The organism is Pseudomonas sp. Ma2-10 (assembly GCF_054330215.1).
Map to the genome: position 1 here is coordinate 1 of NZ_JBTEYL010000027.1, position 56901 is coordinate 56901.

The 56901-nt window shown below is 59.3% G+C and carries 51 protein-coding genes and 3 pseudogenes (1 of these 54 only partly in view); 30 read left to right on the forward strand and 24 right to left on the reverse strand.

Features of this window, described 5'->3' with window-relative positions; all coding sequences use genetic code 11:
• Window positions 1-229: 229 nt before the first annotated feature.
• Window positions 230-1417: a Na+/H+ antiporter NhaA gene (gene nhaA, locus ACXPVS_RS23350; protein WP_458512005.1), complete on the reverse strand. Its 1188-nt coding sequence runs from the start codon at window positions 1415-1417 to the stop codon at window positions 230-232.
• A 239-nt stretch (window positions 1418-1656) separates the two neighbouring features.
• Between nhaA and ACXPVS_RS23355 the strand changes: the two genes are divergently transcribed.
• Window positions 1657-2751, forward strand: coding sequence for a PLP-dependent cysteine synthase family protein (locus tag ACXPVS_RS23355; protein WP_458512006.1), 1095 nt, complete (start codon window positions 1657-1659; stop codon window positions 2749-2751).
• Window positions 2752-2795: 44 nt separating this feature from the next.
• Here ACXPVS_RS23355 and ACXPVS_RS23360 read toward each other — a convergent pair whose 3' ends face one another.
• Window positions 2796-4409, reverse strand: coding sequence for an NAD(P)/FAD-dependent oxidoreductase (locus ACXPVS_RS23360; RefSeq protein WP_458512007.1), 1614 nt, complete (start codon window positions 4407-4409; stop codon window positions 2796-2798).
• 95 nt (window positions 4410-4504) lie between these two features.
• Window positions 4505-5170: a COG3650 family protein gene (locus tag ACXPVS_RS23365; protein ID WP_458512008.1), complete on the reverse strand. Its 666-nt coding sequence runs from the start codon at window positions 5168-5170 to the stop codon at window positions 4505-4507.
• Window positions 5171-5244: 74 nt separating this feature from the next.
• Here ACXPVS_RS23365 and ACXPVS_RS23370 point away from each other — a divergent pair.
• Window positions 5245-5515, forward strand: a pseudogene (locus tag ACXPVS_RS23370) (hypothetical protein); the annotation flags it as partial.
• Window positions 5516-5617: 102 nt separating this feature from the next.
• Here the strand turns inward: ACXPVS_RS23370 and ACXPVS_RS23375 are convergent.
• The 5 genes from ACXPVS_RS23375 to ACXPVS_RS23395 form a co-directional block, all read right to left on the reverse strand.
• Window positions 5618-6319 (reverse strand): ABC transporter ATP-binding protein, encoded by a 702-nt coding sequence (locus ACXPVS_RS23375; protein WP_458512009.1) that lies wholly within the window; start codon window positions 6317-6319, stop codon window positions 5618-5620.
• Window positions 6320-7087: a high-affinity branched-chain amino acid ABC transporter ATP-binding protein LivG gene (gene livG, locus ACXPVS_RS23380; RefSeq protein WP_458512010.1), complete on the reverse strand. Its 768-nt coding sequence runs from the start codon at window positions 7085-7087 to the stop codon at window positions 6320-6322. It abuts the gene before it with no gap.
• Window positions 7084-8340, reverse strand: coding sequence for a high-affinity branched-chain amino acid ABC transporter permease LivM (locus ACXPVS_RS23385; RefSeq protein WP_458512011.1), 1257 nt, complete (start codon window positions 8338-8340; stop codon window positions 7084-7086). Before ACXPVS_RS23385 ends, livG begins: the two co-directional genes overlap by 4 nt.
• On the reverse strand, window positions 8337-9260 hold the full coding sequence (gene livH, locus ACXPVS_RS23390) for a high-affinity branched-chain amino acid ABC transporter permease LivH (protein WP_458512012.1): 924 nt from the start codon (window positions 9258-9260) through the stop codon (window positions 8337-8339). Before livH ends, ACXPVS_RS23385 begins: the two co-directional genes overlap by 4 nt.
• Window positions 9261-9492: 232 nt before the next feature.
• On the reverse strand, window positions 9493-10620 hold the full coding sequence (locus tag ACXPVS_RS23395) for a branched-chain amino acid ABC transporter substrate-binding protein (protein WP_458512013.1): 1128 nt from the start codon (window positions 10618-10620) through the stop codon (window positions 9493-9495).
• A gap of 338 nt (window positions 10621-10958) precedes the next feature.
• Between ACXPVS_RS23395 and ACXPVS_RS23400 the strand changes: the two genes are divergently transcribed.
• A complete protein-coding gene (locus tag ACXPVS_RS23400) occupies window positions 10959-11264 on the forward strand; it encodes a DUF2288 domain-containing protein (RefSeq protein WP_129441798.1) in 306 nt (101 codons plus the stop codon).
• Window positions 11265-11476: 212 nt separating this feature from the next.
• On the opposite strand, the gene ACXPVS_RS23405 is transcribed toward ACXPVS_RS23400, so the two are convergent.
• Entirely contained in the window at window positions 11477-13672 is a 2196-nt protein-coding gene (locus ACXPVS_RS23405) for a hypothetical protein (RefSeq protein WP_458512014.1), read from the reverse strand.
• Between the two features lie 197 nt (window positions 13673-13869).
• Here ACXPVS_RS23405 and ACXPVS_RS23410 point away from each other — a divergent pair, with 197 nt between their 5' ends.
• Window positions 13870-14766, forward strand: coding sequence for an NAD(P)-dependent oxidoreductase (locus tag ACXPVS_RS23410; RefSeq protein WP_458512015.1), 897 nt, complete (start codon window positions 13870-13872; stop codon window positions 14764-14766).
• Here the strand turns inward: ACXPVS_RS23410 and ACXPVS_RS23415 are convergent.
• On the reverse strand, window positions 14657-16939 hold the full coding sequence (locus ACXPVS_RS23415; RefSeq protein WP_458512016.1) for a putative bifunctional diguanylate cyclase/phosphodiesterase: 2283 nt from the start codon (window positions 16937-16939) through the stop codon (window positions 14657-14659). The genes ACXPVS_RS23410 and ACXPVS_RS23415 overlap by 110 nt on opposite strands.
• 288 nt (window positions 16940-17227) lie before the next feature.
• Here ACXPVS_RS23415 and ACXPVS_RS23420 point away from each other — a divergent pair, with 288 nt between their 5' ends.
• Complete coding sequence (locus tag ACXPVS_RS23420; protein ID WP_458512017.1) at window positions 17228-18577, forward strand: spinster family MFS transporter; 1350 nt, start codon at window positions 17228-17230, stop codon at window positions 18575-18577.
• 77 nt (window positions 18578-18654) lie between these two features.
• Here ACXPVS_RS23420 and rapA read toward each other — a convergent pair whose 3' ends face one another.
• Window positions 18655-21501: an RNA polymerase-associated protein RapA gene (gene rapA / locus ACXPVS_RS23425; protein WP_458512018.1), complete on the reverse strand. Its 2847-nt coding sequence runs from the start codon at window positions 21499-21501 to the stop codon at window positions 18655-18657.
• A 218-nt stretch (window positions 21502-21719) separates the two neighbouring features.
• Here rapA and ACXPVS_RS23430 point away from each other — a divergent pair, with 218 nt between their 5' ends.
• The 3 genes from ACXPVS_RS23430 to ccoM all read left to right on the forward strand — a co-directional run bounded on the left by ACXPVS_RS23430 (window position 21720) and on the right by ccoM (window position 22581).
• The gene (locus tag ACXPVS_RS23430; protein WP_458512019.1) at window positions 21720-22061 is read left to right on the forward strand and encodes an aspartate-semialdehyde dehydrogenase; all 342 of its coding nucleotides are present in this window, start codon (window positions 21720-21722) and stop codon (window positions 22059-22061) included.
• A gap of 100 nt (window positions 22062-22161) precedes the next feature.
• Window positions 22162-22323 carry a hypothetical protein gene (locus ACXPVS_RS23435; protein ID WP_007906621.1) on the forward strand — a complete coding sequence of 54 codons (162 nt, stop codon included), beginning with the start codon at window positions 22162-22164 and terminating at the stop codon, window positions 22321-22323.
• A gap of 144 nt (window positions 22324-22467) precedes the next feature.
• Window positions 22468-22581, forward strand: coding sequence for a cytochrome c oxidase subunit CcoM (gene ccoM / locus ACXPVS_RS23440; protein WP_010462558.1), 114 nt, complete (start codon window positions 22468-22470; stop codon window positions 22579-22581).
• 156 nt (window positions 22582-22737) lie between these two features.
• Here the strand turns inward: ccoM and ACXPVS_RS23445 are convergent, their stop codons facing one another.
• The 3 genes from ACXPVS_RS23445 to ACXPVS_RS23455 all read right to left on the reverse strand — a co-directional run bounded on the left by ACXPVS_RS23445 (window position 22738) and on the right by ACXPVS_RS23455 (window position 24922).
• Entirely contained in the window at window positions 22738-24213 is a 1476-nt protein-coding gene (locus ACXPVS_RS23445) for an inorganic phosphate transporter (RefSeq protein WP_458512020.1), read from the reverse strand.
• Window positions 24214-24545: 332 nt separating this feature from the next.
• Window positions 24546-24746 carry a hypothetical protein gene (locus ACXPVS_RS23450; RefSeq protein ID WP_007935837.1) on the reverse strand — a complete coding sequence of 67 codons (201 nt, stop codon included), beginning with the start codon at window positions 24744-24746 and terminating at the stop codon, window positions 24546-24548.
• A 47-nt stretch (window positions 24747-24793) separates the two neighbouring features.
• Window positions 24794-24922 (reverse strand): hypothetical protein, encoded by a 129-nt coding sequence (locus ACXPVS_RS23455; RefSeq protein WP_458512021.1) that lies wholly within the window; start codon window positions 24920-24922, stop codon window positions 24794-24796.
• A 504-nt stretch (window positions 24923-25426) separates the two neighbouring features.
• Between ACXPVS_RS23455 and pcaR the strand changes: the two genes are divergently transcribed.
• The 11 genes and pseudogenes from pcaR (at window position 25427) to pcaC (ending at window position 34890) form a co-directional block, all read left to right on the forward strand.
• Window positions 25427-26269: a pca regulon transcriptional regulator PcaR gene (gene pcaR, locus ACXPVS_RS23460; RefSeq protein WP_458512022.1), complete on the forward strand. Its 843-nt coding sequence runs from the start codon at window positions 25427-25429 to the stop codon at window positions 26267-26269.
• A 141-nt stretch (window positions 26270-26410) separates the two neighbouring features.
• Window positions 26411-27757 carry an aromatic acid/H+ symport family MFS transporter gene (locus ACXPVS_RS23465; protein WP_458512023.1) on the forward strand — a complete coding sequence of 449 codons (1347 nt, stop codon included), beginning with the start codon at window positions 26411-26413 and terminating at the stop codon, window positions 27755-27757.
• Between the two features lie 173 nt (window positions 27758-27930).
• Entirely contained in the window at window positions 27931-28788 is an 858-nt protein-coding gene (locus ACXPVS_RS23470; RefSeq protein ID WP_458512024.1) for a CoA transferase subunit A, read from the forward strand.
• Window positions 28788-29567 carry a CoA-transferase subunit beta gene (locus tag ACXPVS_RS23475; protein WP_348126668.1) on the forward strand — a complete coding sequence of 260 codons (780 nt, stop codon included), beginning with the start codon at window positions 28788-28790 and terminating at the stop codon, window positions 29565-29567. Before ACXPVS_RS23470 ends, ACXPVS_RS23475 begins: the two co-directional genes overlap by 1 nt.
• Window positions 29564-30769, forward strand: coding sequence for a 3-oxoadipyl-CoA thiolase (pcaF, locus tag ACXPVS_RS23480; protein WP_458512069.1), 1206 nt, complete (start codon window positions 29564-29566; stop codon window positions 30767-30769). The genes ACXPVS_RS23475 and pcaF overlap by 4 nt, the downstream gene beginning before the upstream one ends.
• A 37-nt stretch (window positions 30770-30806) precedes the next feature.
• A complete protein-coding gene (gene pcaH, locus ACXPVS_RS23485) occupies window positions 30807-31511 on the forward strand; it encodes a protocatechuate 3,4-dioxygenase subunit beta (protein WP_458512025.1) in 705 nt (234 codons plus the stop codon).
• Between the two features lies 1 nt (window position 31512).
• Window positions 31513-32079: a protocatechuate 3,4-dioxygenase subunit alpha gene (gene pcaG, locus ACXPVS_RS23490; RefSeq protein ID WP_458512026.1), complete on the forward strand. Its 567-nt coding sequence runs from the start codon at window positions 31513-31515 to the stop codon at window positions 32077-32079.
• 57 nt (window positions 32080-32136) lie between these two features.
• Window positions 32137-32274, forward strand: a pseudogene (locus ACXPVS_RS23495) (alpha-ketoglutarate permease); the annotation flags it as partial.
• A 45-nt stretch (window positions 32275-32319) separates the two neighbouring features.
• Window positions 32320-33684 carry a 3-carboxy-cis,cis-muconate cycloisomerase gene (locus ACXPVS_RS23500; RefSeq protein WP_458512027.1) on the forward strand — a complete coding sequence of 455 codons (1365 nt, stop codon included), beginning with the start codon at window positions 32320-32322 and terminating at the stop codon, window positions 33682-33684.
• An 11-nt stretch (window positions 33685-33695) separates the two neighbouring features.
• Window positions 33696-34487: a 3-oxoadipate enol-lactonase gene (gene pcaD, locus ACXPVS_RS23505; RefSeq protein ID WP_458512028.1), complete on the forward strand. Its 792-nt coding sequence runs from the start codon at window positions 33696-33698 to the stop codon at window positions 34485-34487.
• Between the two features lie 10 nt (window positions 34488-34497).
• Window positions 34498-34890, forward strand: a complete 393-nt coding sequence (gene pcaC / locus ACXPVS_RS23510) for a 4-carboxymuconolactone decarboxylase (RefSeq protein WP_458512029.1) — start codon at window positions 34498-34500, stop codon at window positions 34888-34890.
• Between the two features lie 32 nt (window positions 34891-34922).
• On the opposite strand, the pseudogene ACXPVS_RS23515 reads toward pcaC, so the two are convergent.
• From ACXPVS_RS23515 to emhA, 4 genes and pseudogenes are all read right to left on the reverse strand, one after another.
• A pseudogene (locus ACXPVS_RS23515) lies at window positions 34923-35152 on the reverse strand (OprD family outer membrane porin); the annotation flags it as partial.
• A 116-nt stretch (window positions 35153-35268) separates the two neighbouring features.
• Window positions 35269-36729 carry an efflux RND transporter outer membrane subunit EmhC gene (emhC, locus tag ACXPVS_RS23520; protein ID WP_458512030.1) on the reverse strand — a complete coding sequence of 487 codons (1461 nt, stop codon included), beginning with the start codon at window positions 36727-36729 and terminating at the stop codon, window positions 35269-35271.
• The gene (emhB, locus tag ACXPVS_RS23525; protein WP_458512031.1) at window positions 36729-39890 is read right to left on the reverse strand and encodes an efflux RND transporter permease subunit EmhB; all 3162 of its coding nucleotides are present in this window, start codon (window positions 39888-39890) and stop codon (window positions 36729-36731) included. Before emhB ends, emhC begins: the two co-directional genes overlap by 1 nt.
• A 3-nt stretch (window positions 39891-39893) precedes the next feature.
• Window positions 39894-41051: an efflux RND transporter periplasmic adaptor subunit EmhA gene (emhA, locus tag ACXPVS_RS23530; protein ID WP_458512032.1), complete on the reverse strand. Its 1158-nt coding sequence runs from the start codon at window positions 41049-41051 to the stop codon at window positions 39894-39896.
• Window positions 41052-41315: 264 nt separating this feature from the next.
• Between emhA and emhR the strand changes: the two genes are divergently transcribed.
• A complete protein-coding gene (gene emhR, locus ACXPVS_RS23535) occupies window positions 41316-41948 on the forward strand; it encodes an efflux system transcriptional repressor EmhR (protein ID WP_458512033.1) in 633 nt (210 codons plus the stop codon).
• 869 nt (window positions 41949-42817) lie between these two features.
• On the opposite strand, the gene ACXPVS_RS23540 is transcribed toward emhR, so the two are convergent.
• The 3 genes from ACXPVS_RS23540 to ACXPVS_RS23550 are packed head-to-tail and all read right to left on the reverse strand — an operon-like array spanning window position 42818 to window position 45392.
• Window positions 42818-43867 (reverse strand): alkene reductase, encoded by a 1050-nt coding sequence (locus ACXPVS_RS23540; RefSeq protein WP_458512034.1) that lies wholly within the window; start codon window positions 43865-43867, stop codon window positions 42818-42820.
• A gap of 21 nt (window positions 43868-43888) precedes the next feature.
• Complete coding sequence (locus tag ACXPVS_RS23545; protein WP_458512035.1) at window positions 43889-45055, reverse strand: MFS transporter; 1167 nt, start codon at window positions 45053-45055, stop codon at window positions 43889-43891.
• A gap of 34 nt (window positions 45056-45089) precedes the next feature.
• Complete coding sequence (locus ACXPVS_RS23550; RefSeq protein ID WP_458512036.1) at window positions 45090-45392, reverse strand: ArsR/SmtB family transcription factor; 303 nt, start codon at window positions 45390-45392, stop codon at window positions 45090-45092.
• Window positions 45393-45562: 170 nt separating this feature from the next.
• Between ACXPVS_RS23550 and ACXPVS_RS23555 the strand changes: the two genes are divergently transcribed.
• Window positions 45563-46168 carry an acyl carrier protein phosphodiesterase gene (locus tag ACXPVS_RS23555; RefSeq protein WP_458512037.1) on the forward strand — a complete coding sequence of 202 codons (606 nt, stop codon included), beginning with the start codon at window positions 45563-45565 and terminating at the stop codon, window positions 46166-46168.
• Here the strand turns inward: ACXPVS_RS23555 and ACXPVS_RS23560 are convergent.
• Together ACXPVS_RS23560 and olsB are read right to left on the reverse strand one after the other, a co-directional pair.
• Window positions 46165-46956: a lysophospholipid acyltransferase family protein gene (locus ACXPVS_RS23560; protein ID WP_458512038.1), complete on the reverse strand. Its 792-nt coding sequence runs from the start codon at window positions 46954-46956 to the stop codon at window positions 46165-46167. The two genes, ACXPVS_RS23555 and ACXPVS_RS23560, sit on opposite strands and share 4 nt — an antisense overlap.
• Window positions 46956-47711, reverse strand: a complete 756-nt coding sequence (gene olsB / locus ACXPVS_RS23565; protein WP_008152922.1) for an L-ornithine N(alpha)-acyltransferase — start codon at window positions 47709-47711, stop codon at window positions 46956-46958. Before olsB ends, ACXPVS_RS23560 begins: the two co-directional genes overlap by 1 nt.
• 154 nt (window positions 47712-47865) lie before the next feature.
• Between olsB and ACXPVS_RS23570 the strand changes: the two genes are divergently transcribed.
• The 5 genes from ACXPVS_RS23570 (at window position 47866) to ACXPVS_RS23590 (ending at window position 52087) form a co-directional block, all read left to right on the forward strand.
• Window positions 47866-48753 carry an acyl-CoA dehydrogenase gene (locus ACXPVS_RS23570; protein WP_458512039.1) on the forward strand — a complete coding sequence of 296 codons (888 nt, stop codon included), beginning with the start codon at window positions 47866-47868 and terminating at the stop codon, window positions 48751-48753.
• A gap of 60 nt (window positions 48754-48813) precedes the next feature.
• A complete protein-coding gene (locus ACXPVS_RS23575; protein WP_458512040.1) occupies window positions 48814-49908 on the forward strand; it encodes a serine hydrolase domain-containing protein in 1095 nt (364 codons plus the stop codon).
• Window positions 49905-50234 carry an amidase gene (locus tag ACXPVS_RS23580; protein WP_458512041.1) on the forward strand — a complete coding sequence of 110 codons (330 nt, stop codon included), beginning with the start codon at window positions 49905-49907 and terminating at the stop codon, window positions 50232-50234. Before ACXPVS_RS23575 ends, ACXPVS_RS23580 begins: the two co-directional genes overlap by 4 nt.
• Window positions 50235-50337: 103 nt before the next feature.
• On the forward strand, window positions 50338-50928 hold the full coding sequence (locus ACXPVS_RS23585; protein WP_458512042.1) for a YceI family protein: 591 nt from the start codon (window positions 50338-50340) through the stop codon (window positions 50926-50928).
• Window position 50929: 1 nt separating this feature from the next.
• Window positions 50930-52087, forward strand: coding sequence for a phospholipase D-like domain-containing protein (locus tag ACXPVS_RS23590; RefSeq protein WP_458512043.1), 1158 nt, complete (start codon window positions 50930-50932; stop codon window positions 52085-52087).
• Between the two features lie 79 nt (window positions 52088-52166).
• Here the strand turns inward: ACXPVS_RS23590 and bglX are convergent, their stop codons facing one another.
• Window positions 52167-54458: a beta-glucosidase BglX gene (gene bglX / locus ACXPVS_RS23595; RefSeq protein WP_458512044.1), complete on the reverse strand. Its 2292-nt coding sequence runs from the start codon at window positions 54456-54458 to the stop codon at window positions 52167-52169.
• Window positions 54459-54693: 235 nt separating this feature from the next.
• On the opposite strand from bglX, the gene ACXPVS_RS23600 reads away from it, so the two are divergent.
• The 4 genes from ACXPVS_RS23600 to ACXPVS_RS23615 form a co-directional block, all read left to right on the forward strand.
• Complete coding sequence (locus tag ACXPVS_RS23600) at window positions 54694-55305, forward strand: LemA family protein (protein ID WP_458512045.1); 612 nt, start codon at window positions 54694-54696, stop codon at window positions 55303-55305.
• 43 nt (window positions 55306-55348) lie between these two features.
• Window positions 55349-56098 (forward strand): TPM domain-containing protein, encoded by a 750-nt coding sequence (locus ACXPVS_RS23605; protein WP_458512046.1) that lies wholly within the window; start codon window positions 55349-55351, stop codon window positions 56096-56098.
• A gap of 33 nt (window positions 56099-56131) precedes the next feature.
• Window positions 56132-56749, forward strand: a complete 618-nt coding sequence (locus ACXPVS_RS23610; RefSeq protein WP_458512047.1) for a TPM domain-containing protein — start codon at window positions 56132-56134, stop codon at window positions 56747-56749.
• Between the two features lie 110 nt (window positions 56750-56859).
• Window positions 56860-56901, forward strand: the beginning of a protein-coding gene (locus ACXPVS_RS23615) for a class I SAM-dependent methyltransferase (protein ID WP_458512048.1). The gene runs 1185 nt beyond the window's last position; 42 of the gene's 1227 nt are visible here — the first part of the coding sequence; it begins with the start codon at window positions 56860-56862; the stop codon falls past the right edge of the window.

Genomic DNA, 56901 nt, shown 5'->3' on the forward strand with positions numbered 1-56901 from the left:
ACTGCCTGTCCAAGTGGACGTGGATCAGGTGTCCAAGTGAGCATGGAACGAGTGTCCAAATGATCGTGGGCTGAGTGTCCAAGTGTCGTGGAATCCGCAGCCAGCCACTGATCTTCCTTGCGTTCGTACGTCGACAACCCCTGAAAAAGGGGCGGTGCGACGTTAACGAACGTGGCTGAGTGTGGCTGTAGGACGAGTCTTCAATGACTCTAAGAGTTGTCTCTGATTATCAGGATGGCAACGCGGTGTTCTTGCGACTCGCCGCCGCCGTTACCGCATAACCAATCAATGCCGCCAATATCGAACCGGTCAAAACCCCCATCCGGTCCATCCCGGCGTATTCACTGACACCCGGCTCAAACGCCAGGGAGCCGACAAACAGACTCATGGTGAAACCGATCCCGCAGAGGATTGCCACGCCCAACACCTGGCCCCAATTGGCGCCTTGGGGCAGGGCGGCGATGCCAATTTTCACGGCCAGCCAGGTCAGGCTGAAGACGCCGAGGGTCTTGCCCAGCAGCAGGCCGGCCGCGATGCCCATCGGTACGTGGTGGGTGAAGCTTTCGACGGTCAGGCCGCTCAGGGACAGGCCGGCGTTGGCGAAGGCGAACAGCGGCAGGATGCCGTAGGCCACCCACGGATGCAGGGCGTGTTCCAGGCTAAGCAACGGCGAAGGTTCGGCGTTTTTCGTGCGCAGCGGAATGCAGAAGGCCAGGGTCACGCCGGCCAGTGTCGCGTGGACACCGCTCTTGAGCACACAGACCCAGAGGATCAAACCGATGATCATGTACGGCCCGAGCTTGACCACCCCGAGTCGGTTCATCGCGATCAGTGCCACGATGCACGTCGCCGCCAGAGCCAGCGAAAGGGTCGAGAGCGTGCCCGAGTAGAAGATCGCAATGACGATGATTGCGCCGAGGTCGTCAATAATCGCCAAAGTCATCAGGAAAAGCTTCAGCGACACCGGTACCCGCTTACCCAACAGGGCCAGTACGCCGAGGGCGAAGGCGATGTCGGTAGCCATCGGGATGGCCCAGCCACCCAGGGCTGCCGGGTCATCACGGTTCAGAAACCAGTAGATCAGCGCCGGCACCACCATGCCGCCAATTGCCGCCGCGCCGGGCAGGACGATTTGCGACGGTTTCGACAGTTGACCGTCAAGAACTTCGCGCTTCACTTCTAGCCCGATCAACAGGAAGAACAGGGCCATCAGGCCGTCGTTGATCCACAGCAGCGCCGGTTTGGCGATTTGCAGCGCGCCGACCTGCGCCACTACCGGAGTGTCCAGAAAGCTGCTGTAAAGCCACGACAGCGGAGAGTTATTGATGATCAATGCCAGGGCAGCAGCGGCGATCAGTAACAGTCCGCTGGCCGCTTCCAGCTGGAAGAAACGCGTGAAAGTGCTGCGCAGAGGCAAGGTCGCTCTCCATCGATGAATTCAAAAGGTGGTACACCCTAACCCGTACCGTTAGTTGTTAAAACAAGAGTTATATTCTTTTTTGTTATATGCCGTTATGGCGTGAACAACCGGCAGGAACCTGAGCCTAGCAGTTGTCGGGCGTATTGAATCTGAGCTGTACCTGTGCGTGATGTAGGTTTTTTCCTAAGCTTGTTAGCTGAGCCTTGCAACAAGGCCGACTCAACGAGAAAACCAAAATGAGCGACAACCGACAGTGGGCCCGCGAAGCCATCCGGATCATCGAAGCCGACTTCCAGCGCAGCGCCGACACCCACCTGATTCCCTTGCCGCTGCCGGGCTTTGCGGGCATCGAGTTGTATTTCAAGGATGAGTCCAGCCATCCCACCGGCAGCCTCAAGCACCGCTTGGCGCGCTCGCTGTTTCTGTATGCGTTGTGTAACGGTTGGCTCAAACCCGGTGCGCCGGTGATTGAAGCGTCCAGCGGTTCGACGGCGATTTCTGAGGCGTACTTCGCCGGTTTGCTGGGCTTGCCGTTCATTGCGGTGATGCCGGCGACCACCTCCAAAGAGAAGATCGCGCAAATCGCTTTCTACGGCGGCAAGAGTCACTTGGTCGACGATCCGACCCAGATCTACGCCGAATCCGAGCGGCTGGCTCGCGAACACGATGGGCATTTCATCGACCAGTTCACCTATGCCGAGCGCGCTACCGACTGGCGGGCGAACAACAACATCGCCGAATCGATCTTCCAGCAAATGCGCTTCGAGTTGCACCCCGAGCCGAGTTGGCTGATCTCCAGCCCCGGCACTGGCGGTACCACCGCGACGCTGGGCCGTTACGTGCGTTATCGCCAGCACTGCACCCGCGTGCTCTGCGCCGATGCTGAGCGCTCGGTGTTCTTCGACTACTACCAGACGGGCGACGCCAGTCTGCGCCTGGATTGCGGTTCGCGGATTGAAGGCATTGGCCGGCCTCGGGTAGAAGCATCGTTCCTGCCAAAAGTGATCGATGCGATGGTCAAAGTGCCGGACGCGTTGTCTCTGGCGGCCATGCATTACCTGGCGCAGCGCTTGGGACGTCGGGTTGGCGGGTCGAGCGGGACCAACCTGATCGGGGCCTTGATGGCGGCCCAGCGGATGGCGGCGGCGGGGGAGTCGGGGTCCATCGTGGCGATTCTGTGTGATGGCGGCGAGCGTTATGCCACCACTTATTACGACCAGACTTGGCTCAAGGCCCAGGGGTATGAGTTGAGCGGTTTGATGGATGCGGTAGCGGGGAGTGTCGAGCGCGGCGAGCCGCTTCCTGCCAGCGTATTGCGCGCCAATATCTGATCGGACGATCGTTCCTACATGGCGTAGGAACGATCGTCTCAGTGTCAGGCTTCGAGGCCGAGGATGTCGCGGGCGACCGCTTCTGCAATCCGAATCCCGTCAACACCCGCCGACAGAATCCCGCCTGCATAACCCGCGCCTTCACCTGCCGGGAACAAGCCTTTGACGTTCAGGCTCTGCATTGACTCGTTACGGGTAATCCGCAGCGGCGACGACGTACGCGTCTCGATCCCGGTCAACACCGCATCGTGCAGCGAATAACCGCGAATTTGCTTCTCGAACGCGGGTAAAGCTTCGCGGATGGCTTCGATGGCGAACGCGGGCAAGGCCAGCGCCAAATCACCCAAGGCAACCCCAGGTTTGTAGGAAGGTTCTACGCTGCCCAACTCGGTGGACGGCTTGCCGGCAATGAAGTCGCCGACCAGTTGCGCTGGCGCTTCGTAGTTGCTGCCGCCCAGCACAAAGGCGAGGGATTCCAGGCGCTCCTGCAGCTCGATACCCGCCAGCGGGCCGCCCGGGTAATCGACTTCCGGTGTGATCCCGACGACGATCCCGGAGTTGGCGTTGCGCTCGTTACGCGAGTACTGGCTCATGCCGTTGGTGACCACGCGGCCCGGCTCGGACGTTGCCGCCACCACGGTGCCGCCCGGGCACATGCAGAAGCTGTAGACCGAACGTCCGTTGCTGGCGTGGTGCACCAGTTTGTAGTCGGCAGCCCCGAGTTTCGGGTGACCGGCGTACTTGCCCAAACGCGCGCGGTCGATCAGCGATTGCGGGTGTTCGATGCGGAAACCCACCGAGAACGGTTTGGCTTCCATGAACACGCCACGGCCATGGAGCATGCGGAAGGTGTCCCGGGCGCTGTGACCGAGGGCCAGAACCACATGTTTCGAATGGATCTGCTCGCCGCCATTGAGCTCGACGCCGACCAGTTGCCCGTCCTCGATCAACACGTCGGTAACGCGCTGCTGGAAGCGCACTTCGCCACCCAGCGCACGAATCTGCTCACGCATGTTCTCCACAACACCGGTCAGACGAAACGTCCCGATGTGCGGTTTGCTGACGTAGAGAATTTCTTCCGGTGCACCCGCTTTGACGAACTCGTGCAGGACTTTGCGTCCGATGAATTTCGGGTCCTTGATCTGGCTGTAAAGCTTGCCGTCAGAGAACGTCCCCGCGCCACCTTCACCAAATTGCACGTTGGATTCCGGGTTAAGCACACTTTTACGCCACAGACCCCAAGTGTCCTTGGTGCGCTGACGCACTTCGGTGCCGCGCTCGAGGATGATCGGCTTGAAGCCCATTTGCGCGAGCAGCAGCCCGGCGAAAATCCCGCACGGACCGAAGCCCACGACGACAGGACGTTGCTCAAGATCAGCCGGCGCCTGGCCGACCGCTTTGTAGCTGACGTCCGGCGCCACGTTGACGTTACGGTCATCGGCGAACGTATGCAGCACCGCCGCCTCATCGCGAACGTTGAGGTCGATGGTGTAGATGAAGCACAGTTCGGAGGACTTTTTGCGCGCATCGTAGCTGCGCTTGAACAAGGTGAAATCGAGCAGGTCATCACTGATGATGCCCAGGCGCTGCACGATGGCGGGGCGCAGGTCTTCTTCGGGATGGTCGATCGGCAGCTTGAGTTCGGTGATTCGTAACATGACAGGATCCGGTTCGCGGGGCGCACAACTGCGCCAAGGCGTTTGAAGCCCGCGATTATAAGCCTCAAAGAATGATTCCAGTGAGGCTAAAACGATCAGTCGTTACGCGATCCGCCGAAATACCCGCAGCCACGCTGAACCTGGCCGTCGACGCGCAGTTCGGCGCTCATGTGCTGGACGCTGCCGGTGCTGCTGTCGACGCAACGTTGCGGTGCAACCCACAGTTCGATGTGCTGGTTATTAACTTCGGTGCTGAGATTGAAGCGGCCATCGCCCAGTTGCTCTTCAACGTAGGGCACGGCCAATGGCGGCTGACCGGCACGCTCGATGACCATGCCTTTGCCGCTGACTTTCACGTTCCACTCAGGCCCATGGCCGGCGGCGCGCAGGATAAGCAATTTGAAATTCGGATCGTTGCACGCGGTGCCCGAGCGCTCGACGCGGTACAACTGCGCAAGATCGAGCCGGCTGTCGGCACCACTGGTAACAATCCGGCCGCGCACGTCGGCAAACAGCTTGCCCTGGGCATCGGCCAGGGTCGCGGCCTCTTGCAGGACACTGGTGCCGCCGGTGTCGTTGACCACATAACTGCGCTGTTCATTGCACGGCTGGAACAACAACTTGCCGTCGGCCGCCGTCAACTGGCCTTGCATACGGGTCTGGCCCACGTGGGAAGCACTTTCACGCGGGCCGTCGAGCAATTGGCAAGCGGCGAACAACGGAAGCAGGGCAATAAGGACTAAGGAACGGGCAACACGCATCTTTGAGTCTCCAGACAAGTGCCGCCACGTTACTCAGCCTGACCGTTCATCACAAGGCTTTAGCCGGCGTGGGCAAATATCCTGAGGTGCAGATTGAGATCGACTTGAGCAACAGTTGGCGTGATTTGTCCCGCGACGGGTTTGCTCTCGCGGTTCGCTCCGAGGTGGGCAATGACGAGCGCCTGGCACGAAATGACCTGCGCCGGCATTACGCGGTTGCCGTCCTGCTTGCTGCAAGCGGTATTGGCTGACGGCCGTTTGCGCTGGCTCCTGCGTGACCATCAGACGCGCAGACACCCGCATCGGGGCGGTTTACCGAAGCGCCCACAGGTGTTGGTGGACTAGTTGATCGGCTGGTTCAAGCGCAGGATCAACTCCAGCGCTGACACATGAATGTCGTTGAACGAAAAAACGGCCCGAAGGCCGTTTTTCGTTTACCGCAAAGACTCAACCACCCAAGTACGCTTCACGCACTTTCGGATCAGTCAGCAGCGCTTCACCCGTGCCTGTCATCACCACCCGGCCGTTCTCCAGAACGTACGCACGGTCAGCAATTTTCAGCGCCTGGTTGGCGTTTTGCTCGACCAAAAACACCGTCACACCATCCTTGCGCAGCTGTTCGATGATGTCGAAGATCTGCTGGATGATGATCGGTGCCAGGCCCAACGAAGGTTCGTCGAGCAGCAACAGCTTGGGTTTGCTCATCAGCGCACGGCCGATGGCGAGCATTTGCTGTTCGCCACCGGACATGGTGCCGCCGCGTTGGGCAAAGCGCTCTTTCAGGCGTGGGAAAAGTTCGAGAACCTTGTCCATCTGTTCCTGATAATCACCCTTGTCGGTGAAGAACCCGCCCATGGCGAGGTTTTCTTCCACGGTCAGTCGGGCAAACACCCGACGCCCTTCTGGCACCACCGCGATGCTCTTGCGCATGATCTGCGCCGAGGTTTGCCCCACCAACTCTTCACCCATGTAGCGGATGCTGCCGCTGTGGGCCTGCGGCGAACCGCAGAGCGTCATCAGCAGGGTCGATTTGCCCGCGCCGTTGGCGCCGATCAGCGTGACGATTTCACCCTGACGGATTTCCACGTTGACACTGTGCAGGGCCTGGATCTTGCCGTAGAAGGTGGAAACGTTTTCGAATTGCAGCATTTACGCTTCCCCCAGGTAGGCTTTGATCACTTCAGGATTATCGCGGATCTGTTCCGGCGTGCCGTCGGCCAGAGGTGTGCCCTGGTTAATCACGACGATGTGGTCGGAAATGCTCATGACCAGTTTCATGTCGTGTTCGATCAGCAGCACGGTGACATTGTGCTCTTCGCGTAACATGCTGATCAGCGCCTTCAGGTCCTCGGTTTCCTTCGGGTTCAGGCCGGCAGCCGGTTCGTCGAGCATGAGGATCCGTGGACGGGTCATCATGCAGCGAGCGATTTCCAGACGACGTTGCTGGCCGTACGCCAGAGTGCCGGCCGGACGGTTGGCGAACTGCGTGAGGTTGACCTTCTCCAGCCAATACTCGGCGAACTCCATGGCCTCGCGTTCGCTCTTGCGGAACGACGGGGTCTTGAACAGGCCGGACAGGAAATTGGTGTTCAAGTGACGGTGCTGTGCGATCAAGAGGTTCTCGACCGCCGTCATGTCCTTGAACAGCCGCACGTTCTGGAAGGTCCGCACCACGCCTTTGAGGGCAATCTTGTGACCGGGCAGGCCTTGGATCGCCTCGCCGTCCAACAGGATGCTGCCGCCGCTCGGCTTGTAGAAACCGGTCAGGCAGTTGAACACAGTGGTCTTGCCAGCGCCGTTAGGGCCGATCAGCGCAACCACCTGTTTTTCTTTCACGGTCAGGGCCACGCCGTTGACCGCCAGCAAGCCGCCGAAACGCATGCTCAGATTTTCGACTTTAAGGATCTCGCGACTCATTTGCGCAGCTCCATGTGAGGACGTTGCATGGGCAGCAGGCCTTGAGGACGCCAGATCATCATCAGCACCATCAAGGCGCCGAACATCAACATGCGGTACTCACTGAACTCACGCATCATTTCAGGCAGCAGGATCATCACCACGGCAGCGAGGATCACACCCAACTGCGAGCCCATGCCACCCAATACGACGATGGCGAGAATGATCGCCGACTCGATGAAGGTGAAGGACTCGGGGGTCACCAGACCCTGACGGGCGGCAAAGAAGCTGCCTGCAAAACCGGCGAAGCTGGCGCCCAGGGTGAAGGCGGACAACTTGATCACTGTAGGATTCAGGCCCAGTGCACGGCAGGCAATTTCGTCTTCACGCAACGCTTCCCAGGCACGGCCGATGGGCATGCGCAGCAGGCGGTTGATGACGAACAGCGCAGCCAGCGCCAGCAACAGCGCGACCAGGTAGAGGAAAATCACCTTGTTGATCGAGCTGTATTCCAGTCCGAAGTACTCGTGGAACGTCTGCATGCCTTCAGCGGCTTTACGTTCGAAGGTCAGGCCAAAGAACGTCGGTTTCTCGATGTTACTGATGCCGTTCGGACCACCTGTGAGGCCGGTCAGGTTACGCAGGAACAGACGGATGATTTCACCGAAGCCCAGCGTCACGATCGCCAGGTAATCACCGCGCAGACGCAAGACCGGGAAGCCGAGCAGGAAGCCGAACGTGGCCGCCATCAGACCGGCAATCGGCAGGCAGATCCAGAAGCTCAGACCGTAGTAGTGCGACAGCAGCGCATAACTGTAGGCACCGACGGCGTAAAAGCCGACGTAACCGAGGTCGAGCAGACCGGCCAGGCCGACCACGATGTTCAGGCCGAGGCCGAGCATCACGTAGATCAGCACCAAGGTGGCAATGTCCACCGACCCACGGGAGCCGAAGAACGGCCAGACCAGAGCACAGGCGATCAGCGCGATGATGATCCAGCGCTGGGTGGTGGGCAGGGTCAGGAATTTACTGGCCTTGGGCGGAATCAATGGCATGTTTGGCGAGGAGCGCCAGACCGAGCTGATTTGCTGGTCGAACAGCACCCGCAGGAACATCAGCACCGAGCACACGGCGATGGTGATCAGCGTTGCAGTGCTGGTGCCATGGACTTCGAGGTTGATGCCGACAATGGTCAGTTTCAGGCCGAGTACCGGGTAGGCAACGGCCCACACCAGCAAGGCGCTGAACAACGCCTGTTTAAGATTCCTAGTCATACTTTTTCAACCTCCGGACGGCCCAACAGGCCGGTTGGCCGGAACAACAACACCAGAACCAATAAGCCGAACGCCACGACGTCCTTGTACTGGTCGCCGAAGATATCGGCACCAAAGGCTTCCGCCACCCCAAGCACGATCCCGCCGAGCATGGCTCCGGGGATGCTGCCGATACCACCCAGTACCGCTGCGGTGAAGGCTTTGAGGCCAACCAGGAAACCGGCGTTCGGGTTGATCACGCCGTATTGCATGCTCAGCAACACAGCCGCGATGGCTGCCAGTGCGGCACCGATGACAAAGGTCAGGGCGATAATGTTGTTGGTGTTGATACCCAAGAGGTTGGCCATCTTGATGTCTTCGGCACAGGCGCGGCAGGCGCGGCCCAGACGAGAGCGGGAGATGAACAGCGTCAGGCCGAGCATGGCGAGTAACGTCACCACGAACACCACGATTTGCATGTAGGAAATCAGCACTTCATGTGCGCCACCTGGCCCGAAAACAATGTTGCCGGGAATCAGGTTGGGGATGGATTTGTCCTTGGAGTCTTGCGCCAGCAGAACCGTGTTCTGCAGGAAGATCGACATGCCGATGGCGGAAATCAGGGGGATCAGACGGTTGCTGCCGCGCAAGGGGCGGTAGGCGATCCGTTCGATGCTGTAACCGTAGGCGCTGGTCACGACGATAGTCGCGAGAAAAGCGGCGGTCATCAACAGCGGAACACTGTCGAGTCCCATCATGGACAGGCCCGCAATGGCGATGAACGCCACGTAGGAACCAATCATGTACACCTCGCCGTGGGCGAAGTTGATCATTCCAATGATGCCGTAAACCATCGTATATCCGATGGCGATCAGGGCATACGTGCTGCCAATGGTCAGACCATTAACCAGCTGTTGGAAAAAGTGATAGATGTCAGGCATTACAGCGCTCCTAAAAACCTGATACGCATTTCACTGGTGGAGTCATTTTCCCGCTCGAGCCCCGTGGATCTGCATCCACTTCGAACGCGAGGTTTGCCAGCGAACCGCTGATGACGGTTTTGAGATTTTCAGGTGGGGAGACTGGCGGATCACGCCAGCGCGGCCCAATACGTTCGTAAAATAAAGCCCACGGCACGCCGTGGGCTTTATTGGCAGTCAGTCAGGCAACGCCTTACTGAGGCTTGGCTTCAGTTTTAGGTTTGCCGAAGTGCCACTCGTAAACCACAAATTTGAAGTCTTTCAGGTCGCCCTTGTCATCGAAGCTCAGGTCGCCGGTCGGAGTTTTGAAGGTGCCTGCGTGGATGGCAGCGGCCACCTTGGCAGTGTCTTCGGACTTGGCAGCCTTGATACCTTCGGCGATCACTTCCACAGCCGAGTAGGACGGGAACACGAACGGACCGCTCGGGTCTTCTTTCTTCGCTTTGAACGCATCAGCCAGGGCGATGTTGGCCGGATCCTGGTCGAAGGATTTCGGCAGGGTCACCAGCAGACCTTCGGAAGCGTCTTTGGCGATCTGCGAAATGGAGTCGTTACCCACGCCTTCCGGCCCCATGAACTTGGCTTTCAGGCCTTTTTCCTCGGATTGACGCAGGATCAGACCCAGCTCTGGGTGGTAGCCGCCGTAGTAGACGAAGTCGACGTTGGCTTGCTTGAGCTTGGAGATCATCGAAGAGAAGTCTTTGTCGCCGGCGTTGATGCCTTCGAACACGGCAACCTTGACGTTTTTGCTTTCCAGGGTTTTTTTCACGGCGGTGGCGATGCCTTCACCGTATTGCTGTTTGTCGTGCAGAACAGCAACGACTTTCGGTTTTACGAAGTCGGCAATGTAGTTACCGGCGGCAGGGCCCTGGGCGCTGTCCAGACCGATGGTGCGGAACACCATTTTGTAACCACGGGAAGTGATTTCCGGGCTGGTGGCAGCCGGGGTGATCATGATCACGCCTTCGTCTTCGTAAATGTCCGAAGCCGGTTGAGTGGAGCTGGAGCACAGGTGGCCGACCACGAACTTGACGCCGTCGTTGACGACTTTGTTGGCGACCGCTACCGCTTGTTTTGGATCACAGGCGTCATCGTATTCAACGGCTTCGAGTTTCTTGCCGTCTACGCCGCCTTTGGCGTTGATCTGTTCGATGGCCATTTTAGCGCCACTGAACTGCATGTCGCCGTATTGGGCTACAGGGCCGGTTTTAGGGCCGGCGATGCCGATCTTGATGGTGTCAGCTGCGAACGAATGGCTGGCAACCCCGGCCAGAACCATAGCGGCAAACAGTTTGGAAATCTGCTTAGTAGCCTTAGTCATAGTGCTCCACTCTTACTGTTGTAGTTTTTATAGTCCTGGCGCCGTAGCAGCAGAACCGGGTCAGATATCTTCGATATCCTCCGGAAAATGCCCCCGGCAACTGTACCGGTACAGTGTAGAGCGCCAGTTGTTAGCCTGGGAAGCTGGCGCAAGGGGGCAAAACCTGAGGATGTCGCTTTATTGAAAGAAAAAGACAGAATGGCGGCGGGGGTAATAGCTGAAGTATCAGCAATCCTTGGCTTTCCTGCTGTTTTCAATCGGTAACTCAATTGCATCCGGGTTTTTCTGCCAGACCACCAACGTTATGATTACGTCGATTTCTTTTCCGGACAGGGCCCATGACTCAAGAACCTAGCACCCTCTATGCCAAGCTGCTTGGTGAAACCGCATCTATTACCTGGAAGGAGCTTGAGCCGTTCTTCGCCAAGGGTGCCCTATTGTGGGTCGACCCCGGCCTGGATTTGATTGCTGCAGCGCAGGCAGTCGCGACCGATGAAGGCGAGAAGGTGGCTGCCTGGCTGGCCGCCGACAAGGTCGCCAAGCTGTCTGAAACGCGGGCGCTGGATCTTTTTGAACGTGATCCGGAGCTGTGGGCAGTGGTCGTTTCGCCGTGGATTCTGATCCAGGAAAGGGCGACGAGCTGACAGCGCGCACTTTATTGGTGCGCGTTGTTGTCGGGCAAAAGTGGGTAGCCGAGTAGCGTGATGGCATGTTGCCGTAGAGAAAGGCCACAGAAGGGTCTTGACGAGGGTGACGTGCGCGTAACGGGAACAGTTTAATGAGCAGCCCGATGGCTGCTTAATTGTTTCTGAATGTGATCGTCCCGCGCTCTGCGTGGGGACGATCACATCCGGCCTTAGAAGCTTTTGCCGGTATGGTTGTTCAGCGAAATAACCTTGGTCTTGCCAATCCGGTGACGATAAATCTCGCGCAAGTACTTGATCGCCTTCTTCACGCAATCCCGGGACAGACGAATGTCATTGATTGAGATGAACTTGTCTTTGTCGTTGATCAGTTCGCGGTACTTCTTCTCGTACATCGGCTTGATCGCGTACCAGTTGGTGTCGAGGATCTTCGCCGGGTTTTCGAACTCATTCAGCAACTCGTCGATACGGTCTTCGTCGAATTCTTCATTAATGATGAAGTCCAGGATCGAGTTATCCAGAGTCTCGTCAAAGCGGTACGGGTTTTTGGCAAAGCAACGCTTGATGAAGGCCACGATCAGCGTCAGGAAATCGTCCGACAGGCACGGGCTCTTGGCGATCAAGGTGGTCAGCGACAGGTTGGCCGAGGCGCCGATGACCAGCGCATAACGCTTGAGCGTGGTGTTCGGGAACAGACTGTTGAGGTGGGTCTTCAACCGGTTCAGGTCCATGTAGGACAGCTTGTAGTCCTTCGGCAACGAAACAATCGAGACCACCGACGAGCAGTTTTTGAAGAAGTGCAGGTCGTGCAAAGCGGCCGCGTCGTAACCGGAATTCTTGTACTGCTCCAGTGAAGCGCGATAGCGCTTGGATTCGATCGGTAACAGGCTGATGCCTTCGATTGCCTGGGTCACTTTGTTGAAGTGCGGCAAGTCGATGGAGCGAAAGAACAGGTCGTCGATGTTCAGGCGCTGCGGTTCTTTCTCGAACACCTTGAATTTGTCGTTGCTTGGCGGCGGGGTTTCCGGCACCACGGACTCGGCGTAGGCAATTGCTACGGGGCCGGCCAGGCTCATGAACAGGTCGTTGGCGTCGAGGCGAATGGTTTCGCCAATGTCGATGCCTGCGCGGCGGAAATAGTTCTGGTCGTAGTCGGTGGTCACCGCCTGCGCCGTCAGAATGTTGAAGATTTGCTGTGAGATGTACTGGTTAGCATGTTTTTCCATCGCGTTGACGTCGATGTTCTGGATGTTGCCGTCATCGCTTTCTTCGGCGTAACGCATGATGTCGTTGGAGATCAGCATCATGGCGTTCCATGGGCGGATACGACCCATGACACTGGCTTCGCTGCTGTCTTCGTTGGCGAAGTTGTAGGAGAAGTCCCACTCTTCCGACAGGTATTTACACAGCAGACGACCGGCGTTGATGTGCAGCGCCTCGGACATTTCGCTGCGGTGATCGGAAATGTTCGGCAGTACGCAAATGCCGCTGGTGAAGATCGGCTCGAAGACGAAGGAATGACCGCTCTTGCCGTCGTGCTCGTCCATCGGCTTGGTGTCGAACGTCTTGTTCATGTACGAGTGCTGCTGGGCCAGGCCGAATTCCGAGGCCATGCCCGAACCGGTACCGCCACCGGCGCTGAAAATCGAGAAGTACAGGCGCGACTGGTTGGCCTTGATCCCGCAACTATCGATCAGGTACGAATGAATCATCTTCCAGTCAGGGCTGGAGAAACGCTGGGTGTCCTTGTTCAGGATGATCTTGGCCAGGTACTGACCGAGGATCGGCGCGTTACCGGCGCCACCGGCGTGGACTTCCGACAAGTCCATGATTTTCATTTTGCTGTAGTCGCGCAGAAAACCGCTTTTTTCGCCCTTGCGCGAGAAACGGATGCGGCCGGCGATGTCTTTGTCCAGGTCGCCGAGCATGACCAACGGTTCTACCAGGAACACCGGTTTAGTGGCCTTGTTCGGCCCCAGGCGCAGGTTATTGCGAATCCACTGTGCCGGGCTGTAGCCCTTTTCCGCGAAGCGCTTGTCCGGCGACAGGCGATCTTCGTTATTGAATTCGTTGAGGTAGAACTTGCGGGCGTTGTACACCAGCTCCGCGACGTCCAGCGCGATGTTCGAACCGCAGCGGCCCAGGCCGATCAGGCATACCGACGGGAATTCCTGATCGCTGTGATGTTCACTGTCGCCTTCCAGGTGCGTTGGGCGCGGGAACACCATGTCGCGCAGGCCATCGAGGTTATCGAGGATGCGGTCGGTATTGGTTTCGGTGAAGTACAGGTATTGCTGAGTTGCCAGCGGGCGCGATGGCGTCAATGGCTTCGACGGTGCGGGGCTGTTTGCCGCGGGGCTCAACGTCAGATCGGATGTCGCAGTGGCCGGATTATTTTTAGAAGTCATTGTGCGCCATGTACCTGGGCTGGTTGGTGGCGCGACACGATGTTGTCGAACCATCACGGATGGGATCTCGCGTCGTTTTTCAGCGCGTATTTGGCCCAAGCGTCAGGGCCTTGGCCTGAGCATCACTCGGGGGAATCCTTTCCTAAGTCATGGTGAATCGGCCAATATTCGCCAATCTTTAATCAAAGGGAGGCCAAATGATGGCATCGTTACCTTCGCTTGGGTTTGCCGGGGTCGGCCTGATGGGCTTGCCGATGTGCCAGCGCCTGTTGGCCGCCGGTTATCCGCTGACGGTGTGGAACCGCAATCCAGCCAAGTGCTCACCACTGGTCGAGGCCGGTGCACGACAAGTCGCCACGCCCGCTGAGTTGTGTCAGTACGCCGACGTCGTGATGTTGTGTCTGGCGGACACGTCGGTGGTTCGTGAGGTGGTTTTTGGCGCGGTAGGGATTGCGCAAGGTGCGAAAAGGGGTCAACTGCTGGTGGATTTTTCCAGCCTGGAACCTACCGCAACACGGGAAATGGCGACGGCGCTGGTCAGGCAAACCGGCATGGACTGGCTGGATGCACCGGTGTCCGGCGGAGTGGTCGGCGCCGAGACTGGCAGCCTGGCGATCATGGTGGGTGGTGAAGCGCAGAACCTCGAACAAGTCCGACCTGTTCTGTTGAGCCTTGGCCAGCGTGTGACTCACATGGGCGCAATCGGTGCCGGGCAGGTGACCAAGGCTTGCAATCAGATGATCGTCGCCTGCAACACGCTGGTGATCGCTGAAGTCGTGGCGTTGGCCGAGCGTTCCGGGGTCGATGCCCGTCTGATCGCCGAGGCGCTGGCCGGCGGATTCGCCGATTCAAAGCCATTGCAGCTGCTGGGTCCCCAAATGGCCGAAAGCCGTTTCAAACCGGTGAAATGGCATGTGCGCACGCTGCTCAAGGACCTCGACACTGCGGTGAAGTTTTCCCGTGAGCAAGGCTCGGCCACGCCGATCAGTGGACTGGCCGCCCAACTGATGCGACTGCATGGGAGCCAGGGATTCCTGGAAAAAGATCCGTCGACGCTCGTGCAGTTGTACCGCGAGCCAGACTCAAAGGGCTGACAGTGTGTGGGTGCTTGCGCTGGTTGATTTCGCTCAGTACGGGACGCAATTCCGCCAGCGGTACCGGACGACTGAGCAGGTAGCCCTGCACGAAGTCGCAGCCGTTACGCTCCAGAAACTCGTATTGCTCAAGGGTTTCGACGCCTTCGGTGACCACCTGCAAATGCAGCGTGTGGGCCATGACGATGATTGCTTGAACGATTTCCATGTCCTGGGTGGCCTTGGGAATGTCCAGGATGAACGAGCGGTCGATCTTCAGTGTGTTGAGTGGCAGCCGTTTGAGATAGGCCAGTGATGAGTAACCGGTGCCGAAGTCATCAATCGACAGCGACACGCCGAGGGCACGAATCTGGCGCAGCAACACCAGCGTATCGGCGATGTTGCCCATCAGTGCATTCTCGGTTACTTCCAGTTCCAGCCGCTGCGGCGCCACTCCGGCGACCCGCAGCGCGTGTTCGATTTCATCGGCCAACTCTTCGCGCGCCAGGTTCAGGGGCGAGCAGTTCACGGCGATGTGGAGTGCTTCGCAACCCTGGCGCGACAACTCGCCCAGATCCTCACAGGCTTTGCGCAGAACCCAGTTGTCCAGTTCGGCGATCAGGCCGTTGGCCTCGGCGATGGCAATGAACCTGTCCGGTGCCAGCAGTCCGTGAACCGGATGTTGCCAGCGGACCAGCGCTTCAAGTTTGCTGACCTGAGCGGTTTTCAGGTCGTAGATCGGTTGGTAATAGAGCATCAATCCGGTGTTTTCGCGCAGGGCGTGGCGCAGTTCTTCCTCCAGTTGCAGCTCCAGCGTCGCGCGGGTTTTCAGGTCTTCGCTGAAGAAATTCAGGCCATTGCGCCCGGTGTCCTTGGACTGATACAGCGCCAGGTCAGCGTTTTTCAGCAATTCTTCACAGGTCTTGCCATCGTCCGGAAACACGCTGATGCCGATGCTGGTGGTCATGACCATGCGCCGCCCTGACAGCTCGATGGGCTCCTTCATTTTCGCCATGATGCGCTGGGCCATGTGCCGCGCTTCATCACGATCATGCAGGCCGATGAGGATGCAAAATTCGTCGCCTCCGAAGCGCGCAACCACATCTTCGTGGCTGCGCACCGAACACTTTATGTGGTTGGCCAGGACTTTGAGCAGTTCGTCGCCGGCATCATGGCCGAGGCTGTCGTTGATCCGCTTGAAATGGTCGATGTCCAGGAACAGCACCGCCAGCATGCCTCCTTCGTTGGTTTTCTCCATGAGCTTCTCGGCGAAGATCTGGTTGAAGCCACGGCGGTTGATCAGGTTGGTCAGGGGGTCATAGTGCGCCACCTGTTGTAACGACATCCTCGCTTGGTCCAGTTGACTGAGCAGCGCGTTGACCCGTTGCAGGTCGCGCTCCTTGTTTTGCAGCTTCTTGTCTGCCAGCGCCGCGCTGAGGCTGCTGCCGATGATCAGCAGCGTCATGACCGCCACCGTCAGACCCAGTTGTAGATGATTATTTTCACTGGGCAGCGGCTGGACGCTGTCGACGGGCAGCACCAGGTTGAAGGCGGCCATGCCGGTGACGTGCATGCTGATGATGCCTGCCCCGAGCACCAGGCTGGCGCTGTATTTGAGCAGTTGATGGAACAGACCGGTGCCGTCGCGCAGATGACTGGATATCAGCAGGGCTGCAAGGCAGGCACCGATGGCGATCACAATGGAGAGGGCGAATAGCGTGGGCTGGTAATAGGCCATCGCACTCGACCGCATGGCGGTCATGCCCACGTAATGCATGGTAGCGATGCCCAGGCCAATGCAGATTGAAGCCTGGAGATATTGCCAAAAACTCAGGCGAGGATGACTGAGAGCATGCATGGCCAGCCACGAGGCGAGCAGCGCGATCAACAGAGAAAGGAGAGTGATGGGTAATTCATATTGAATGTCGATCGGCGCCTGAAACGCCAGGATGCCAATGAAGTGCATGGCCCAGATCCCGCCCGCCAGGCAACTGGCGCCGATCCAGCGCCAGAGCCGCTGCGAGGTGGGTTTTTCCACGTGACCGACCCGTTCGGCCATGTCCAATGTGGCAAAGCTGCCGACACAGGCGACCAAATAAGCCAGCAGTATCAGAAAAGGGTCATGTGTGCAGTTGAGTATTACCTGGCCGTTCGCCGTCAGCTCGGTAATGAAATGCAAACCAAGCCACTCCATAGCATGCCCCGTTGTCATCCTGGCTGGCGCCATGAACGCTGGCGAATGCTTTGGAGTATAGAAGGCATGTTTAGAGTGCAAACGATAGTGGCAAATTGGACCTAACCATTTTGGAATGAGCTTTAGAGCGTTTGGAAATAGATGCTGTATCAGCTGCGACATCCTCCATGGGCGGATATCAGCTTTACAAATAATGACAGACAGCTCGGGCAGGCCTGACTAGATTGCAGGCTCCGGGCTCGGATGCGCTGGCAGTGAAGCCCCAATAACAATAAAAGAGACGGACCCATGCAGAACTCGACCCAAGCGGCGAATGCCTGGCGCATTCTGTTCCTGCTGTTCCTGGCCAATCTGTTCAACTTCTTCGACCGCACCATTCCGGCCATCATCATCGAGCCGATCCGCATGGAATGGCACCTCAGCGACTTTCAGCTGGGGATCATCGGTACCGCATTCACCCTCGTTTATGCCATTGCCGGCCTGCCTCTGGGGCGGATGGCCGATACTGGGTCACGCAGCAAATTGATGGGCTGGGGCCTGGCGGCGTGGAGCGGGCTGACAGCGGTCAACGGACTGGTGGGGAGTTTCTGGGCTTTCCTGATCGTGCGCATGGGCATCGGCATCGGTGAAGCCAGTTATGCGCCGGCCGCCAACTCGCTGATCGGCGAGCTGTTCCCGGCCCACCGCCGGGCCCGGGCGATGGGTATCTTCATGCTGGGGCTACCGTTGGGCCTGCTCCTGGCGTTCTTCACCATCGGCGCGATGGTCAAGGCCTTCGACAGCTGGCGCGCGCCGTTCTTTATCGCCGCAGTGCCGGGGCTGATCCTGGCGATCTTCATGTTCTTCATCAAAGAACCCAAACGCGGTGCCGCGGAAAGCGTGCAGGTGTCCCAGGAGCGCGTAGACCGGCCGATCCGTCGAGTGCTGGAGGTGCCGACCTTCCTGTGGCTGGTGATGGCAGGGCTGTGTTTCAACTTTGCCACGTATGCCTGCAACTCGTTTCTGGTGCCGATGCTGCAGCGTTATTTCCTGATGCCATTGCAGGAAGCCGCGGTGGCGACCGGGGTGATCGTCGGCGTAACCGGGTTGTTCGGCCTGACACTGGGCGGTTGGGTGGCCGACAAAATTCACCAGCGGGTGGCCAATGGGCGGCTGCTGTTCGCGGCGTTCAGCTTGATCATCTCGACAGTGTGTACGGCTTGGGCGCTGCATTCCGGGCGGATCGAGATCGGGGTGTTTGTGGCGGTGTTCAGTGTGGGCTGGTTGTTTGCCTACAACTTCTACACCTGCGTTTACACCGCCATTCAGGACGTAGTCGAGCCGCGCTTGCGGGCTACGGCCATGGCGTTGTTCTTCGCCGGGTTGTATCTGCTGGGTGGTGGTTTGGGGCCGGTGGTAGTGGGCGCATTGTCCGACCACTTTGCGCATACGGCGATGCTCTCGGCCGGTGCTGAACAGATGAGCGAGGCGTTCAAGGCTGTCGGCTTGCATGACGCGATGTATTTGATCCCGGTGGCGCTGTTTTTCACCATGGTATTTCTGTTCCTGGCTTCACGGTGTTTTGTGCGCGATGCCACGCGGATGAAGGAAGGGTTGGTGGCGGTGGTTGAACCGCAGACCCCGGCGGTCACTGCGTAATGATCCTTCTGGCGAGTGGATAAAAAAAGGCCCGCATCGCTGCGGGCCTTCTTTGTTTTAGCGGTGTAGAGGAGGGGTTATCCCGCCACCAACACCCGAATCGCTTCCAGTCGCAGCGCAGCCTTGTCGAGCATGGCCAGGCCTTGCTCGCGTTGCTTGCGCAGGGCAACCAGTTCGCTGTCACGCACGGTCGGGTTGACCGCTTGCAACGCGGTCAGACGCGCCAGTTCTTCATCGGTATCAGCCGCGAGGCGACGTTGCGCCTCTGCCACACGTTCAGCGTGACGCGGGAAGATCTTCTCTTCACCGGCGTTGATCCGTGGCGTCAGATGATCGCGCTGGGCCTGGATGAACTTGTTGGCGCTGGCACGCGGCACGCTTTCCAGCTGATCGTTAAGGGTTTCGAACGACACACGGGCCGACAGGTCGTTGCCATTGGCATCGAGCAGGCAGCGCAGGGCGGCCGGTGGCAGGTAACGGCCCAGTTGCAGCGAGCGCGGGGCAACCACTTCGCTGACGTAGAGCAGTTCGAGCAACACGGTGCCAGGTTTCAGCGCCTTGTTCTTGATCAGCGCCACGGCGGTGTTGCCCATGGAGCCGGACAAGACCAGGTCCATGCCGCCCTGAACCATCGGGTGTTCCCAGGTAATGAACTGCATGTCTTCGCGAGACAGCGCCTGGTTGCGGTCGTAAGTGATAGTCACGCCTTCGTCGTCGCCCAGCGGGAAGCTGGCGTCGAGCATTTTTTCGCTCGGTTTGAGGATCAGCGCGTTTTCTGAATGGTCTTCACTGTCGATGCCGAACGCGTCAAACAGAGTTTCCATGTAGATCGGCAGAGCGAACTGGTCGTCTTGCTCAAGGATGTCCTCGACCAGTGCGTCGCCTTCACCAGTGCCGCCGGAATTGAGTTCCAGCAAACGGTCGCGGCCGGTGTGTAGCTCGGCTTCCAGGTGTTCGCGGTCGGCGCGGGCTTCGTCGATCAGTGCTTGCCACTCGCCGTCGTCGGCATTTTCCAGCAGCGGCAGCAGGCGCGGGCCGAACCGATGCTGCAGGGCGTTGCCGGTCGGGCAGGTATTGAGGAACGCGTTCAGTGCTTCGTGGTACCACTGGAACAGACGCGCTTGCGGACTGGTTTCCAGGTACGGCACGTGCAGTTCGATGATGTGCTTCTGGCCGATCCGGTCCAGACGACCGATCCGCTGCTCCAGCAGGTCGGGGTGCGCGGGCAGATCGAACAGCACCAAGTGGTGCGAGAACTGGAAGTTACGACCTTCACTGCCTATTTCCGAGCAGATCAACACTTGCGCGCCAAATTCTTCGTCGGCGAAGTAAGCGGCGGCGCGGTCACGCTCGAGGATGTTCATGCCTTCGTGGAAGACCGTGGCCGGGATGCCGGAACGCACGCGCAGGGCGTCTTCCAGGTCCATGGCGGTTTCAGCGTGGGCGCAGATCACCAGCACTTTGGTGCGTTTGAGCATCTTCAGCTGATCGATCAGCCATTCGACGCGGGGGTCGAATTTCCACCAGCGTTCTTCTTCGTTGGCGTCCGGCTGGGCCTGGAAGCTGACTTCCGGGTACAGCTCGGCGTGATCGCCCAGCGGCAGTTCGAGGTATTCGTCGGGGCATGGCAGCGGGTACGGATGCAGCTTGCGCTCCGGAAAACCCTGCACGGCGGCGCGGGTGTTGCGAAACAGCACGCGGCCAGTGCCGTGGCGGTCGAGCAGTTCGCGGACCAGACGGGCGCTGGCTTCGGTGTCGCCATCATTGACCGCAGTCAACAAGGCTTCGCCTTCGTTGCCGAGGAAACCGTGAATGGTCTTGTGCGCTTCAGGCGACAGGCGCCCCTTGTCCAGCAACTCCTGAACGGCTTCGGCCACCGGGCGATAGTTTTCGCTCTCGGCACGGAACGCGTGCAGGTCGTGGAAACGGTTCGGGTCGAGCAGGCGCAGACGCGCAAAGTGGCTGTCCTGGCCCAATTGTTCCGGGGTCGCGGTCAGCAGCAAAACACCGGGAATGACTTCGGCCAGTTGTTCAACCAACGAGTATTCCGGGCTGGCCTTGTCTTCGTGCCACACCAGGTGGTGCGCTTCGTCGACGACCATCAGGTCCCAACCAGCGGCGAACAGTGCGTCCTGGGCCTTCTCGTCGTCCACCAGCCACTCGAGTGCAACCAGCGCGAGCTGGGTGTCTTCGAACGGGTTGGCGGCGTCGCTTTCGATGAAGCGCTCTTCGTCGAACAGCGCGACTTGCAGGTTGAAGCGGCGGCGCATCTCGACCAGCCACTGGTGCTGCAGGTTCTCCGGAACCAGGATCAGCACGCGGTTGGCTCGGCCCGAAAGCAGTTGGCGATGGATCACCAGACCGGCTTCGATGGTTTTACCCAGACCCACTTCGTCTGCCAGCAACACCCGCGGCGCAATGCGGTCGGCGACTTCACGGGCGATATGCAGTTGGTGCGCGATCGGTTGCGCACGCACACCGCCGAGGCCCCAAAGTGCGGACTGCAGCTGGCGACTGGTGTGTTCCAGGGTGTTGTATCGCAGAGAGAACCAGGCCAGCGGGTCGATCTGCCCGGCGAACAAACGATCGCTGGCCAGGCGGAACTGAATGAAGTTCGACAGTTGGGTTTCCGGCAGGGTAACCACTTCGTTCTGCCCGTTGAGGCCGTGGTAAACCAGCAGTCCGTCGACGTCGTCGACTTCTTGAACGGTCAGCTTCCAGCCTTCGAAGTGAGTGATCGAGTCACCCGGCGAAAACCGCACGCGGGTGAGGGGCGCATTCCGTAGCGCGTACTGGCGAGTCTCGCCAGTGGCCGGGTAGAGCACGGTCAACAAGCGGCCGTCCTGTGCCAGAACGGTGCCTAAACCCAGCTCGGCTTCGCTGTCACTGATCCAGCGTTGCCCCGGTTGATACTGCTGCGCCATGCTGCCTGACTCCCACCTTGAAAAAGCGGGCTATCTTAACGGAATGAGGGCTTCAGAGCCAAAGGACTCTCATAAAAACTCGCAGTCTTACGTTAGTCCAGCGATGCAGCGCTTGCAGGTCGGGGCACCTATTCGTGCCAAACGGGTCACAGTTTGCGACCGATGGCTCAAGTCGCCATCCCCGCAGCCGACAGCCTGCTGACAGGAGACTAATAATTATGCTGCCACCGATGCTCCCTTTGAGTGCCGTGCCAATCACCTCACAGCAGGATCCGATTCGTCAGCGGCCGGATATTCCCCCCGTGGTGCCGGTGCAGAAAAGCTCCAGCGAAAGCACCATCGACCTGCAGCAGCGCAATCCGCAAGAGGCGGCGTTTCAGCTGCGCGAGGAACAGCGCCGCAAGCAGGAACAGCAACGGCGGCGCCGCGAAGCCGATGAAGATCCTGAAGAACACCTGGCAACTCCTGGTGACGAGCTCAACGCTGACAATACCGTGCCAGTGGCACCCTTGATGGACGATCAGCCACGGCAGGGTTTGTGGGTCGACATCCAGATTTGAGTTCACGACTGGTCAGGGCTGCCATCAGGCCGCATTATTGGCACATCCCTGCCTGCAGATACGGCAACTGAATTTCATTCCAAGCGATGCACTGAGCACCATGAGCCAAGACGACAAGCTGATCGACCTCAACACCGAGCGCGCCAAGCGGGTTCATGACCTTAATGAAAAGCGCCTGAACGAAGTACGCCAGGCGTTCGAGCAGGCCATGCCGTTGGGTAAAGCGAAGAAGAAGCCGAAAAACAAACCGAAAAAGCGTTGAAACACCCCGCATCTATTGATGCAGGTCAGTTATTCCCTCTCCTTTACGCCCAGTCTCGGGCGACATTGACCTCGGTCAATTTTTTCTCCTGCCTGATTGGTTAACTTAGCCCCATCGCAACAAGGCAAGTGCAGGAGGCCAGTCATGTTTTTCGACAACGTGGTGATCGCCGGAGTGCTGACAGTCGGCCTCATGGTTCTGTTTTTTGCAGGGTTTGGATTTTTTATCTGGAAGGATTCGCATAAGCGCAAGCCGTAGGTCTTTCTGGAAGCAATGAGCACGCAAGGCATTTTGGGCAACTTCGGTTGCCCTTTTTTTTTCTGAAAATCTATCGTTCCCACGCTCTATACCGAAACACGCTTAATAAAAAAAGGCGCGAACCTCACGGAACGCGCCTTTTTTAGCAGCGATACATCAGCTGCCCAGTGCCTTCGACGCCAGCCAGAACAGGCCGGCCGACAGGGTCACTGTGGCTGGCAGAGTCAGGACCCAAGCCATCAGGATGGTTTTGACAGTGCCACCTTGCAAGCCGCTTTTATTGGCGACCATGGTACCGGCCACGCCCGAGGACAGGACGTGGGTGGTGGAAACCGGCAGGCTGAAGATGTTGGCCAGACCGATCATGCACGCGGTGGTGATTTGTGCCGACATGCCTTGAGCGTAGGTCATGCCTTGCTTGCCGATCTTCTCGCCGATGGTCAGAACCACGCGCTTCCAGCCGACCATGGTGCCCAGGCCGAGAGCCAGAGCGACCGCCAGAATCACCCAGAACGGGGCATATTCGGTGGTGGTGGTCAGGTCTTTGCGCAGCTTGTCCAGGTCAGCCTTTTCACGGGCGTCGAGGCCAGGCAACTTGCCGACTTTCTTCGCCGTGTCATCCAGGCAGAGTAGATAACGACGCACTTCGATGCGGCTTTCCGACGGCAGCGAGTGGTAGTCCGCTACACCTTTAAGGGTGCCGAGCAGGGCGGTGATGGTCGGTTCGGTCTGTTGCGGGTTGCAACGGAACTTCTCCGGCAGATCGCCTTCCACGCTTTTGCCCAGCGCCAGGTACTCACCCAGTGTTTCGGCATTGCGCTTATAGAACTGACTCAGGTGCAGGGTCGCATCGCGGGTCCGCTCGATCTGGTAAGTCGTGCTGCCCAGGTCGAGTACGAACTGCGCCGGCACGATACCGATCAGCACCAGCATGATCAGGCCGATGCCTTTCTGGCCATCGTTGGAACCGTGCACAAAGCTCACGGCCATGGCCGAGATAACCAGTACCAGGCGGTTCCAGAACGGTGGGTGCTTCTTGTCATCGAGCTTGCGGCGCTGGTCCGGCGTCTTGTGCATCTTCGACAGTGGGCGCCACCATTTAAGGCCGATCAATATCAGAGCGGCGACCAGGAAGCCCGCCATTGGCGAGAACACCAGGGACGCACCGATATCAATTGCCTTCTGCCAGTTCACGCCATCAGCTAACGGGATGTCGTTGATCAAGGCGTTGGCAAGGCCGACACCGAGGATCGACCCGATCAGCGTATGGGAACTGGAAGCCGGGATACCGAAGTACCAGGTGCCCAGGTTCCAGGTGATGGCTGCGGCGAGCAGCGAGAACACCATGGCCAGTCCGTGACCGGTGTTCACATTGATCAGCAGCTCTACCGGCAGCAGGTGGACGATGGCATACGCCACGCCGACACCGCCCAGCAGCACGCCGAGAAAGTTGAACACTCCGGAAAAGAACACCGCCAGATGAGGCGGCATGGCTTTGGTGTAGATAACAGTGGCCACCGCGTTAGCGGTGTCATGAAAGCCGTTGATGAACTCGAAGGCGAGGACAAAGGCCAGGGCGAGCAAGAGGCTCACAAGCACCCAAGCATCTAGTCCGCTGAATAAATCGATCATGAAGGTTTTCTGACCCGGTCGGAAGGGGGCGCGATTATGCCAGAAAAGACTGCTAATCGATGCACTAGGTGCTCATCGGTAACATTCTTCAACGAATTAGTTTGTGGCAGCAGCCCAAATCCCAGGTTTTTACTGGGTTTTGCAAGCCATTGAATTTCTTTGAAAAGGCCGCAGCCACAAGGCGTCCTCTCGTAGGAGCAAGAGGTTTTAACGCGTGTATGAAATATCTGAAAAGAGGGCCGGACATGAGCCATTTGCCTCATCCTGGGGATGAGGTAGCCGCTGCCCGCTGGTAGCGGGCGCAGACCCTTGAAAGGATTCAGGCCGATAGCTTATGGCTCTTCGGCTTTGAGTTCCTTTTCCATTTTCTGCAATTCTTGAGTGAAAGCCTGATCCTGAACGGTGGCGCGTTTACGCCAGGGTTTGCGTTCCGGTTCGGGCTGAGCGGCGTAGGTGGTGACTTCCCCGCCGTAAACTTCCTTGTAACGTTGTTCCTGGCGCTCAAGTTCCGCGCGCAGTTCGTCTTTCGTCACAGTGCTACCTGATTGAGTTGAGATAAATTCTGGTGAAACGCGCTGCATCAAATGTATTTGACCACGACCACCGAAAGGACAAGGCCCGCAAAGGCATCATTTTTTACGGCATTGCGATCAATTACTTCCATGTTGCAGGCGGCCACGACACCAGAGATAAACAGCTGACGCAGCATCAGAGTCCTGTTTCAGCGAACGCCTTGGCGAAGCATATGAAATGAGTGTCAGGCGCTTGCTGCGGGCAACGGCGCTGGAACATCGCGCTACCGGGTGGAGGGATCGGCAATTAATAACCGGTCACCACTGTATTGCATTATAGCGGTCGATTCAAAGAACACTATCGCCAAAGAGTTAAAAGTGGGTCTTGATGTGTGATTGTTTTGTTACTCGCAACTTTATACGGCTAACTAGGTCGTTCGGCGGCAGGCCGTTACAGGGATGTCTTTCTGACGCCATTAAGTCGAGCAAGTTAGGGCAATTACATCGACCCTTCTAGTCTGCGTCAGCGCCAGTGTAAAAACAGGTGCAAGCGCGTTCAATAGTCGGCGGGTCCCGTCGGGAGCCGATTGCGATTATCGGGCGGTGGTTCGATAATCGAACAGTCTCGGCTGTCCGGGGTTGTGTGAGGGGCCGGCTGACGTTTGTAATAGCCGCCGAACCGTGTGGGAAAAGGACCTTATATGAACGATCAAATGCGCAATTCCTTCGCTTCAGTGGCGCCGCCGATCGTTGCCTCGCCCGCCAAGCGAATCCAGGCACTGACCGGCGACCCGGATTTCATGACTTCCCTGGCCCGTGGCCTGGCTGTAGTGCAAGCGTTCCAGGAGCGCAAACGTCACCTCACCATCGCTCAGATCAGTCACCGCACGGAAATTCCCCGCGCCGCTGTGCGACGTTGCCTTCACACGTTGATCAAACTCGGCTACGCCACTACCGACGGCCGCACGTATTCGCTGCTGCCAAAAGTACTGACGCTTGGCCATGCCTATGTGTCCTCGACGCCGCTGGCGGTTTCCGCTCAGCCCTACCTGGACCGCATGAGTGAGCAGCTTCATGAGGCCTGCAACATGGCCACTCTGGAAGGCGATGACATCTTGTACATCGCTCGTTCAGCCACCACCCAGCGATTGATTTCCGTCGACCTGTCGGTGGGTGGTCGTCTGCCCGCCTATTGCACCTCGATGGGGCGAATCCTTCTTGCAGCGCTGGACGATACGTCACTGCGCGAGTACCTCGACCATGCAGAGCTGCAAGCCAAGACCAGCCGAACCTTACACACGTCCGAAGCGTTGCTCGAATGCCTGCAAGAGGTGCGACAGCAAGGTTGGTGCATCGTCGATCAGGAACTGGAACAGGGCCTGCGCTCGATTGCCGTTCCGGTGTACGACGCTTCCGGCCAAGTGGTCGCGGCGCTAAACGTCAGTACCCACGCGGGCCGAGTCAGCCGCAACGAGTTGGAACAACGTTTCCTGCCCGACCTTCTGAGCGCGAGCCGCGACCTCAGCGCGCAACTCTTTGCCTAAGCCATTTGCCTAAGCTGTTCGATAAACGCACAGACTCGCGTTTATCGAATTGACGCTCTTCCCCCAAGATCACTAATGTCGCGGCAGCGCCAGCCTTGGCTGGCTCCTTTGCGACTGCGTTCTTTGCGTGGAATAAAAATAATGAACCAGCCCCAGTCTGCTGTAGGAAACTGCCTTGACGTGCAGTCCTTCATCAATGCTCAACCCATTTCGCGCTACCAATGGCGAGTGGTGATCCTGTGTTTCCTGATTGTTTTCCTCGATGGCCTCGACACGGCGGCCATGGGTTTCATTGCGCCCGCGCTGTCTCAGGATTGGGGCATCGACCGCGCCAGTCTTGGCCCGGTGATGAGCGCAGCGTTGATCGGCATGGTCTTTGGCGCGCTGGGTTCTGGCCCATTGGCTGACCGCTTCGGGCGAAAAATCGTACTGGTGGGCGCGGTGCTGTTGTTTGGCGCGTTCAGCCTGGCTTCGGCTTACAGCACCAACGTCGATCAGTTGCTGGTGCTGCGGTTCCTCACCGGCCTGGGCCTTGGCGCAGGTATGCCGAACGCCACGACGCTACTGTCCGAATACACCCCGGAGCGCAAGAAATCGCTGCTGGTGACCAGCATGTTCTGCGGTTTCAACCTCGGTATGGCTGGCGGCGGTTTCATTTCCGCCAAACTAATTCCGGCCTTTGGTTGGCACAGTCTGCTGATGATTGGCGGGGTTCTGCCGCTGATCCTCGCCGTCGTATTACTGTTCTGGCTGCCAGAATCGGCGCGCTACCTCGTAGTCCGCAATCGCGGCACTGACAAAGTGCGCAAGACCCTGGCGCCCATCGATCCAATCGTCGTCGCTCAGGCGTCCAGCTTCAGCGTGCCGGAACAGAAAGCCGTGAAGGCCCGCAACGTGTTTGCAGTGATCTTCTCCGGCACCTACAGCACCGGCACGCTGTTGCTGTGGCTGACCTACTTCATGGGGCTGGTGATCGTTTATCTGCTGACCAGTTGGCTGCCGACGCTGATGCGTGACAGTGGCGCGAGCATGGAGCAGGCGGCGTTCATTGGTGCGTTGTTCCAGTTTGGCGGTGTGTTGAGCGCGGTGGGCGTGGGCTGGGCGATGGACCGGTTCAATCCGCACAAGGTTATCGGCATTTTCTACCTACTCGCCGGGGTGTTTGCCTACGCGGTAGGGCAAAGCCTGGGCAACATCACGCTATTGGCGACGTTGGTGCTCGTGGCCGGGATGTGCGTCAACGGCGCGCAATCGGCGATGCCTTCATTGGCGGCGCGGTTTTATCCGACGCAGGGGCGGGCGACCGGGGTGTCGTGGATGCTCGGGATTGGCCGCTTCGGCGCGATTCTCGGTGCATGGATGGGCGCAACGCTATTGGGGCTGGGCTGGGACTTCGAGCAGGTACTGACAGCGCTGGTGATTCCAGCGGCATTGGCAGCCACGGCGGTGGTGATCAAGGGCATGGTCAGCCATGCGGATGCGACCTGAGTCCGGGGTTCAGGGGATCGGTAGCCAGACAACAATCTGTTCGATAAACGAACACTCAGTCGATTATCGGATTGTTTGGCATTTTTTAGAGGCTTACTCTTCAGTCATTCCGGCGCTGCGCATCGCGCCTTTTTCTTCCAATGTCGGTTCATCACAAAACGGGAGCCTGCCCCATGGCTGAAATCCTTTCGCTGCACGACGCGGTGAAGCACTTCGTAAACGACGGCGATACAGTCGCGCTCGAAGGCTTCACTCACCTGATTCCAACGGCGGCGGGTCACGAAATCATTCGCCAGGGCAAAAAAGACCTGACCCTGGTGCGGATGACGCCTGACCTGATCTATGACCAGTTGATTGGCGCCGGTTGTGCTCGCAAGCTGATTTTCTCCTGGGGCGGCAACCCGGGCGTCGGTTCGCTGCATCGCCTGCGTGATGCCGTCGAGAAGCAGTGGCCGCACGCGCTGGAAATCGAAGAGCACAGCCACGCCGACCTGGCCAATGCCTACGTCGCTGGCGCTTCCGGCCTACCGTTCGCGGTGCTGCGTGCCTACGCCGGCTCCGACCTGCCGAAGGTCAACCCGCTGATCAAAACGATTACCTGCCCATTCACTGGTGAAGTCTTGGCGGCCGTGCCTTCGGTGCGTCCGGACATCACCGTGATTCACGCACAGAAAGCCGACCGCAAAGGCAACGTGCTGCTCTGGGGCATTCTCGGCGTACAGAAAGAAGCGGCACTGGCCGCCAAGCGCTGCATCGTCACCGTCGAAGAAATCGTCGACGAGCTCAATGCGCCGATGAACGCCTGTGTTCTGCCGACCTGGGCCTTGAGCGCGGTCTGCCACGTTCCCGGAGGTGCGCATCCGTCCTACGCTCACGGCTACAACGAACGTGATAACCGTTTCTACCAGGCTTGGGACCCGATTGCCCGCGACCGTGAAACCTTCACCGCGTGGATCAACGAGTACATCCACGGCTGCGCTGACTTCAGCGAGTTCCAGGCCAAACTGGCCGCGGCTTCGGAGGCCAAGTAATGACTTACACCACCAATGAAATGATGACCGTCGCCGCTGCCCGCCGTCTGAAAAACGGTTCGGTGTGTTTTGTCGGCATCGGCCTGCCGTCGAAAGCTGCCAACCTGGCGCGTCTGACTTCCTCGCCGGATGTAGTCCTTATCTATGAATCGGGTCCGATCGGTGCCAAACCGAGCGTACTGCCGCTGTCGATCGGTGACGGTGAGTTGGCGGAAACCGCTGACACCGTCGTGCCAACCGGTGAGATTTTTCGCTACTGGCTGCAGGGCGGGCGTATCGACGTCGGTTTCCTCGGCGCCGCGCAAGTCGACCGCTTTGGCAACATCAACACTACCGTGGTGGGTGACTACCATCAGCCGAAAGTCCGCCTGCCGGGTGCCGGCGGTGCGCCGGAGATTGCGGGCTCGGCGAAAAGCGTGCTGATCATCCTCAAACAATCGGCGCGTTCCTTTGTCGACAAACTCGACTTCATTACCTCGGTCGGCCATGGCGAGGGCGGTGATTCGCGCAAGCGTCTCGGCCTGCCGGGCGCCGGTCCAGTCGGCATCATCACTGACCTGTGCATCATGGAGCCGGAAGCCGGCACCCATGAATTCGTGGTCACCGCGCTGCACCCAGGCGTGACCCGTGAACAAGTGGTCGCCGCAACGGGGTGGGCGATTCGCTTCGCCGAGCATGTTGAAAACACTGCCGAGCCGACCGAAGTCGAACTCAAGGCGCTACGTGATCTGGAGGCCCGCACTGCCGCGGCCCACGGCCAAGCACCCGGAGAAGCCTGATGCGTGACGTTTATATCTGCGATGCGATTCGCACCCCCATCGGCCGTTTCGGCGGTGGCTTGTCGGCGGTTCGCGCCGACGACTTGGCCGCCGTGCCGATCAAGGCATTGATGGAACGCAACCCGTCGGTGGACTGGAGCGCAGTGGACGAGGTATTCCTCGGTTGCGCCAACCAGGCCGGCGAAGACAACCGCAACGTGGCGCGCATGGCGCTGTTGCTGGCGGGCCTGCCAGAAACCATTCCGGGCGTGACCCTCAATCGCCTCTGCGCCTCGGGTATGGATGCCATCGGCACCGCATTCCGGGCGATCGCCAGTGGCGAGATGGAATTGGCAATTGCCGGCGGCGTCGAGTCGATGTCCCGCGCGCCGTTCGTGATGGGCAAGGCCGACGCGGCGTTCTCGCGCAACATGAAGCTGGAAGACACCACCATCGGCTGGCGTTTCATCAACCCGTTGATGAAAGCCCAATACGGCGTGGATGCGATGCCGCAGACCGCCGATAACGTGGCTGACGATTACGCAGTGTCTCGCGAGGATCAGGACGCTTTCGCACTGCGCAGTCAACAGCGGGCCGCCGCCGCGCAGGCCGCAGGATTTTTCGCCGAAGAAATCGTTGAAGTGCATATCGCCCACAAGAAGGGTGAAAGTGTCGTCAGCCAGGATGAGCACCCTCGCGCCGACACCACACTGGAAACCCTGGCCAAACTCAAACCGGTCAACGGTCCCGACAAAACCGTGACCGCCGGCAATGCTTCTGGTGTGAACGACGGCGCAGCGGCGTTGATTCTGGCCTCCGGCGACGCCGTGAAAAAGCACGGCCTGACCGCCCGTGCGAAAGTGCTGGGCATGTCGAGCGCCGGTGTCGCACCGCGTGTAATGGGCATCGGCCCGGTGCTGGCGGTGCGCAAACTGACCGAACGCCTCGGTCTGGCCGTCAGCGATTTCGACGTGATCGAACTCAACGAAGCCTTCGCCAGCCAGGGGTTGGCGGTGCTGCGGGAACTGGGGCTTGCGGACGACGCGGCCCGGGTCAATCCGAACGGTGGCGCCATTGCCTTGGGCCATCCGTTGGGCATGAGCGGTGCCCGCCTGGTACTGACCGCGCTGCATCAGCTGGAAAAGACCGGTGGCAAGAAAGGTCTGGCAACCATGTGCGTCGGCGTGGGCCAGGGTCTGGCCTTGGCGATCGAACGGGTCTGACACGCCGCGTTGATGAATAAGAACGGAGGAATGCTTCATGACTGACAAGCCTGGTTACCGCCGCCCGCAAGAGGGCACCCAGCCGGAATACCTGCACCCGGCCTATCAATCCACCCACCGTCGCTCGCCGTCCAAGCCGTTGGTGTTTTTGCCCCATTCACTGTCGGAAATTACTGGTCCGACCATCGGAGCCGAGCGTGTCCAAGCGCAGGACAACGACCTGACCGCCCAGCACAAAGGCGAGCCACTGGGCGAGCGCATCATCATTCATGGCCGCGTGCTGGATGAAGATGGCGTACCGGTGCCGGGGATTCTGGTGGAGATCTGGCAGGCCAATGCCGCCGGTCGCTACAACCATGACCGTGACCTGCACGACGCACCGCTGGACCCGAACTTCACCGGTACCGGCCGCACCGTGACCGACGCCGATGGCGGGTACCAGTTCCAGACCATCAAGCCCGGCGCCTACCCATGGGGCAACCACCACAACGCGTGGCGTCCGGCGCACATCCATTTCTCACTGTTCGGGCCGAGCATTCTGACGCGCCTGGTCACTCAGATGTATTTTCCGGGCGATCCGCTGCTGGCGTATGACCCGATCTACAACTGCGTACCGGATACCCACGCCAAAGAGCGTTTGATCGCCCGTTTCGACCTGGAAAAAACCATCCCTTCCTATGCCCTCGGTTATCGCTGGGACATCGTCTTACGCGGCCGCGAAGCCACGCCGATGGAGAAATAAGATGACGCTGAAAGCGACCACATCCCACACCGTCGGGCCGTATTACCACATCGGTTTGACCTGGCTGAACCGCGAAGACCTGACGGTCGAACAAACCCTGGGCGAGCGCGTGGCGATCACCGGGCAAGTCATCGATGGCAACGGCGACGTCGTCAACGACGCGATGCTGGAAGTCTGGCAAGCCAACGCCGCCGGCAAGTATGACCACCGCGAAGACGATCAGGACAAACCCCTGGACCCGAACTTCGAAGGGTTTGGCCGGGTGCCGGTGGATGCAGAAGGGCGCTTCCGCTTTACCACGATCAAACCGGGCACGGTGGACGGCTTGAAAGGCACGACCCAGGCGCCGCACCTGGTGGTGCTGGTGTTTGCCCGCGGGTTGGTGAAGCACTTGCTGACACGGATTTACTTTGATGGCGAACCGGCCAACGTGGCGGATCCGCTGCTGGAATGTGTGCCGGCTGAACGTCGCAGCACCTTGTTGGCGAAGAAGGATGCGTCCGGTGTGTACCTGTGGAATGTGATCCTGCAGGGCACCGATGCAGAGACGGTGTTCTTCGATTATTGAGTGTGTCGAGTGACGCGGAGCATCCTTGGCGGCATTCCCACGCAGAGCGTGGGAACGATCAGCCTGGCTTACGCGGTGGCGAATGCAATCTTCGGTGGTTCGGCGGAATATGTGGCCCTGAGCCTCAAGGCGTGGGCGTTCCTGTTCAGCCTGCGCTTGCCGAAACAGGCGAAGTACTTGCACAACGACCTTTGATCTTTACCCGTGGGCCTGACCGGCCCGCGCCTCCAGGGACTGTTTATGAACGAGCGACCGGGCAATCAATTGTTCGATGCCTATTTCACTGCCCGCGACATGCGTGAGGTGTTCTGCGATCAGGGGCGGATTCAAGCGATGCTTGATTTCGAAGCAGCACTGGCCCGTGCCGAGGCGCGGGTTGGCCTGATTCCGCCAACGGCAGTCGCGCCTATTGAGGCGGCTTGTCAGGCCGGGCATTACGACTTCGCCGCCCTCGGCGAGGCGATTGCCACGGCAGGCAATTCGGCGATTCCGCTGGTCAAGGCGTTGGGCAAACAGATCGCGACCGGCGACGCCGAAGCCGAGCGCTATGTGCATCTGGGCGTCACCAGCCAGGACGTGATGGACACCGGTCTGGTGTTGCAACTGCGTGGCGCGCTGGAACTGATCGAAAGCGATCTGGCGCAACTGGGCGAAATCCTCTCGGCCCTAGCCCTGCGTTACGTCGCCACACCGCTGGCCGGGCGCACCTGGTTGCAGCACGCGACCCCCGTCACCCTCGGCATGAAAATCGCGGGTTGGCTGGGCGCTGTCACTCGCAACCGTCAGCGTCTGGGGGAACTCAAACCGCGGCTGCTGGTGCTGCAATTCGGCGGCGCCAGCGGAACACTCGCGGCCCTCGGCGAGCAGGCGATGCCGATTGCCCTAGCGCTGGCTGAAGAATTGAAACTGACACTGCCAGATCAACCCTGGCACACCCAGCGAGACCGCTTGGTGGAGTTCGGCTCGGTACTGGGATTGATCGCCGGCAGCCTCGGCAAACTGGGCCGAGACATCAGCCTGTTGATGCAGACCGAAACCGCTGAAGTGTTCGAGCCTTCTGCACCGGGCAAGGGCGGTTCTTCGACCATGCCGCACAAACGCAACCCGGTGGGGGCGGCGGTGTTGATCGGTGCAGCAACGCGGGTTCCGGGTTTGCTCTCGACCCTGTTCAGCGCCATGCCTCAAGAACACGAGCGTAGCCTGGGTCTGTGGCATGCCGAGTGGGAAACCCTGCCAGAGATTTGCTGCCTGGTGTCCGGCAGCTTGAAGCAAGCGTTGCTGGTGGCGGATGGACTGGAAGTGGACGCCGAGCGCATGGCCCGCAACCTCGATCTGACCCAAGGCCTGGTGCTCGCCGAAGCAGTGAGTGTCGTCCTCGCCCAACGGGTCGGTCGCGACACCGCGCACCATTTACTGGGGCAATGCTGCAGGCGAGCAGTGGCTGAACAACGTCATCTGCGAGCGGTACTCGGCGAGGAGCCGCAAGTGACCGCCGAACTGTCGGATGCTGAACTCGATCGTCTGCTGGACCCCGCCCATTACCTCGGTCAGGCCCGTACCTGGGTCGAGCGAGCGGTGGCTGAACATTCTGCGTTGACTGCCTGAAGGAGATTACTGTGGCTTTCGTACAACTCGCCGAGGGCGAACTGCATTACCAACTTGATGGACCGGTTGATGCGCCGGTACTGGTGCTGTCCAACTCGCTGGGCACTGATCTGCACATGTGGGACGCGCAGATTGCGGCGTTCACCGAGCATTGGCGCGTGCTGCGTTTCGACACCCGGGGGCATGGCAAATCGCTGGTCACGCCGGGGCCGTACAGCATCGAGCTACTGGGTCATGATGTGCTGGCACTGCTGGATGGGTTGCACATCGAACGCGCGCATTTCTGCGGTTTGTCCATGGGCGGGCTGATTGGCCAGTGGTTGGGGATCAACGCTGGCGATCGCCTGAATAAACTGGTGGTGTGCAACACCGCGGCGAAAATCGGTGATCCGTCGGTATGGAACCCGCGCATTGAAACCGTGCTGCGTGACGGCCCGGCCGCCATGGTCGCGCTGCGTGATGCGTCGATTGCGCGCTGGTTCACCGCGGATTTTGCTGACGCCAATCCTGCTGCCGCAAAAAAGATTACTGACATGCTGGCCGCCACCTCGCCTGAAGGCTATGCCGCGAACTGTGCCGCCGTGCGTGATGCCGATTTTCGCGATCAGTTGTCCTCGATCAAGGTGCCGTTGCTGGTCATCGCCGGCACCGAAGACGCGGTCACGCCGCCGTCCGGCGGACACTTCATTCAGGCGCATGTGCAGGGCGCCGAGTACGCCGAGTTCTACGCGGCGCACCTGTCCAACGTCCAGGCCGGTGCTGCGTTCAGCGCCCGGGTTCTGGCATTTCTGTCAGCCCATTGAGGGTTTTTTTGTGGACGAGAAACAACGTTATGAAGAAGGCCTGAAAGTCCGCCGTGCCGTACTCGGCGACGCCCATGTCGACCGTAGCCTGAACGCGCTGACCGCGTTCAACTCGGAGTTTCAGGAGATGATCACCCGTCACGCCTGGGGCGATATCTGGACCCGTCCGGGACTGCCGCGCCATACCCGCAGCCTGATCACCATGGCCATGCTGATCGGCATGAACCGCAATGAAGAACTCAAACTGCACCTGCGCGCCGCCGCCAACAACGGCGTGACCCGGGGCGAGATCAAGGAAGTGATCATGCAGAGCGCGATCTACTGCGGCATTCCGGCGGCGAATGCGACGTTCCACCTGGCAGAGTCGGTGTGGGATGAGTTGGGGGTTGAATCGCGGGAGTGATTCTGGCGATTTACGGTGTCTGAGCTGGCGCCTTACAACAAACTGATCGGATAGCTGACGATCAACCGGTTTTCATCGAATTCGTTGTGGCTGACGTCACGGCGAATGGTCGGTTGCGCCATTTGACGTTGAGGTCTTTGAGTACGCCGCCCTGCAAGTTGAAACGGTCGAAGATGAACGCCGGTTTGCCGGTCATCGACATGTCGCTCATGCTGCTGTCGTCTCGGGGGCTGTTGGCGCGGAACTGGCCGCCGTAGAGCGTCCTTCAGCCTTGCCCTGGGTTATGGGCGATTATCGAACGGCAATAAATAGAAAGATCACTTTTTCAAACTCAACAAAAAGCCCACCAATTGGTGGGCTTCTTGTTTTACAGCGCTATCAGAACAGCTTCAGCTTTGGCGCTTCTTCTTTCAATTGCTCGTTCTTCGCCGTCTGCTCGTTCCAGCCACCACCCAGAGCCTTGTACAGATTGACGGCACTGACCAGTTGCGCCAGACGGTCGGTGATCAGCACCTGTTGGGCACTGAACAGCTGGCGCTGGGCATCAAGGAAGGTCAGGTTGCTGTCGACACCAATGCGATAACGACGCTCCGCCAGACGGTAGTAGTCCTGGTTCGCGGTGACGAAGTCACGCTGGGCCTGCAACTGATCGGTGTAGGTCTGGCGGGCGGCCAGGCCATCGGCGACTTCCTGGAAGGCCGTTTGAATGGACTTCTCGTAGTTCGCCACGCCAATGTCTTTCTGGATTTTTGAATAGTCCAGGCTGGCGCGCAGGCTGCCGGCGTTGAAGATCGGCAGGTTGATTTGCGGTTGGAACAACCAAGTGCCTGAACCGCCCTTGAACAGACCAGACAGATCCGGGCTCAGGCTGCCGGCGTTGGCCGTTAGGCTGATGCTCGGGAAGAACGCCGCCCGTGCCGCGCCGATGTTGGCGTTGGCGGCTTTCAGGTTGTATTCGGCCTGAAGAATGTCCGGACGACGTTGCAGCAAGTCCGATGGCAGACCGGCTGGCACTTCGCTCAGCAGGTCGTCAGCCAATGGCTTGGCCGCTTGCAGGTTGGCCGGGACGCCAGTGCCGAGCAGCAACACCAGGATGTTTTCATCCTGGGCAACTTGACGGGTGTACTTGGCCATTTGCGCGCGGGCGTTTTCCACCGAGGTACGCGACTGGGCCAGATCCAGGGCCGAGGCGACACCCACTTCGTTGCTGCGGGCGGTGAGCTTGTAGCTCTCCTCGAACGCACCCAGGGTGTCCTGGGTCAGTTTCAGCAGTTCCTTATCGGCCTGCCAGGTCAGGTAGGCGTTGGCCACACTGGCTACCAGGCTGATCTGGGTGCTGCGGCGTGCTTCTTCAGTGGCGAAGTACTTTTGCAGGGCTTCTTCGCTCAGGCTGCGAACCCGACCGAACAGGTCGAGTTCATAGGCGCTGATGCCGGCCGTGGCCGAGTAGGAACTGGTGATACCCGCTTCGCCGGTTTGCGACGCCCGAGCCGGGACCCGCTGACGGCTGCCGGTGCCGTTGGCCGACACGGCAGGGAACAGATCGGCACGTTGGATGCGGTATTGAGCCGCAAAGGCGTCGATGTTCAGCGCCGCGACCCGCAGATCTCGGTTGTTTTCCAGGGCGACCGGGATCAGCTGTTGCAGCGCCGGGTCATGGAAAAACTGCTTCCAGCCCTGTTCGGCGGCAGCCTGGGCAGGCGCTTGGGCCGACGAATACGCCGGACCTTGCGGGTACTGGCCCGCCACCGGTGCTTCAGGCTGCTGATAATCGGGTATCAGCGAGCAGCCGCTCAGCACGAAGGCGGCGACTGCGATGGAGAGTAGCGACTTGCTCATTAGCCAGCCTCTTTAGAAGGTTCAATAGCGTCGTCCTGATCGGCGGTTTTACGCTGACCCATGGCCGACACGGTGACGAAAAACAGTGGGACCCAGAAGATCGCCAGGATCGTGGCCGTGAGCATACCGCCAATCACCCCGGTACCGATCGCATGCTGGCTGCCTGAGCCGGCGCCGGTGGAAATCGCCAGAGGTACCACACCGAGGACGAAGGCAAGCGAGGTCATGATGATCGGTCGCAAACGCATCCGGCAGGCTTCGATCGCGGCATCGCGCAGGCTACGCCCTTGTTCATGCAGTTCCTTGGCAAACTCGACAATCAAAATGGCGTTTTTCGCCGCCAGACCGATAGTTGTCAACAGACCCACCTGGAAATACACGTCGTTGGACAGACCGCGCAGGCTGGTCGCCATCAGCGCACCGATGACCCCCAGCGGCACCACCAACATCACCGCGATCGGGATCGACCAGCTTTCGTACAGCGCCGCCAGACACAGGAACACCATCAGCAGCGACAGGGCGTACAACGCTGGCGCTTGCGAACCGGACAACCGTTCCTCGTATGACAGACCGGTCCAGGAAATACCGACACCGGCCGGCAGTTTCTTGGCCAGGGCTTCGACTTCGGCCATGGCCTCACCTGTGGAATAACCGGGCGCTGGAGCACCGAGGATTTCCATTGCTTCTACGCCGTTGTAACGCGACAGCTTCGGTGCACCGTAGATCCACTCACCCTTGGCGAACGCCGAGAACGGAACCATGGTGCCGGCGCTGTTGCGCACATACCATTTCTTGACGTCCTCAGGACTCATTCGCGAGTCTGGCTGGCCTTGTACGTAAACCTTCTTCACCCGACCGCGGTCGATGAAGTCGTTGACGTAGCTACTGCCCAGGGCAATCGACAAGGTGTTGTTGATGTCGGTGAGGGTGATGCCCAGGGCACTGGCCTTCTCGTCATCGATTTCCAGTTGGTATTGCGGTTCGTCGTTCAGGCCGTTGGGACGCACTTGCGACAGAATCTTGCTTTGCGCCGCCATGCCGAGGAACTGGTTACGCGCTTCCATCAGCTTGTCGTGACCGATACCGGCGCGGTCCTGCAGGAACACGTCGAAACCGGTGGCGTTACCCAGTTCCAGTACCGCCGGCGGTGCGAAAGCAAACACCATGGCGTCACGGAAGGTGAAGAAGTGCTGCTGGGCTCGGGCCGCAAGTTTGAACACGCTGTTGTCGGCGTTACGTTCGTCCCACGGTTTGAGCATGATGAACGCCATCCCCGAGCTCTGGCCACGGCCGGCGAAGTTGAAACCGGTCACGGTAAACACCGAAGCCACCGCATCGCCTTCACCTCCGTCCTTGCTCGGACGCAGCAGGAACTCACGCATTTGGTCCACGACCACTTGCGTGCGCTGGGCACTGGAACCGGCCGGGGTTTGTACTTGGGCAAACAGTACGCCCTGGTCTTCTTCCGGCAGAAACGCGGTTGGAATGCGGGTGAACAACCAGATCATGCCGACCAGGATGATGAGATAGGCCAGCAAGTACGGGGCCTTGTTCGAGAGCATATTGCCCACGCCACGCTCGTAGCTTCTGACGCCACGGTCGAAATTGCGGTTGAACCAGCCGAAGAAGCCGCGTTTCGGCACGCCGTGCTCGCCTTTCGGAATCGCCTTGAGCATGGTCGCGCAGAGCGCCGGGGTGAAGATCAGCGCGACCAGTACCGACAAGGCCATGGCCGAGACGATGGTGATCGAGAACTGCTTGTAGATCACACCGGTGGAACCGCTGAAGAACGCCATCGGCAGCAGTACCGCCGACAGCACCAGGGCGATACCGACCAGTGCACCCTGGATCTGCCCCATGGATTTCTTGGTGGCCTCCTTGGGTGACAGGCCTTCTTCGCTCATGACCCGTTCGACGTTCTCCACCACGACGATGGCGTCGTCCACCAGCAAACCGATGGCCAGCACCATACCGAACATGGTCAGTGTGTTGATGCTGAAACCGAACGCCGCGAGGATCCCGAAGGTCCCCAGCAAGACCACGGGCACGGTCATCGTGGTGATGACGGTGGCGCGGAAGTTTTGCAGGAACAGGAACATCACCAGGAACACCAGCACGATCGCTTCGACCAGGGTTTCAACCACGCCCTTGATCGACTCGGTCACCACTGGCGTGGTGTCGTACGGGAACACAATTTCCATCCCTTCCGGGAAGAACGGCTTGAGGGTTTCGATGGTTTTGCGCAGGGCTTTTGCAGTGTCGAGGGCGTTGGCACCGTTGGCCAGTTTCACCGCTAGACCGGAGGCCGGGCTGCCGTTGAACTGGGCGCTGATCGAGTAGTTTTCACCGCCCAGACCGACATCTGCAACGTCGCCGACACGCACTTGCGAGCCGTCCTTGTTGACCTTGAGGAGGATCGCCTTGAACTGCTCGGCGGTCTGCAGGCGGGTCTTGCCGATGATCGTCGCGTTCAGTTGTTGGCCTGCAACGGCCGGCAAACCGCCGAGTTGACCGGACGACACCTGAACGTTTTGAGCCGCGATGGCGGTTTTCACGTCCACCGGGGTCAGGTTGAAGTTGTTCAACTTGGCCGGGTCGAGCCAGATCCGCATCGCGTACTGGGCACCGAAGACCTGGAAGTCGCCGACGCCGGCGGTCCGCGAGATCGGGTCCTGCATGTTCGACACGATGTAGTTGGACAGATCGTCCTTGGTCATGCTGCCGTCGCGCGACACCACACCGATCACCATCAGGAAGTTTTTCACTGCCTTGGTCACACGGATACCCTGTTGCTGCACTTCTTGCGGTAGCAGCGGGGTGGCCAGGTTCAGCTTGTTCTGGACCTGAACCTGCGCGGTATCGGAGTTGGTGCCCTGCTCGAAGGTCGCGGTAATGGTCATGCTGCCGTCGGAGTTACTTTCCGAGGAGACATAACGCAGATTATCGATACCGTTGAGCTGTTGCTCGATCACTTGCACCACGGTGTCCTGCACGGTTTGTGCGGACGCGCCAGGGTAGGTCACAGAGATGGCGATCGCTGGCGGGGCGATGCTCGGGTATTGGTTGATCGGCAACTTGAGGATCGATAGTGCCCCGACCAGCATGATCACCAGGGCAATTACCCAGGCGAAAATCGGACGGTCGATAAAAAATTTCGACATGGTTTACTCCCCTTTGCCGCTGGAAGCCTTATCAGCTACTTTTGCGGGGGCCGGGTTCTTTGCGCCAACGTTTGTCGCCTCGCTGGCTTTGACTTCAATGCCAGGTTTGACGAATTGCAGTCCTTCGGTGATCAGACGATCGCCGGCCTTCAGACCGTCTTCGATCAGCCACTGGCTACCGACAGTACGGCTGGCCTTGAGCTGACGCAGTTCGACCTTGTTGTCCGGACCGACGACCAGTGCGGTCGGGGAGCCTTTGAGGTCACGGGTCACGCCTTGTTGCGGAGCAAGGATCGCCGCGCTGTTCACACCGGCCTGCAATTGGGCGTGTACAAACATGCCTGGCAGCAGGGTGTGGTCAGGGTTGGGGAATACCGCACGCAAGGTCACGGAGCCGGTGGTCTGGTCCACCGAGACCTCGGAGAACTCGAGCTTGCCTTCCCGTTTGTACTGGCTGCCGTCTTCGAGGGTCAGCTTGACCGCGGCCGCGTTGTCGCCAGACTTTTGCAGACGACCGCTTTCCAGTTCGCGGCGCAGTTCCAGCAACGCGACGGAAGACTGGGTTACGTCGACGTAGATCGGGTCGAGTTGCTGAATCACCGCCATCGCGTCGACCTGGCCGCTGGTGACCAGCGCGCCTTCAGTCACGGTAGAACGGCCGATGCGGCCGGAGAGTGGCGCGTAAACCTTGGTGTAGCGCACATTGATCTGGGCGCTTTGCAGGGCGGCTTCCGATTGCAAACGGTTGGCCAGGGCCGTGTCGTATTCCTGACGGCTGACCGCTTGTTCGTTGACCAGTTGCTTGTAGCGATCCGAAATCGATTTGGTCTGCTGCAGATTGGCTTCGGCGCTTTTCAGGGTGGCGCCATAAACGGCCGGATCAATCTGATACAGCTGCTGGCCGGCCTTGACGTCGCCGCCTTCCTTGAACAGGCGCTTGAGAATGATGCCGTTGACCTGAGGGCGAACTTCGGCGATGCGGTAGGCGCTGGTACGGCCCGGAAGCTCGGAAGTCAGGGTGAAGGCTTGAGGTTGCAGAGTAACGACGCCGACCTGAGGGGGTGGTGCGGCAGGTGCCGCTTCTTCCTTTTTGCATCCGCTGAGCAGCGATGCCAAGGCGAGGGCGGTGACCAGAGCGGTAACAGCTGGCTTGAATTGCATGAAAATCCTCGGGTCAGGCGCGCAAATTGCGCACTAGAAATGTGGAAAGGTAAAAATGTGTGCTGAGTGGATAAGTAGCTTGCTAAGGAATATACTTACGTTCATGGTTGTTTGTAAATACCTTGGCCGCGTATCCATACCATTACAAAAGCCGTTCAAGGGTTCGAATTGTAGGCCGGGGACGACGCCCGAGAGCGCTCGCCCCACTTTTATTCAGCGAATGTTCAGACATCGCTGAAGCATCCTGATTGAGGTTGTACTGCCATGGTCCGTCGTACCAAAGAGGAAGCTCAAGAAACTCGCAGCCGGATACTGGAAGCGGCAGAAAAAGCCTTTTACGAAAGGGGCGTGGCGCGCACGACCCTGGCGGATATCGCTGCCCTGGCCGGGGTCACGCGAGGTGCCATTTACTGGCATTTCAGCAACAAGGCGGATTTGGTGCAGGCCATGCTTGATACCTTGCAAGAGCCGCTGGAGGAAATGGCCAAGGCCAGTGAAAGCGAAGATGAACTTGACCCCTTGGGCTGCATGCGCAAGCTGTTGATTCATTTGTTTCATCAAGTTGCCCTGGACCCGAAAACCCGACGCATCAATGAGATTCTGTTTCATAAGTGCGAATTCACCGATGAAATGTGCGACCTGCGCCAGCAGCGCCGAGAGGTCAGCCTTGATTGCAATGTGCGAATCGCCCTCGCGCTGAGTAATGCGGTCAATCGGGGGCAGTTACCGGAAAATCTCGATACGGCCCGTGCAGCCATCAGTCTGCATGCGTACATCGACGGCATCCTGTATCAGTGGCTGTTGGCGCCCGACAGCTTTGAACTGCACATCGACGCCGAGCGTTGGGTCGATACAGGATTGGACATGCTGCGCTTGAGTCCCAGCCTGCGCAAATGAAACAAGATACGTAATTGGATCCGGTGGTGACAATAGACACGGGCGAAAGATTATCTCTTTGCTCGCGTCGTTGTGATGGGGTGCTCTTATATACGGAGGTGCGTCAGTTTGACAGGCAGCGAGCTACGTATTTTGTATGAATTTTGTGTCACCGGTGCGATGAGCGTGAGCCAGGTTACTGATTCAGTCACATGGGGTTAGCGCTCGCGCTGCAAAATCCCGGACGGGGTCACCTCCATCAGCCCAAGGTGATTTCCACATCGGTATGACCAATTGATGTGACAGTGTTTTTTATTTTCGCCACGGATAGGCGTAGTTATAATCGAATTCGGATTTGAACGCGGTGTGGCCCTGAGGTAGAAGTTGGCACGACTCACGCTCTGATTTACCCAAGGGCACACTGATCTGTGCCATTTTAAATGTGTGAGATGTGTTGTTGATTATTTTTACAATCACACGTGTATGTCTCGAGTCTTTCTTTTTATTTCGCCATTGTTCGATCTGCTGGTTCAGGGCGCGCCGTGACTCGGACGCCTGCAGAAAACCAAAAAGTTCTACCTAGGCCTTGCCTACCAGATCGTCCAGTACCGCCTGGTTTTCTTCGCTGTCGGGTTGCTCAATAGTGGTCATGTCGATTCCTTTCGATACAGTGCGTGGCGAGACTGTCCTGCAGCAGTAAAACATTGCTGCTGTTTGTGGGTCGAGTATCCATATTGTTCGTGAGTGTCGAAAGCGAGTGATGGTGTTTGAATGTGTTGGGTAAGTAAGCGTTAGTTGATAATTGAGTGTTGGTTTGCGGTCGAAAGTTGTTATAAATAAAAAAGCCCCGGCTCTTTAGAGTCGGGGCTTTGTGTTTCAGAGGTTCACTCTTACAACACAGGGTAGTCGATGTAGCCAACCGCGCCCTTGGAATAAAACAGCTCAGGACGTGGCTCATTCAGCGGCGCATCCGCCTTCAAACGTGCCGGCAGGTCCGGGTTGGCAATGAATGGCACGCCGAAGGCCACCGCATCGGCCTTGCCGCTGGCGAGCCAGGCGTTGGCGCTGTCTTTGGTGAAGCGTTCGTTGACGATATACGGGCCGCCGAACGCTTCTTTCAATTGTGGACCCAGGCTGTCGCCATCTTCTTTCTCGCGGGAGCAGATGAAGGCGATGCCACGTTTGCCCAGTTCGCGAGCGACGTAAGTGAAGGTCTCGGACAGGTTGTCGTCGCCCATGTCATGGAGATCGGCACGGGGTGACAGGTGCATACCCACACGGCCCGCGCCCCAGACTTCGATCGCCGCATCAGTCACTTCCAACAACAGGCGCGCACGATTTTCCACGGAACCGCCATAGTTGTCGGTGCGCTGGTTGGTGCTGCTTTGCAGGAACTGGTCGAGCAGGTAACCGTTGGCGCCATGGATTTCCACACCGTCGAAACCGGCCGCCTTGGCGTTCTCGGCACCGACGCGGTAGGCGTCGACGATGTCGGCGATTTCAGCAGTTTCCAGGGCGCGTGGGGTTGGGAAGTCGGCCAGCGGGCGAACCAGGCTGACATGGCCTTTTGGCTGAATAGCGCTTGGTGCGACCGGCGCTTCGCCGCCCAGGTACGACCCGTGGGAAATACGGCCGACGTGCCACAGTTGCAGGAAAATCTTGCCGCCCGCGCCGTGGATCGCTTTGGTCACATTGGCCCAGCCACGCACTTGATCGTTGGACCAGATACCCGGGGTGTCCGGGTAGCCGACGCCCATCGGCGTGACCGAAGTGGCCTCGCTGAGGATCAGGCCGGCCGAGGCGCGTTGTACGTAGTACTCGGCCATCAGTGCGTTTGGCACGCGGCCTTCGTCGGCGCGGCAGCGGGTCAGCGGTGCCATGATGATGCGGTTGGCCAACTCGAGGTCGCCCAGTTTGATCGGATCGAAAATAGTGGTCATGAAATAGCTCTCTTGTAGAGATCAGTTGGTAGCGGGGGCCAGTTCGGGGTTACCGTTCTGACGGAAAGTAATCAGGGTCACCAGCAGGGCGAGAACCGCCAGTGCGGCTGCCGCGAGAGGCACGCGGGTCAAGCCGAAACCGTGGGCGATGACGCTGCCACCGACCCAGGCACCCAGTGCGTTGCCGATATTGAAAGCGCCGATGTTCAGGGTCGACACCAGGTTCGGTGCGGCTTTGCCGTAGGTCACCACGTTCACTTGCAGGGCGGGCACGGCGGCAAAGCACGCGGTGGCCCAGAGGAACAGGGTTATTTCGGCAGGAATCAGCGCAACGCTGGTCCAGGTCAGTGCGGTGGAGATCACGGCCATCGAGATAAAGACGCCGATCAACGTTGCCGCCATGCTTTTGTCAGCCAACTTGCCGCCGATGATGTTGCCAACCGTCAGGCCCAGGCCGATGAGCATCAGGGTCCAGGTCACGCCTTTGGGCGAGATGCCGGTGACACCGCCGAGCAGCGGCGCGACATAGGTGAACAGGGTGAATACCGACGCCGCGAACAACGCTGTCATGCTCAACGACAGCCAGATCCCGGCGCCTTTGAGGGCACGCAGTTCGGCGCGCATGTCGAGTTTCTCTTCATCTCGCTTGGCCGGCAGGAAACGGATCAGGCCGATCAATGCGATCACCCCAATCACGGTCACCGCCCAGAAGGTTGAACGCCAGCCGGCTTCTTGTCCGAGGGCGGTGCCCAGCGGAACGCCAAGCACGTTGGCCAGGGTCAGGCCGGTGAACATCAGAGCCACCGCCGAAGCACGCTTGTTCGCCGGTACCAGGCCTGCGGCCACTACCGAACCGATACCGAAGAACGCACCGTGGCAGAGGGCGGTCACCACACGGGCAAACATCAGCACGTTGTAGTCGGTGGCCATTGCGCAGAGCAGGTTGCCGACGATGAAGATCCCCATCAACGCGACCAGCGCGGCCTTGCGCGGCAATCGAGAGGTGGCCAGTGCCATGAACGGCGCACCGATGGCCACGCCCAGAGCGTAACCGGTCACCAGCCAGCCGGCGCCGGGGATCGACACACCGAGGTCGGCCGCCACATCGGGCAGCAAGCCCATGATGACGAACTCGGTGGTGCCGATGGCGAAGGCGCTCAAGGCCAGAATGAGTAGCGAGAGGGGCATTGTTGATTCCTTATCGGCGTACTGACGTAAAGGGTCAGAGCTCTTTGCTGAAAGTTTTGAGGAATTCCTGGATGGTTTCCTCATTACGTTTGAAAAAATGCCATTGGCCGACTTTGCGGCTGCTGATCAGGCCGGCGCGTTGCAGGGTTGCCAGGTGCGCAGACACCGTGGACTGCGACAAACCGCAACGTTGATCGATCTGCCCGGCGCAGACGCCGTGCTCGTTGCTGTGGGACTGGTCGGGAAATTCGACAATCGGGTCTTTGAGCCAGTGCAGGATTTCTCGCCGTACTGGGTGTGCCAGGGCTTTTATTATTTCGTCGAGGTCGATGGTCATGGTTTGGGCTCGTGATGAGTAAAACGCTATATCGCGATGGGGCGAACTTTAAATCGGTGCTTCGCGATATACCAATATGATTTTGATCTGATAACCGTGTAATTCGGTATATCGAGTTATAACGATATATTGGGTGTAACGATACAAAGCCGCAGTGCTAAGCTGCGCGCATGAACTATCTCGCACATCTGCACCTCGGTGGCCAACGCCCCGGTCAATTGCTCGGCAGCCTATATGGCGATTTCGTCAAAGGGCGGCTGCAAGGGCAGTTCGATCCGGAGATTGAAGCGGCCATTCAGCTGCATCGCAGCATCGATGTCTTTACCGACCGCCATCCGTTGGTGGGCGTTTCGTTGTCGCGGTTTTCCATGACCCGCAGGCGTTACGCCGGGATTGTGCTCGACGTGTTTTTCGACCATTGCCTGGCGCGTGACTGGACGCTTTACTCGGGGCTGCCACTGCAGCAGTTCACGTCGGGTGTGTACCGGGTGCTGTCCGCGGAGGCGCAATTGCCGGAACGTCTGGCGCAGATCGCACCACACATGGTGGCCAATGACTGGTTGGGTTCTTATCGGGAATTTGCGGTACTTGAGCAAGTGCTGCGAGGGATTTCAAGGAGACTGACACGGCCGGAGGAGTTGGCCGCAGCGATGCAGGAATTGCGGGTGTTGTATGAACCGTTGAGCGATGACTTTCGGTTGTTCTATCCGCAGCTTCAGCAGTTTGCACGAAACAATGTGGGAGCAGGCTCGCTCCCACCGGGGATGTGTGTTTAAGCCGCGATCGCGGGGTGCAGCGGTTCCGGTTGAGTCTGCGCAATCGCTCCAAATAACGCCTTCTGCACTGCCTGCTGCGCCTCGAACGCCAGTGCCGCACGCTCGCGACCTTCGCAAGCGATCGGCTTGAGCAAATGAATCTCCACGTCCCCCCGATCATGGGTAAACAAGCGCATCAAGTGCGAGAGCAAATCGTCATCACCAATGAACGGCGCCAGCGAATCGAGCTCTCCGTCACGCAGATAACGAATCGCCACCGGCTGCAACTTCACGTCGGAGTCGATCGCCGCAGACAGTAATCGACCGTGGAACGTACGCAACGAACGGCCGTCAGTGGTCGTGCCTTCCGGGAACATCAGCAACGGATGTTCGTGCTCCAGATGACGGGTCATCTGTTTGCGAATCAACTGACTGTCGCCCGCCCCCCGGCGAATGAACAAGCTTCCAGCCTTGGCCGCCAACCAGCCGGCCACCGGCCAGGTACGGACCTCGGCCTTGGACAGGAACGACAGCGGCGTGAGCATGCCCAGCAGTGGTATGTCGGTCCAGGACACATGGTTGCTGACCCAGAGCATCGGCGCCTTAGGCAATTCACCGTGCAGGGTCACGCGAAAGGGCAGGGCATGGCTCAGGCGCGCCATGAAAAATCGCGACCAGCGCTGGCGACGGACCATTGAATGAGCAATCCCCAAACGCTCGAATAGCCCAAACACGCCTGCCATGCTCAAACCCAGCGTCACCACCACCAACACTCGCGCAATCCGCGCGTACACCCGTAACCGACCCATCACACGGCCGCCTTGAAATGCTTGGCATAACGCGGGCAGAGTTCGTCGCGCTTGAGCAGGATGAATACGTCGGCGACCTGGAAATCTTCGTCCCAGCACGGTTCGCCGCAGATCTTCGCGCCAAGACGCATGTAGGCCTTGAGCAGCGGTGGCATTTCGGCGATGACGTTGGACGGGATATCGAGGCTCGGCAGCGGCTTTTTCGGTTCGGCCCGCAGGTGTTCCGTACACAGATAACGTTCGCGCAGGCGCTGCATGATCGCGTGGGCCTGGATGCCGCCATCCTGCATTGGAATGCTCGCGCACCCCATCAAATAGCTGTAGCCGCCCTGGTTCAGCACTTCGGCCAGTTCGCCCCAGAGTACGGCGATAGTGCCGCCGTTGCGGTAGGCCGGGTCGACGCAAGTACGGCCGATTTCCAGGATCGGGCCCTTCAAGTGGACCAGGCCATGCAGGCTGAATTCTTCTTCGCTGTAGAACTTGCCCAGGCTGCTGGCGGCCGTGTGGTCGAGCAAACGGGTGGTCGCCACCAGACGCCCGGTGTTCAAGTCACGCACGCCGATGTGGGCGCAGTGAACATCATAGTCATCCATGTCCAGACCCAGCTCCGCGCCTTTCAGCTTGGCGTTGAATTCGCCGCTGAACACGTTGAAGCGCAAGGCCTGGGCTTCCTGCAAGGCTTCGGCGCCTACCAGGCGTTCGGCTTGCAGGCGGCGTTCGTTGCCGGTATCGCTGATGCGGGCGATCTGAGTCATTGCGAATCTCCATACGGGCCGGTCACCCGTCTTGGGTTGCAGCCGATCAACTTTCTTTATGCCGCCGTGTTGTGCAAAGTCAGGCTATGTAGCCCCGGTGTCATCGCCATGAAGCTTTGGTGATGCTTATATGACAGCCCACGAGGAGCCTCTTATGTCCTGGCAAAACCTGCTGCGCCGCCGCGATCGTCTGCCCGCCAACCCGGACCTGGGCGAAAGTTTCGCGACCTTGTTGCACCCGTTGGGCAGCGTCACGCCGTTCGAATTGGCGGTGGCCGGGGGGCGTTTGATGTCGACGCCGGGGCTGGCATTTCTGGTGGGCTATCAGGCAGCGTTGCGCATGCTCTGGCCGAGCGCGCCGCTGAGCCTCGGCGCCTTGTGTGCGACCGAACAGCGCAGTCTGCGGGTAGCGGACATGCAAACCCGGCTGCACGACTTGCGTCTGAGCGGGCGCAAGGATTTTGTCACCGCAGGCGATGCCGCCGACTGGCTGCTGATTGCTGCTCGCAGCGAAGCGCCCGACGAAAAACCGCGCCTGAGTCTGGCGGTGGTCTATCCCGATGAACCGGGCGTGCGTCTGGAGAAACTACCGGCGATCCCGTTGATGCCAGACATCAGTCATGGTCGGCTGTTTCTCGATAACGCTCAGTGCGAACTGTTGGCGGGGGATGGCTGGGACGCTTACATCAAACCGTTCCGCACCCTAGAAGACATTTACGTTCTGAGCGCCATGACCGCCTGGCTGTACGGCATCGCTCAGGACAGCGACTGGCCGCAAGCCTTGCAACTGCGTTTGCTGGCGCTGCTGGCCGGGTGTGCGGAAGTCAGCCGGCAGGCACCCAGTAGTCCGTCTGGGCATGTGTTGCTCGCAGGCCTGTTTGCGCAGTTCGATGGGCTCAAGGCCGAGGTGACTCAGGCACTGGCCGATGGCCCGCAGCATTGGGCGGCGATGTGGCAGCGTGATCAGGGTGTGATGGATTTGGCGACGAGTGCGCGGGGGAAGCGATTGGCCAAGGCGTTGACAGCCTTAATGACGACGTAGTTTTTGAACTGTCATTTATCTCGGCTAGGCTCAGCCAGTTCTTCCCTCCGAGCCCACGCCATGTTCAAAGGCTTGTCCCTGGTTTTTATGCTCCTGCTCAGCTTCACGGCCCACGCCGAATATTGGCCTGCCGCGCAATGGTCGACCGGCCCGACAGTCACCGGGCCGGCGCTTCAAGCCCTGGAGACTTACGCCTTCCCACCCCGCGATGAGGCCACCCGAAATGGCATCCGCACCGACGCTTTGCTGGTGATCCGCGACGGTCAACTGATCTACGAACGTTACGCCGCCCCGACCACCGCCGACACCCCGCACCTGACCTGGTCCATCAGCAAAAGCCTGATGGCCACGGTCCTCGGTGTGGCCTATGGCGAAGGTCTGTTCAAGCTCCAGGACCCGGTACGGAAATTTTATCCATCGCTAGAAAAACGCCCGACGATGACCATGGCCGATCTGCTGCATTGGGCCTCGGGTCTGGACTGGCAGGAAGACTATGAATACGCGCCATTGAAGTCCTCGGTGGTCGCGATGCTTTACACCCGTGGTCACCCGGACATGGCCGCGTTCACCGTCGATCACGGTGAATTCGCCGAACCCGGTCAGGCGTTCCGTTACTCCAGCGGCGACAGTAATTTGTTATCCGCTGCGCTGAAAACCATCGTCGGCCCGACCCGCTATCCGGACTATCCATGGACTGCTCTGTTCGAACCTTTGGGGATTCGCCACGCCGTCTGGGAACGCGATGCCACGGGAACCTTCGTCGCGTCGTCCTATGCCTACCTCACCGCCAGGGATCTGGCCCGGGTTGGTCTGCTGATGGCCCGCGACGGTCGTTGGGGCGAGCAGCAATTGCTGCCCAAGGACTGGGTTTCTTTCAACCGCGAGCCGTTCGCCCGCTATCAAACCCATCAGGATGACGCGGTACCCGGCGGCCATTGGTGGCTCAATCGAGCATTGGACGGCGCGGCAAAACCATGGCCCGATGCTCCCGCCGAGACCTTCGCGGCGTTGGGGCATTGGGGTCAGGCAATGTACGTGATTCCCGGCGAAAACCTGGTGATCGTGCGTTATGGCGATGACCGCGACGGCAGCTACCAGCACAACGATTTGCTCAAGTTCACGCTCAAGGCATTTGCCGCGAAGGTGCAGCCATGAACCGTCGCCGCTTTGTTCGTCGTCGACCGTTCAGCACGCTGTTGTTGATCCTGCTGATCGCCTTGCTCGGCTGGATCTGGCAGGAGCGCGCGGCGCTGTGGGCGTTCCCGGACATCATCAGCGCCTACACGGCCAAGGAATACTGTTCGTGCCGTTACGTGATGAACAACCCTGCCGAGTACTGCCACCGCTATGTGAAACAGTGGCTGCCGACCAGTGGCTTTACCGATGACGCCGCCAGCAAGCGCGTTTCGGTCAGCGGCATGGGCCGCAGCAACAGCGCCGCTTGGGTCGACGAGCGCCACGGTTGCCGCCTGAGTCCCTGAACACCACTGTTCTTGTAGCTGCACGCTTCGCCAGCGGCTACAAGTTTGCAATTGGCTCACGGGCGGTTAAGGTTCGTGCAAGTTTATCTGCCCACGAGTCTCTATGTTCAACCGCTTCCTCTGCAAAACCCTCGCCTTGCTGCTGTTGGCCGGTGCCACCCTGTCGGCCCACGCCGATTGGTATCTGGACGGCGAGTCCTCGCGGCTGTCGTTCATCAGCACCAAAAACGCCAACATTTCTGAGGTGCAACGCTTTCTGGTGCTGCACGGCAAGGTCGATCCCAAAGGCCTGGCCGAGGTGAAAGTCGAGATGGACTCGGTCAACAGTGGCATCCCGCTGCGCGATGAACGCATGCGCAAAGACCTGTTTGAAATCAAGGCGTTCCCCGACGCACTGATCACCGCGCAGATTGATCTACGCCCGATCAACGATCTGGCGCCTGGCGCGCAACTTGAATTGCGCCTGCCGCTGACCGTCAACCTGCATGGCAAACAACACGAATACAACGCCGAACTGCTGGCAACCCGTCTCGATGACCGACGCTTCCAGGTGGTGACCCTCGAACCGCTGATCATCAATGCCGCGGATTTCGACCTGGTCCCTGGCCTGGAAAGCTTGCGCAAGGTCGCCGGTTTGTCGGCCATCAGTCTGTCGGTGCCGGTGGGTGCGGTCCTGATTTTCACGGCGCGCTAACATGGCCGGCGCGATTTTCCCCTGGCGTGAAGGCAACCGTTTTGAGTTGTTGATCGACGGTCCGCAGTTTTTCCCACGGATGTTGGTCGCGATTGCCCGCGCCGAAGAGCAGGTTGAATTGGAACTGTACCTGGTGGAGGCGGGAGCCTGTGCCGAGGCGATGGTTCTGGCGTTGGTCCAGGCTGCCGAACGAGGGGTGCGCGTGCGCTGTCTGTTCGATGATTACGGCAGCCTCGCGTTCACCCTGACCTTGCGTCAGCGTTTGATCGTCGCGGGTGTCGATCTGCGCTTCTACAATCGCCTGAGCTGGCGGCGTTGGGTGGGCAACTTCTACCGCGATCATCGCAAGCTGTTGCTGGTCGATCAGAGCATGGCCGTGGTGGGCGGCACCGGGGTGACCGATGAATTCTGGACGCCGGGCGAAAACACCAGCGAATGGCACGAAGTGATGGTGGAAATCACCGGTCCCTTGGTCATCGACTGGCAGTTGCTGTTTGACCGCCAATGGATCGCCAACCGGCATCGGCGCGCCTGGAAACCCGCCTCGTATTTCGGCTTGCCACGTTTGCCACGCGTGCCGTCCATGGGCGAAGGCATGGGCCGGGTCGCCTATGCCGACGCCCGCCAGCACCGGGACATCCTGCAATCGTTGATTCGCGCGTTGAACAGCGGCCAGCGACGGATCTGGCTGGCGACGCCGTATTTCCTGCCAACCTGGAAAGTTCGCCGCTCATTGCGCCGCGCTGCCGCCCGAGGCGTCGACGTGCGGCTGCTGCTGACCGGCCCGCGTACCGATCACCCGTCGGTGCGCTACGCCGGGCATCGTTACTACCCGCGATTGCTCAAGGCCGGGGTGAAGATCTTCGAATACCAGCCGTGTTTCCTGCACCTGAAAATGGTCTTGGTTGACGATTGGGTGAGCATCGGCTCGTGCAATTTCGATCACTGGAATTTGCGCTTCAACCTGGAAGCCAACCTCGAGGCGCTGGCCCCAAGGTTGACGCGGGCGGTGGCGGCGAGTTTCGAGACAGATTTTGCGCAGAGCCTTGAAGTCAGTCTGGATGCATGGCAACGCCGGCCGCTGTGGCGGCGGGCGAAGCAAAGGATTTGGGGGTGGGTGGATCGGTTGGTAGTGATTCTGCTGGATCGACGAGGATAGTCGTCATACCCCAACCACTGTGTGCACGACTTACTGACCAGATCGTTCCCACGCGTGGGAACGATCATTGCGCGCGGGATTACAGCAGTTCGAAGCTCTGCTGCGTCACGTCCTGTGAATCCAGGCCGATCTGTACGTTGAACTTGCCTGGTTCTGCTGCGTACTCAAGCTGTGCATTGAAGAACTTCAGCTCATCCTCGGTGATGGTGAAGCGCACGACTTTCTGTTCGCCGGCCTTGAGCATGATTTTCTGGAAATTCTTCAGTTCCTTGATCGGACGGATCATCGAACCGGTCACGTCCTGGATGTACAACTGCACCACGGTTTCGCCGTCACGCTTGCCGGTGTTTTTCACCATGACGCTGGCGTCGAGCTTGCCGGTTTTGTTCAGTGTGGTCGACGACAGCGCCATGTCGCTCAGACTGAAATGGGTGTAGCTCAGGCCGAATCCGAATGGGAACAGGGGGCCTGTGGTGTCATCGAAATACTGCGAGGTGTAGTTGCCCGGTTTGCCCGGCGTGAACGGCCGGCCAATGCTCAGGTGGTTGTAGTAGGTCGGAATCTGGCCTACCGAGCGAGGGAAGGTGATCGGCAACTTGCCCGCCGGGTTGTAGTCGCCGAACAACACGTCGGCGATGGCGTTGCCGCCTTCGGTGCCGCTGAACCAGGTTTCCAGAATCGCGTCAGCCTGTTCCTTCTCTTCGAGAATCGACAGTGGACGGCCGTTCATCAACACCAGTACCAGCGGTTTGCCTGTGGCTTTCAACGCCTTGATCAAGTCGCGCTGGTTGGCCGGGATATTCAGGTCGGTGCGGCTCGACGATTCGTGGGACATGCCACGGGATTCGCCCACCGCTGCCACCACCACATCGGCATCCTTGGCGGCTTTGACGGCTTCGTCGATCAGCACTTGGGCCGAGCGCGGATCGTCCACCACTTCCGGTGCGTCGAAGTTGAGGAAGTTGAGGTAATCGAGCACCTTCCTGTCGCTGGTAATGTTGGCGCCACGGGCGTAGATCAGCGTCGACTGCGCACCCAGTGCGGTGGTCATGCCATCGAACAGGGTCACCGATTGGGCGGGGCGGCCAGCGGCGGCCCAACTGCCCATCATGTCGATCGGTGCCTTGGCCAGCGGACCGACCAAGGCGATTTTTGCAGTCTTCTTCAATGGCAGGGTTTCGCCCTGGTTCTTCAGCAACACCATGCTACGGCGCGCGACGTCACGGGCCTCGGTGCGGTGCAGACGGCTTTCGGCGTAGGTGTCGGCCGGATCGTCCTCAGCTTTGCCGATGCGCAGGTACGGGTCCTTGAACAGGCCCATGTCGTACTTGGCGGCGAGCACTTCACGCACCGCGTTGTCGATGTCGCTTTGCTGGATCTCACCGGCCTTCAACAACCCTGGCAGCTCTTTGCCATAGAGGGTGTCGTTCATGCTCATGTCGATGCCGGCCTTGATCGCCAGCTTCGCGGCTTCGCGACCGTCACGGGCGACGCCGTGTTTGATCAGCTCGAAAATCGCCCCGTGGTCGCTGACGGCCAGGCCTTTGAAGCCCCACTGCTTGCGCAACAGGTCGTTCATCAACCAGGTGTTCGCGGTGGCCGGCACGCCGTTGATCGAGTTCAGCGCGACCATCACCCCGCCAGCACCGGCGTCGATAGCCGCACGGTACGGTGGCAGGTAGTCCTGGAACATCTTGACCGGGCTCATGTCGACGACGTTGTAGTCGCGACCGCCCTCGACCGCGCCGTACAGGGCAAAGTGCTTGACGCTGGCCATGATGCTGTCGGCCGCGTTCGCGCCCGTGCCCTGGAAGGCTTTGACCATCACGCCGGCGATGCGTGACACCAGGTAGGTGTCTTCGCCGAAGCCTTCGGAAGTCCGGCCCCAGCGCGGGTCGCGGGAGATGTCGACCATCGGCGCGAAGGTGATGTCGAGGCTGTCAGCCGCGGCTTCCTTGGCGGCGATGCGTCCGGACAGGCCGATGGCGTCCATGTCCCAGCTTGAGGCCAGGGCTATCGGGATCGGGAAAATGGTGCGGTGGCCGTGGATCACGTCATAGGCGAAGAACATTGGGATCTTCAACCGGCTGCGCATGGCCGCGTCCTGCATTGGACGGTTTTCCGGGCGGGTAATCGAGTTGAACGTGCCACCGATGTTGCCGGCTGCGATTTCCTTGCGGATCAGCTCCCGAGGCATTTCCGGGCCGATGCTGATCAGGCGCAACTGGCCGATCTTTTCATCGAGGGTCATCTGCTTCATCAGGTTGCTGATGAACGCGTCTTTGTTTTCCAGAGGTGCGGGCGTCGTGGCGGCCAATACGGTATGACTGGCCAGGCTGACGAACAAGCCCAGCAAACACAGCTTCTTCATGAATAGTTTTCTCAAAAGCCTAAACGGCGGTGAATACGCGCCGGTCAGCCAAAATTTAGGGAGCGACTATTGTTGTTCAGGTAAATGCAGGCACACTTGCGCAGTGTTTTTGCGCTGGGGCATCTTTTAGCCCATTGGCTCGATGCAATCCAGTGGCGGCAGATTATGCCCCATGAGCCGGGTTCAAAGTTCGAAGGTTATTTTTCAACGGAATGTGCAAGGGAGCATCACCCAGATGAATGTACGACACCACTATCGGTCGAGCCTGCAGGTTGCAGTCTTGATGTTGTTGACCACACTGCTGGCCGGCTGCGGCATCAACACGATCCCGACCCTCGACGAGCAGGCCAAGGCTGCGTGGGGCCAGGTGCAGAACCAGTACCAGCGCCGCGCCGACCTGATTCCCAACCTGGTGGAAACCGTCAAGGGCTACGCCCAGCATGAGCAGGAAACCCTGACGGCAGTGATCGAAGCCCGGGCCAAGGCCACGTCGATTCAGGTGGACGCCAGCACGCTGGACAATCCAGAAAAGCTCAAGCAGTTCCAGCAGGCCCAGGATCAGCTGAGCGGTGCCTTGAGCCGTTTGATGGTGGTGTCCGAGCGTTACCCGGACCTCAAGGCCAACCAGAACTTCCTGACGTTACAATCGCAACTTGAAGGCACCGAGAACCGCATCGCCGTGGCGCGTCGGGACTTCATCCTCGCCGTGCAGAAATACAACACGGAACTGCGTACCTTCCCCGGTCGCCTGTGGCACACCGTGATGTACAGCGATTTGCCGATCCGCGAAACCTTCGAGGCCACCAGCCCCGATGCGCAAAAAGCGCCTCAAGTGAAGTTCCAGTAAGCGTCGTGACGGGTTTGAAGTGTCACCACGGATGAGGTTGCCCATGCGCGTGTTGAAAGTTGGCCTGGTGTTGTTGCTCTGGGTGTTTGCCCTGACGGCTCAGGCCGCGTTGAAATTTCCGGAACTGACCGGGCGGGTGGTCGATATCGCCCAGATGATCGAGCCTGCGGTGCGTGAGCAATTGACGCAACAGCTTCAGGCCCATGAAAAAGCCACCGGCGAGCAGTTGGTGGTGGTCACGTTGCCGGATTTGCAGGGCACCGACATTGCGGACTTCGGGTATCAACTGGGGCGCTATTGGGGCATCGGCCAGAAGGACAAAAACAATGGCGCGTTGTTGATCGTTGCGCGTGACGATCGCAAGCTGCGGATTGAAGTCGGTTATGGCCTGGAAGATCGGCTGACCGATGCGCAAAGCTCAGTGATCATTAATCAGGTGATCACCCCGGCGTTCAAGGCCGGTAATTTCAGCAAGGGCATCAGCGACGGGGTCGCGGCAATGTTCGAGGTGCTGGGCGGCAATCCGCTGGATGAGCCGTCCACGGTGTATGACTCCGGTGGCAATCAGGAAAGCGACTTCATCGCACGGCATCCGGGGATCTTCGTGTTTCTGGTGATGCTGTTCATCCTGACGATGTTTGTCTGCCAGATGCTCGGGATTGTGCCCCGCGGTGGCGGTGGCCGAGGCGGTTCCAGCGGCGGGTTCGGCGGCGGAGGTTTTGGTGGCGGCGGCGGGGGCTTCAGCGGCGGCGGTGGCAGTTTCGGGGGCGGCGGTTCCTCGGGCGGCTGGTGATCACACAACAATAGCGAGTGGGCATTCTTAAACATGGCACTACTGACCGAACACGAACAACGCAAAGTCGCCGAGGCGATTGCCCGGGTCGAGCGCGATACGGACGCCGAACTGGTGACCGTGCTCGCGGCCCGCGCCGATGACTATGCGTACATTCCGCTGCTCTGGGCCAGCCTGCTGGCGCTGGTGGTGCCGGGTGTCGTGCATTACCTGACCGGCTGGCTGACCCTGCACAGCTTGCTGCTGGTGCAATGGATCGCGTTCATCGTGCTGTGCCTGGTGTTCAGGATTGCGAAAATCACCACATACCTGATCCCGCGCTCGGTGCGTCACTGGCGCGCCTCGAACCTGGCACGCCGGCAGTTTCTGGAGCAAAACCTGCACCACACGGTGGGCAGCACCGGCATGCTGATCTTTGTCTGCGAAGCTGAGCGTTATGTAGAAATTCTGGTGGATGAAGGGATTTCCAAACGGCTGGACAACAAAAACTGGGATGAAATTGTTGCGGCATTCACTCAGCAGGTGAAGCAGGGACAGACATTGCAGGGGTTTGTGACCTGTGTGGAGGCGTGTGGCGAGTTGCTCAAGGTGCATGTGCCGGTGACGCATGTGAGGAATGAGTTGCCGAATCGCTTGGTGGTTTTAGGCTGATCTCAGCTGCTACAGCTCACACCGTTCGGGAAATTACCCGTGCCCTCAATCCCCATCCGCCCTAAAATACCCGCCATTCCCGATTCGCACCGCCCGAGGCCGTTTTTTCCATGTCTGTTACCGCCACTCCCGCCAGCCTCGTGCCGGATCAT

Coding starts and splice junctions, on each gene's coding strand:
- ccoM (WP_010462558.1), top strand. CDS start 22,468: ATGTTTTTCGACAACGTGGTGATCGCCGGAGTGCTGACAGTCGGCCTC.
- olsB (WP_008152922.1), bottom strand. CDS start 47,711: ATGACTCAGATCGCCCGCATCAGCGATACCGGCAACGAACGCCGCCTG.
- rapA (WP_458512018.1), bottom strand. CDS start 21,501: ATGGCGCAGCAGTATCAACCGGGGCAACGCTGGATCAGTGACAGCGAA.
- ACXPVS_RS23445 (WP_458512020.1), bottom strand. CDS start 24,213: ATGATCGATTTATTCAGCGGACTAGATGCTTGGGTGCTTGTGAGCCTC.
- pcaG (WP_458512026.1), top strand. CDS start 31,513: ATGACGCTGAAAGCGACCACATCCCACACCGTCGGGCCGTATTACCAC.
- ACXPVS_RS23550 (WP_458512036.1), bottom strand. CDS start 45,392: ATGACCATCGACCTCGACGAAATAATAAAAGCCCTGGCACACCCAGTA.
- ACXPVS_RS23385 (WP_458512011.1), bottom strand. CDS start 8,340: ATGACTAGGAATCTTAAACAGGCGTTGTTCAGCGCCTTGCTGGTGTGG.
- ACXPVS_RS23605 (WP_458512046.1), top strand. CDS start 55,349: ATGCGCGTGTTGAAAGTTGGCCTGGTGTTGTTGCTCTGGGTGTTTGCC.
- ACXPVS_RS23580 (WP_458512041.1), top strand. CDS start 49,905: ATGAACCGTCGCCGCTTTGTTCGTCGTCGACCGTTCAGCACGCTGTTG.
- ACXPVS_RS23395 (WP_458512013.1), bottom strand. CDS start 10,620: ATGACTAAGGCTACTAAGCAGATTTCCAAACTGTTTGCCGCTATGGTT.
- ACXPVS_RS23360 (WP_458512007.1), bottom strand. CDS start 4,409: ATGTTACGAATCACCGAACTCAAGCTGCCGATCGACCATCCCGAAGAA.
- ACXPVS_RS23415 (WP_458512016.1), bottom strand. CDS start 16,939: ATGGAGTGGCTTGGTTTGCATTTCATTACCGAGCTGACGGCGAACGGC.
- ACXPVS_RS23540 (WP_458512034.1), bottom strand. CDS start 43,867: ATGACCACTATTTTCGATCCGATCAAACTGGGCGACCTCGAGTTGGCC.
- ACXPVS_RS23355 (WP_458512006.1), top strand. CDS start 1,657: ATGAGCGACAACCGACAGTGGGCCCGCGAAGCCATCCGGATCATCGAA.
- ACXPVS_RS23575 (WP_458512040.1), top strand. CDS start 48,814: ATGTTCAAAGGCTTGTCCCTGGTTTTTATGCTCCTGCTCAGCTTCACG.
- ACXPVS_RS23420 (WP_458512017.1), top strand. CDS start 17,228: ATGCAGAACTCGACCCAAGCGGCGAATGCCTGGCGCATTCTGTTCCTG.
- emhC (WP_458512030.1), bottom strand. CDS start 36,729: ATGAGCAAGTCGCTACTCTCCATCGCAGTCGCCGCCTTCGTGCTGAGC.
- ACXPVS_RS23560 (WP_458512038.1), bottom strand. CDS start 46,956: ATGGGTCGGTTACGGGTGTACGCGCGGATTGCGCGAGTGTTGGTGGTG.
- ACXPVS_RS23470 (WP_458512024.1), top strand. CDS start 27,931: ATGGCTGAAATCCTTTCGCTGCACGACGCGGTGAAGCACTTCGTAAAC.
- livG (WP_458512010.1), bottom strand. CDS start 7,087: ATGAGTCGCGAGATCCTTAAAGTCGAAAATCTGAGCATGCGTTTCGGC.
- livH (WP_458512012.1), bottom strand. CDS start 9,260: ATGCCTGACATCTATCACTTTTTCCAACAGCTGGTTAATGGTCTGACC.
- ACXPVS_RS23375 (WP_458512009.1), bottom strand. CDS start 6,319: ATGCTGCAATTCGAAAACGTTTCCACCTTCTACGGCAAGATCCAGGCC.
- ACXPVS_RS23435 (WP_007906621.1), top strand. CDS start 22,162: ATGAGCCAAGACGACAAGCTGATCGACCTCAACACCGAGCGCGCCAAG.
- bglX (WP_458512044.1), bottom strand. CDS start 54,458: ATGAAGAAGCTGTGTTTGCTGGGCTTGTTCGTCAGCCTGGCCAGTCAT.
- ACXPVS_RS23545 (WP_458512035.1), bottom strand. CDS start 45,055: ATGCCCCTCTCGCTACTCATTCTGGCCTTGAGCGCCTTCGCCATCGGC.
- ACXPVS_RS23465 (WP_458512023.1), top strand. CDS start 26,411: ATGAACCAGCCCCAGTCTGCTGTAGGAAACTGCCTTGACGTGCAGTCC.
- emhA (WP_458512032.1), bottom strand. CDS start 41,051: ATGCAATTCAAGCCAGCTGTTACCGCTCTGGTCACCGCCCTCGCCTTG.
- ACXPVS_RS23365 (WP_458512008.1), bottom strand. CDS start 5,170: ATGCGTGTTGCCCGTTCCTTAGTCCTTATTGCCCTGCTTCCGTTGTTC.
- ACXPVS_RS23500 (WP_458512027.1), top strand. CDS start 32,320: ATGAACGAGCGACCGGGCAATCAATTGTTCGATGCCTATTTCACTGCC.
- ACXPVS_RS23455 (WP_458512021.1), bottom strand. CDS start 24,922: ATGCTGCGTCAGCTGTTTATCTCTGGTGTCGTGGCCGCCTGCAACATG.
- ACXPVS_RS23430 (WP_458512019.1), top strand. CDS start 21,720: ATGCTGCCACCGATGCTCCCTTTGAGTGCCGTGCCAATCACCTCACAG.
- pcaH (WP_458512025.1), top strand. CDS start 30,807: ATGACTGACAAGCCTGGTTACCGCCGCCCGCAAGAGGGCACCCAGCCG.
- ACXPVS_RS23590 (WP_458512043.1), top strand. CDS start 50,930: ATGGCCGGCGCGATTTTCCCCTGGCGTGAAGGCAACCGTTTTGAGTTG.
- ACXPVS_RS23570 (WP_458512039.1), top strand. CDS start 47,866: ATGTCCTGGCAAAACCTGCTGCGCCGCCGCGATCGTCTGCCCGCCAAC.
- ACXPVS_RS23400 (WP_129441798.1), top strand. CDS start 10,959: ATGACTCAAGAACCTAGCACCCTCTATGCCAAGCTGCTTGGTGAAACC.
- ACXPVS_RS23585 (WP_458512042.1), top strand. CDS start 50,338: ATGTTCAACCGCTTCCTCTGCAAAACCCTCGCCTTGCTGCTGTTGGCC.
- ACXPVS_RS23600 (WP_458512045.1), top strand. CDS start 54,694: ATGAATGTACGACACCACTATCGGTCGAGCCTGCAGGTTGCAGTCTTG.
- emhR (WP_458512033.1), top strand. CDS start 41,316: ATGGTCCGTCGTACCAAAGAGGAAGCTCAAGAAACTCGCAGCCGGATA.
- ACXPVS_RS23405 (WP_458512014.1), bottom strand. CDS start 13,672: ATGACTTCTAAAAATAATCCGGCCACTGCGACATCCGATCTGACGTTG.
- ACXPVS_RS23610 (WP_458512047.1), top strand. CDS start 56,132: ATGGCACTACTGACCGAACACGAACAACGCAAAGTCGCCGAGGCGATT.
- ACXPVS_RS23555 (WP_458512037.1), top strand. CDS start 45,563: ATGAACTATCTCGCACATCTGCACCTCGGTGGCCAACGCCCCGGTCAA.
- ACXPVS_RS23410 (WP_458512015.1), top strand. CDS start 13,870: ATGATGGCATCGTTACCTTCGCTTGGGTTTGCCGGGGTCGGCCTGATG.
- ACXPVS_RS23475 (WP_348126668.1), top strand. CDS start 28,788: ATGACTTACACCACCAATGAAATGATGACCGTCGCCGCTGCCCGCCGT.
- emhB (WP_458512031.1), bottom strand. CDS start 39,890: ATGTCGAAATTTTTTATCGACCGTCCGATTTTCGCCTGGGTAATTGCC.
- pcaR (WP_458512022.1), top strand. CDS start 25,427: ATGAACGATCAAATGCGCAATTCCTTCGCTTCAGTGGCGCCGCCGATC.